General features: G+C 62.3%; 51 protein-coding genes, 1 tRNA gene and 2 pseudogenes (1 of these 54 running past the window's edge). 26 read left to right on the top strand and 28 right to left on the bottom strand.

The window, feature by feature from the left end; translation table 11 throughout:
• From GV368_RS05635 to GV368_RS05620, 4 genes are all read left to right on the top strand, one after another.
• Positions 1 to 697, top strand: the 3' end of a protein-coding gene (locus GV368_RS05635) for a glutamine--tRNA ligase/YqeY domain fusion protein (RefSeq protein WP_178086744.1). The gene continues 1,007 nt to the left of window position 1, outside the view; 697 of the gene's 1,704 nt are visible here — the last part of the coding sequence; its start codon lies beyond the left edge, outside the window; it ends in the stop codon at positions 695 to 697.
• A 131-nt stretch (positions 698 to 828) separates the two neighbouring features.
• Positions 829 to 2,127: a nitronate monooxygenase gene (locus tag GV368_RS05630; protein ID WP_169115868.1), complete on the top strand. Its 1,299-nt coding sequence runs from the start codon at positions 829 to 831 to the stop codon at positions 2,125 to 2,127.
• Between the two features lie 23 nt (positions 2,128 to 2,150).
• Positions 2,151 to 3,227 carry a Holliday junction branch migration DNA helicase RuvB gene (ruvB, locus tag GV368_RS05625; protein WP_169115824.1) on the top strand — a complete coding sequence of 359 codons (1,077 nt, stop codon included), beginning with the start codon at positions 2,151 to 2,153 and terminating at the stop codon, positions 3,225 to 3,227.
• A 16-nt stretch (positions 3,228 to 3,243) separates the two neighbouring features.
• Positions 3,244 to 3,603: a hypothetical protein gene (locus GV368_RS05620; RefSeq protein ID WP_169115823.1), complete on the top strand. Its 360-nt coding sequence runs from the start codon at positions 3,244 to 3,246 to the stop codon at positions 3,601 to 3,603.
• A 13-nt stretch (positions 3,604 to 3,616) separates the two neighbouring features.
• On the opposite strand, the gene GV368_RS05615 is transcribed toward GV368_RS05620, so the two are convergent.
• The 18 genes and pseudogenes from GV368_RS05615 to GV368_RS05535 form a co-directional block, all read right to left on the bottom strand.
• On the bottom strand, positions 3,617 to 4,333 hold the full coding sequence (locus GV368_RS05615; RefSeq protein WP_169115822.1) for a DsbC family protein: 717 nt from the start codon (positions 4,331 to 4,333) through the stop codon (positions 3,617 to 3,619).
• Entirely contained in the window at positions 4,333 to 5,529 is a 1,197-nt protein-coding gene (locus tag GV368_RS05610; protein WP_206673300.1) for a UbiH/UbiF family hydroxylase, read from the bottom strand. Before GV368_RS05610 ends, GV368_RS05615 begins: the two co-directional genes overlap by 1 nt.
• Positions 5,526 to 7,160 carry a methyl-accepting chemotaxis protein gene (locus GV368_RS05605; protein WP_169115821.1) on the bottom strand — a complete coding sequence of 545 codons (1,635 nt, stop codon included), beginning with the start codon at positions 7,158 to 7,160 and terminating at the stop codon, positions 5,526 to 5,528. The genes GV368_RS05610 and GV368_RS05605 overlap by 4 nt, the downstream gene beginning before the upstream one ends.
• Positions 7,161 to 7,328: 168 nt before the next feature.
• Positions 7,329 to 10,028 (bottom strand): glycosyltransferase, encoded by a 2,700-nt coding sequence (locus GV368_RS11300; protein WP_328514234.1) that lies wholly within the window; start codon positions 10,026 to 10,028, stop codon positions 7,329 to 7,331.
• A 795-nt stretch (positions 10,029 to 10,823) separates the two neighbouring features.
• A pseudogene (locus GV368_RS11765) lies at positions 10,824 to 11,189 on the bottom strand (glycosyltransferase); the annotation flags it as partial.
• 87 nt (positions 11,190 to 11,276) lie between these two features.
• Positions 11,277 to 11,924, bottom strand: a complete 648-nt coding sequence (locus GV368_RS05595) for a hypothetical protein (protein ID WP_169115819.1) — start codon at positions 11,922 to 11,924, stop codon at positions 11,277 to 11,279.
• On the bottom strand, positions 11,924 to 12,919 hold the full coding sequence (locus GV368_RS05590) for a hypothetical protein (protein WP_169115818.1): 996 nt from the start codon (positions 12,917 to 12,919) through the stop codon (positions 11,924 to 11,926). Before GV368_RS05590 ends, GV368_RS05595 begins: the two co-directional genes overlap by 1 nt.
• A gap of 28 nt (positions 12,920 to 12,947) precedes the next feature.
• Entirely contained in the window at positions 12,948 to 13,727 is a 780-nt protein-coding gene (locus GV368_RS05585) for a cephalosporin hydroxylase family protein (RefSeq protein ID WP_169115817.1), read from the bottom strand.
• 3 nt (positions 13,728 to 13,730) lie between these two features.
• Positions 13,731 to 14,393, bottom strand: coding sequence for an acetyltransferase (locus tag GV368_RS05580; RefSeq protein ID WP_169115816.1), 663 nt, complete (start codon positions 14,391 to 14,393; stop codon positions 13,731 to 13,733).
• Positions 14,386 to 15,495 carry a DegT/DnrJ/EryC1/StrS family aminotransferase gene (locus GV368_RS05575; RefSeq protein ID WP_169115815.1) on the bottom strand — a complete coding sequence of 370 codons (1,110 nt, stop codon included), beginning with the start codon at positions 15,493 to 15,495 and terminating at the stop codon, positions 14,386 to 14,388. The genes GV368_RS05580 and GV368_RS05575 overlap by 8 nt, the downstream gene beginning before the upstream one ends.
• Positions 15,492 to 16,718, bottom strand: coding sequence for a class I SAM-dependent methyltransferase (locus GV368_RS05570; protein ID WP_169115814.1), 1,227 nt, complete (start codon positions 16,716 to 16,718; stop codon positions 15,492 to 15,494). The genes GV368_RS05575 and GV368_RS05570 overlap by 4 nt, the downstream gene beginning before the upstream one ends.
• Positions 16,715 to 17,299 carry a dTDP-4-dehydrorhamnose 3,5-epimerase family protein gene (locus GV368_RS05565; protein WP_169115813.1) on the bottom strand — a complete coding sequence of 195 codons (585 nt, stop codon included), beginning with the start codon at positions 17,297 to 17,299 and terminating at the stop codon, positions 16,715 to 16,717. Before GV368_RS05565 ends, GV368_RS05570 begins: the two co-directional genes overlap by 4 nt.
• On the bottom strand, positions 17,296 to 18,405 hold the full coding sequence (gene rfbG / locus GV368_RS05560) for a CDP-glucose 4,6-dehydratase (RefSeq protein WP_169115812.1): 1,110 nt from the start codon (positions 18,403 to 18,405) through the stop codon (positions 17,296 to 17,298). Before rfbG ends, GV368_RS05565 begins: the two co-directional genes overlap by 4 nt.
• On the bottom strand, positions 18,405 to 19,175 hold the full coding sequence (gene rfbF / locus GV368_RS05555; protein WP_169115811.1) for a glucose-1-phosphate cytidylyltransferase: 771 nt from the start codon (positions 19,173 to 19,175) through the stop codon (positions 18,405 to 18,407). Before rfbF ends, rfbG begins: the two co-directional genes overlap by 1 nt.
• A 40-nt stretch (positions 19,176 to 19,215) precedes the next feature.
• On the bottom strand, positions 19,216 to 19,902 hold the full coding sequence (locus tag GV368_RS05550) for a methyltransferase domain-containing protein (protein ID WP_169115810.1): 687 nt from the start codon (positions 19,900 to 19,902) through the stop codon (positions 19,216 to 19,218).
• Positions 19,903 to 20,068: 166 nt separating this feature from the next.
• Positions 20,069 to 20,698, bottom strand: a complete 630-nt coding sequence (locus GV368_RS05545; protein WP_169115809.1) for a hypothetical protein — start codon at positions 20,696 to 20,698, stop codon at positions 20,069 to 20,071.
• 198 nt (positions 20,699 to 20,896) lie between these two features.
• Positions 20,897 to 21,226 (bottom strand): nucleotidyltransferase domain-containing protein, encoded by a 330-nt coding sequence (locus tag GV368_RS05540; RefSeq protein WP_169115808.1) that lies wholly within the window; start codon positions 21,224 to 21,226, stop codon positions 20,897 to 20,899.
• The gene (locus GV368_RS05535; protein WP_169115807.1) at positions 21,223 to 21,630 is read right to left on the bottom strand and encodes a nucleotidyltransferase substrate binding protein; all 408 of its coding nucleotides are present in this window, start codon (positions 21,628 to 21,630) and stop codon (positions 21,223 to 21,225) included. The genes GV368_RS05540 and GV368_RS05535 overlap by 4 nt, the downstream gene beginning before the upstream one ends.
• A 65-nt stretch (positions 21,631 to 21,695) precedes the next feature.
• Here GV368_RS05535 and xth point away from each other — a divergent pair, with 65 nt between their 5' ends.
• The 4 genes and pseudogenes from xth (at position 21,696) to GV368_RS05515 (ending at position 23,910) form a co-directional block, all read left to right on the top strand.
• Positions 21,696 to 22,502, top strand: a complete 807-nt coding sequence (gene xth, locus GV368_RS05530; RefSeq protein WP_169115806.1) for an exodeoxyribonuclease III — start codon at positions 21,696 to 21,698, stop codon at positions 22,500 to 22,502.
• A 17-nt stretch (positions 22,503 to 22,519) separates the two neighbouring features.
• Positions 22,520 to 22,672, top strand: a pseudogene (locus GV368_RS05525) (transposase); the annotation flags it as partial.
• 247 nt (positions 22,673 to 22,919) lie between these two features.
• Positions 22,920 to 23,231: a hypothetical protein gene (locus GV368_RS05520; protein ID WP_206673299.1), complete on the top strand. Its 312-nt coding sequence runs from the start codon at positions 22,920 to 22,922 to the stop codon at positions 23,229 to 23,231.
• A 442-nt stretch (positions 23,232 to 23,673) separates the two neighbouring features.
• A complete protein-coding gene (locus GV368_RS05515; RefSeq protein ID WP_169115805.1) occupies positions 23,674 to 23,910 on the top strand; it encodes a hypothetical protein in 237 nt (78 codons plus the stop codon).
• Between the two features lie 153 nt (positions 23,911 to 24,063).
• Here the strand turns inward: GV368_RS05515 and GV368_RS05510 are convergent.
• Positions 24,064 to 24,139 (bottom strand) — tRNA-Thr (locus GV368_RS05510).
• A gap of 277 nt (positions 24,140 to 24,416) precedes the next feature.
• Here GV368_RS05510 and GV368_RS05505 point away from each other — a divergent pair.
• From GV368_RS05505 to GV368_RS05485, 5 genes are all read left to right on the top strand, one after another.
• Complete coding sequence (locus tag GV368_RS05505) at positions 24,417 to 24,935, top strand: helix-turn-helix domain-containing protein (RefSeq protein ID WP_169115804.1); 519 nt, start codon at positions 24,417 to 24,419, stop codon at positions 24,933 to 24,935.
• Positions 24,935 to 25,618, top strand: coding sequence for a helix-turn-helix domain-containing protein (locus GV368_RS05500; RefSeq protein WP_169115803.1), 684 nt, complete (start codon positions 24,935 to 24,937; stop codon positions 25,616 to 25,618). The genes GV368_RS05505 and GV368_RS05500 overlap by 1 nt, the downstream gene beginning before the upstream one ends.
• Entirely contained in the window at positions 25,615 to 26,538 is a 924-nt protein-coding gene (locus GV368_RS05495; RefSeq protein WP_169115802.1) for an ISNCY family transposase, read from the top strand. Before GV368_RS05500 ends, GV368_RS05495 begins: the two co-directional genes overlap by 4 nt.
• A 445-nt stretch (positions 26,539 to 26,983) precedes the next feature.
• Positions 26,984 to 28,735 (top strand): autotransporter assembly complex protein TamA, encoded by a 1,752-nt coding sequence (locus GV368_RS05490; RefSeq protein ID WP_169115801.1) that lies wholly within the window; start codon positions 26,984 to 26,986, stop codon positions 28,733 to 28,735.
• Positions 28,735 to 31,917 carry a translocation/assembly module TamB domain-containing protein gene (locus tag GV368_RS05485; RefSeq protein ID WP_169115800.1) on the top strand — a complete coding sequence of 1,061 codons (3,183 nt, stop codon included), beginning with the start codon at positions 28,735 to 28,737 and terminating at the stop codon, positions 31,915 to 31,917. Before GV368_RS05490 ends, GV368_RS05485 begins: the two co-directional genes overlap by 1 nt.
• Positions 31,918 to 31,928: 11 nt before the next feature.
• Here GV368_RS05485 and ppsA read toward each other — a convergent pair whose 3' ends face one another.
• Entirely contained in the window at positions 31,929 to 34,313 is a 2,385-nt protein-coding gene (gene ppsA / locus GV368_RS05480; protein WP_142804709.1) for a phosphoenolpyruvate synthase, read from the bottom strand.
• Between the two features lie 107 nt (positions 34,314 to 34,420).
• Here ppsA and ppsR point away from each other — a divergent pair, with 107 nt between their 5' ends.
• From ppsR to GV368_RS05455, 5 genes are read left to right on the top strand one after another with little or no spacing between them, the layout of a single operon-like run.
• Entirely contained in the window at positions 34,421 to 35,260 is an 840-nt protein-coding gene (gene ppsR, locus GV368_RS05475; RefSeq protein WP_142804710.1) for a posphoenolpyruvate synthetase regulatory kinase/phosphorylase PpsR, read from the top strand.
• A 22-nt stretch (positions 35,261 to 35,282) separates the two neighbouring features.
• The gene (locus GV368_RS05470; protein WP_169115799.1) at positions 35,283 to 36,482 is read left to right on the top strand and encodes a DUF2863 family protein; all 1,200 of its coding nucleotides are present in this window, start codon (positions 35,283 to 35,285) and stop codon (positions 36,480 to 36,482) included.
• A gap of 21 nt (positions 36,483 to 36,503) precedes the next feature.
• Positions 36,504 to 38,942, top strand: coding sequence for a DNA internalization-related competence protein ComEC/Rec2 (locus GV368_RS05465; RefSeq protein WP_169115798.1), 2,439 nt, complete (start codon positions 36,504 to 36,506; stop codon positions 38,940 to 38,942).
• Entirely contained in the window at positions 38,939 to 39,907 is a 969-nt protein-coding gene (locus tag GV368_RS05460) for an alpha/beta fold hydrolase (RefSeq protein ID WP_142809015.1), read from the top strand. The genes GV368_RS05465 and GV368_RS05460 overlap by 4 nt, the downstream gene beginning before the upstream one ends.
• A gap of 7 nt (positions 39,908 to 39,914) precedes the next feature.
• Entirely contained in the window at positions 39,915 to 40,493 is a 579-nt protein-coding gene (locus GV368_RS05455; protein ID WP_169115797.1) for a DUF2062 domain-containing protein, read from the top strand.
• A 15-nt stretch (positions 40,494 to 40,508) separates the two neighbouring features.
• Here the strand turns inward: GV368_RS05455 and GV368_RS05450 are convergent, their stop codons facing one another.
• Together GV368_RS05450 and GV368_RS05445 are read right to left on the bottom strand one after the other, a co-directional pair.
• On the bottom strand, positions 40,509 to 41,207 hold the full coding sequence (locus GV368_RS05450) for an ABC transporter ATP-binding protein (protein WP_169115796.1): 699 nt from the start codon (positions 41,205 to 41,207) through the stop codon (positions 40,509 to 40,511).
• A complete protein-coding gene (locus tag GV368_RS05445) occupies positions 41,200 to 42,450 on the bottom strand; it encodes a lipoprotein-releasing ABC transporter permease subunit (protein ID WP_169115795.1) in 1,251 nt (416 codons plus the stop codon). Before GV368_RS05445 ends, GV368_RS05450 begins: the two co-directional genes overlap by 8 nt.
• A 51-nt stretch (positions 42,451 to 42,501) precedes the next feature.
• Here GV368_RS05445 and GV368_RS05440 point away from each other — a divergent pair, with 51 nt between their 5' ends.
• The 5 genes from GV368_RS05440 to GV368_RS05420 all read left to right on the top strand — a co-directional run bounded on the left by GV368_RS05440 (position 42,502) and on the right by GV368_RS05420 (position 49,812).
• The gene (locus GV368_RS05440; protein WP_169115794.1) at positions 42,502 to 43,536 is read left to right on the top strand and encodes a hypothetical protein; all 1,035 of its coding nucleotides are present in this window, start codon (positions 42,502 to 42,504) and stop codon (positions 43,534 to 43,536) included.
• A complete protein-coding gene (gene recJ / locus GV368_RS05435; protein ID WP_169115793.1) occupies positions 43,533 to 45,251 on the top strand; it encodes a single-stranded-DNA-specific exonuclease RecJ in 1,719 nt (572 codons plus the stop codon). Before GV368_RS05440 ends, recJ begins: the two co-directional genes overlap by 4 nt.
• Positions 45,252 to 45,290: 39 nt before the next feature.
• Positions 45,291 to 46,395 (top strand): peptide chain release factor 2 gene (prfB, locus tag GV368_RS05430; RefSeq protein ID WP_142804719.1). Its coding sequence is split into 2 segments (ribosomal slippage): positions 45,291 to 45,371 and positions 45,373 to 46,395, totalling 1,104 coding nucleotides; the frame shifts between segments, so codons are not numbered across the junction.
• 17 nt (positions 46,396 to 46,412) lie between these two features.
• Entirely contained in the window at positions 46,413 to 47,240 is an 828-nt protein-coding gene (gene map, locus GV368_RS05425; RefSeq protein ID WP_169115791.1) for a type I methionyl aminopeptidase, read from the top strand.
• Positions 47,224 to 49,812, top strand: coding sequence for a [protein-PII] uridylyltransferase (locus GV368_RS05420; RefSeq protein WP_169115790.1), 2,589 nt, complete (start codon positions 47,224 to 47,226; stop codon positions 49,810 to 49,812). Before map ends, GV368_RS05420 begins: the two co-directional genes overlap by 17 nt.
• On the opposite strand, the gene GV368_RS05415 is transcribed toward GV368_RS05420, so the two are convergent.
• The 6 genes from GV368_RS05415 to GV368_RS05390 are packed head-to-tail and all read right to left on the bottom strand — an operon-like array spanning position 49,797 to position 55,339.
• Positions 49,797 to 50,597 carry an undecaprenyl-diphosphate phosphatase gene (locus tag GV368_RS05415; RefSeq protein WP_169115789.1) on the bottom strand — a complete coding sequence of 267 codons (801 nt, stop codon included), beginning with the start codon at positions 50,595 to 50,597 and terminating at the stop codon, positions 49,797 to 49,799. The two genes, GV368_RS05420 and GV368_RS05415, sit on opposite strands and share 16 nt — an antisense overlap.
• A 15-nt stretch (positions 50,598 to 50,612) precedes the next feature.
• Positions 50,613 to 50,990: a diacylglycerol kinase gene (locus GV368_RS05410; RefSeq protein WP_385916458.1), complete on the bottom strand. Its 378-nt coding sequence runs from the start codon at positions 50,988 to 50,990 to the stop codon at positions 50,613 to 50,615.
• A 6-nt stretch (positions 50,991 to 50,996) separates the two neighbouring features.
• Positions 50,997 to 52,304 (bottom strand): 23S rRNA (uracil(1939)-C(5))-methyltransferase RlmD, encoded by a 1,308-nt coding sequence (gene rlmD, locus GV368_RS05405; RefSeq protein ID WP_169115788.1) that lies wholly within the window; start codon positions 52,302 to 52,304, stop codon positions 50,997 to 50,999.
• Positions 52,305 to 52,309: 5 nt separating this feature from the next.
• The gene (gene bamC, locus GV368_RS05400; protein WP_142808994.1) at positions 52,310 to 53,452 is read right to left on the bottom strand and encodes an outer membrane protein assembly factor BamC; all 1,143 of its coding nucleotides are present in this window, start codon (positions 53,450 to 53,452) and stop codon (positions 52,310 to 52,312) included.
• Between the two features lie 17 nt (positions 53,453 to 53,469).
• Positions 53,470 to 54,360, bottom strand: a complete 891-nt coding sequence (gene dapA, locus GV368_RS05395) for a 4-hydroxy-tetrahydrodipicolinate synthase (protein ID WP_169115787.1) — start codon at positions 54,358 to 54,360, stop codon at positions 53,470 to 53,472.
• Between the two features lie 52 nt (positions 54,361 to 54,412).
• Positions 54,413 to 55,339 carry a histone deacetylase family protein gene (locus GV368_RS05390; protein ID WP_169115786.1) on the bottom strand — a complete coding sequence of 309 codons (927 nt, stop codon included), beginning with the start codon at positions 55,337 to 55,339 and terminating at the stop codon, positions 54,413 to 54,415.
• 110 nt (positions 55,340 to 55,449) lie between these two features.
• Here GV368_RS05390 and GV368_RS05385 point away from each other — a divergent pair, with 110 nt between their 5' ends.
• From GV368_RS05385 to GV368_RS05375, 3 genes are all read left to right on the top strand, one after another.
• Positions 55,450 to 56,385, top strand: coding sequence for an AAA family ATPase (locus tag GV368_RS05385; RefSeq protein ID WP_169115785.1), 936 nt, complete (start codon positions 55,450 to 55,452; stop codon positions 56,383 to 56,385).
• Positions 56,382 to 57,365, top strand: coding sequence for a DUF58 domain-containing protein (locus GV368_RS05380; protein WP_169115784.1), 984 nt, complete (start codon positions 56,382 to 56,384; stop codon positions 57,363 to 57,365). The genes GV368_RS05385 and GV368_RS05380 overlap by 4 nt, the downstream gene beginning before the upstream one ends.
• A partial coding sequence (locus tag GV368_RS05375) for a hypothetical protein (RefSeq protein ID WP_169115783.1) occupies positions 57,362 to 57,671 on the top strand: 310 nt, incomplete at its 3' end. The genes GV368_RS05380 and GV368_RS05375, both read left to right, overlap by 4 nt.

Genomic DNA, 57,671 nt, shown 5'->3' with positions numbered 1-57,671 from the left:
GCGCGACCATCTCAACGAAGCGGCCGAGCGGCGCATCGCCGTGCTCGACCCCCTGGAGCTGGTGATCGACGATTTCCCCGAAGGGCACGTCGAATGGTGCGAGGCGCCCAATCACCCGCTCGACCCGGAACGGGGCAAGCGGCGCATCCCCTTCACCCGCCGGCTGTGGATCGAGCGCGGCGACTTCATGGAAACGCCGGTCAAGGGATTCCACCGCCTCACGCCCGGGGCCACGGTGCGGCTGCGTTACGGCTACGTCATCGAATGCACCGGCTGCGACAAGGACGAATCCGGGCGCGTGGTGCGCGTACACGCCCGCCATTTCCCCGACTCCAAGAGCGGTACGCCCGGCGCCGATCGTTACAAGACCAAGGGCAACTGCCACTGGCTGTCGTGCGATCATGCGATCGAAGCCGAGATCCGGCACTACGACCGGCTCTTCCGCCACCCCCGCCCCGGCACCGAACCCGGCCCGGACGGCGCGCCGCGCTCCTTCCTCGAAGACCTCAACCCCGAATCGCTGCGTTGCTACCGCGCCTTCGTCGAACCCGATGCCGCGCAGGTTCCACCGGAGACGCGTTTCCAGTTCGAGCGCCACGGCTACTTCGTCGCCGACCGCTACGACCACCGCCCCGAAACGCCGGTGTTCAACCTCACCGTCGGGCTGAAAGACACCTGGGGAAAAATCCAGCGCTGAACTTCCTGCCTCGACGAGAGGTCTCATTCAACGCCATTGCATCGCGTTTTGACGGCAAAGCACCGCGCCTGCCGTCAAAACGCGTACAATAGCGCCGTTTGTCCGAAGTCAAGAGGGTCGTTCGTTCGATGATGTCTGCTGCCGATCGCTGTGTCGATGAATTCCGTTTCCGTTTCGGCCGCCGCGGCCCCGAGCTGATCCCCATCATGCTCGGCGGGATGGGCGTCGACATCTCAAACGCCGACCTCGCCCTCGAGATCGCCCGCCTCGGCGGCATCGGGCACATCTCGGACGCGATGGTGCCCACCGTCACCGACCGCCGCTACGACACCACGTACACCAAAGAAAAACTCAAGCGCTACAAGTACAACGTCAAGAGCCTCGACAAGTCGGGCGTGAAATTCGACCTCGGGCTCTTGGCCGAAGCGCAGAAGATGCACGTACTGCGCACCATGGAGCGCAAGCGCGGCCCCGGGCTCGTCTTCATCAACTGCATGGAGAAGCTCACGATGGCCGCGCCCAAGGAAACGCTCAAGGTGCGGCTGGAAGCGGCGCTCGATGCCGGCATCGACGGCATCACCCTCTCGGCCGGCCTACACCTGGGCTCCTTCGCGCTCATCGAAGAGCATCCGCGTTTTCGCGACGCCAAGCTCGGCATCATCGTCTCCTCGGTGCGCGCCTTGCAGCTCTTCCTCAAAAAGAGCGCCCGTACCCGGCGGCTGCCCGACTTCGTGGTGGTCGAGGGGCCGCTCGCCGGCGGACACCTCGGATTCGGCCTCGACTGGGCGCGCTACGACCTGCGCACCATCGTGGCCGAAGTACTCGACTACCTGCGCCGCGAGGAGCTCGACGTTCCCGTCATCCCCGCCGGCGGCATCTTCACCGGCACCGACGCCGTCGAATTCCTGGAAATGGGCGCGGCCGCCGTCCAGGTCGCCACGCGTTTCACCGTCACCAAGGAATGCGGCCTGCCCGACCGCGTCAAGCAGGAATACTTCAAGGCCAACGAAGAAGACATCGAGGTCAACACCATCTCGCCCACCGGCTACCCGATGCGCATGCTCAAATCCAGCCCCTGCATCGGCGCGGGCATCCGCCCCAACTGCGAGGCGTTCGGTTACCTGCTCGACGCGAACGGCCACTGCGCCTACATCGACGCCTACAACCGCGAAGTCGAGAAAAACCCGCACGCCAAGACGATCCACGTGTGGGACAAGACCTGCCTGTGCACCCACATGCGCAACTTCGACTGCTGGACCTGCGGGCACTACACCTACCGGCTGAAAGACACGACGCATCGGCTCCCTGACGGCAGCTACCAGCTGCTCACCGCCGAGCACGTGTTCAACGACTACCGCTACAGCAAGAACCACGAAATCGCCCTGCCGCCGCGGGAAGTCGAACCCGCCCCCGCCGCCGCGGCCAGCTGAGGAAGCCCTGGGGCAACGCCGCCATGGCCATCGAAACCGACGCCCTTGCCGCTTCTCCCGCCGCAGAGCGGCTGATCGGCCCCGTCGCGCGCCCCGAAGATGCCCTCGAGCGGGCGCTGCGCCCCAAGCGGCTGGCCGAGTACATCGGCCAGCCCAAAGTGCGCGAACAGCTCGACCTCTTCATCCAGGCGGCGCGCCGCCGCGGCGAAGCGCTCGACCACGTGCTCCTCTTCGGCCCCCCCGGTTTGGGCAAGACGACGCTCGCCCACATCATCGCCAGCGAGATGGGCGTGGGACTGAAGCAGACCTCCGGACCGGTGCTCGAACGCCCCGGGGATCTCGCTGCCCTGCTCACCAACCTCGAGCCCAACGACGTGCTCTTCATCGACGAGATCCACCGGCTCTCGCCGGTGGTCGAGGAAATCCTCTATCCGGCGATGGAGGACTATCAAATCGACATCATGATCGGCGAAGGGCCAGCGGCGCGTTCGATCAAACTCGACCTCGCTCCCTTCACCCTCGTGGGCGCCACCACCCGCGCCGGCATGCTCACCAACCCGCTGCGCGACCGCTTCGGCATCGTCGCGCGGCTGGAATTCTACGCCCCCGAGGATCTCGCCCACATCGTGCGCCGCTCGGCGCAGCTGCTGGACGTGCGCATCGACGAAGCCGGCGCTTGCGAAATCGCCCGCCGCGCGCGCGGCACCCCGCGCATCGCCAACCGGCTGCTGCGCCGCGTGCGCGACTTCGCCGAAGTGCGCGCCGCCGGCGCCATCACGGCCGAGATCGCCGACCAGGCGCTGGCCCTGCTCGATGTCGACCCTCTGGGGCTCGACCTGATGGACCGCAAGCTCCTCTCGGCCGTGATCGAGAAGTTCTCCGGCGGCCCCGTAGGGCTGGACAACCTCGCCGCCGCCATCGGCGAGTCGGCCGACACCATCGAGGACGTGCTCGAACCCTACCTCATCCAACAGGGTTACCTACAGCGCACCCCCCGCGGACGCATCGCCACGCCCGCCGTCTATGCCCATCTCGGCCTCGAGGCACCGCCCCGCCGACCCGACGCGGCCCAAGGCACGCTCCTCGACGACACCGACTAACCAGGAGAGCGGGCGCATGCGCGCCTTTCTCGCCTTCACCATCGTTTTCTGCGCCATTACCGGCATCTGGCTGCTGTGGGCCGCCCCTGCCTTTTACCTGCCCGATCGCGGAGACACCGGCTGCGGCTGGTGGATCGACCCCACCGGGGCTCGCCTCGTCGGCCTCGCGCTCCTAGGCATCGCCGCGGCCGGCTGGCGCCTCGTGCACATCGCTGCCCGCGGAACCATACCGGATGCGCGCTGGCAGCGCCGGCACGCGCTCCTCACGCTCGGCGCCTTCGCCCTCCTCGTCTGGGTGAGCGCCCGCGCGCCTTACGTCACCGATCCGGACCAGGGCTCCCCTGTCGCCTGCTCCAGGGGAAAACAAGGACGATGAAAAACGACCCGGCTCAACGCACCTGCTTCAAGCGCTCCTCGAGCTTCGCTGCTGGCATATAGCCGCCGAGCCGGTCGCCCGACGCGAGAAAAATCGTTGGCGTACCCGAGATACGCAGTTGCTCGCCGAGCGCCATGTTCTGCTCGATCGCCTTCGTATCGCAAGAACCAGCCCCTGGAATCGGTTTGTCTTCGGTCATCCACGCCAGCCAGGCCGCGGCCCGATCGGGTGCACACCAAATCCGTTTCACTTTGTCCACCGAATCCGGACCCAGGATGGGATAGAGGAAGACGTAGATCGTCACGTCATCGATCGTCTGTAATTCCTTGGCGAGCTTCTTGCAAAACGTACAATTCGGATCCTCGAAAGTGGCCATCACCCGAGTCCCCTTGCCACGCACGATCTTGATTGCCCGATCAAGCGGCAAGGCCGAAAAATCGATCCGCGAGAGCTCTTCCATGCGCTTGGCCGTGACGTCTTCGCGCTTGGCCGTGTCGATGATCGAACCGGTGACCACGTAGGACACTTTCTCGTCGGTATAGACTACTTCCCCCGTCGTCAGCACCACCTCGTAGAGGCCCCCATAAGGCACGGCGCGCACCGAGCTCACCGCCGGTGCCCCGAGGAACGCTTCCATCTTCGCCTTGACCTCTTTCTCACCCGCGAACGCTGCCGTCGCCAGACCGAACACCGCCATCAACGCCACCACCGCCTTACGCCACCCTTCCATCACCGACTCTCCTGCACAAAGAAATCTCCAAAAGCGGCATAGCGCACCATCGCCTCCTTGACGAACGGCAAACGATCGACGAGCCGCATCCCGACGTTGCGCAACTGCCGCACTTCCGGCCGGCGCAGACTGAAGAGCCGCGCCAGCGCGTCGGTGGCCGTCTGCATCAGCCAAGGCTCCTCCGCTCGCCGCCGCGCGTAGCGCGACAGCACCGGCAAAGCGCCGGGATCGGCCTCGGGCGGCAGGGCACAGAGCACCTCGCCGAGCACCGCCACGTCGTTGAACCCCAGGTTGATGCCATGCCCCGACAAAGGATGAATGCCATGTGCCGCATCGCCGATGAGCGCCACGCGCGGGCGCACCACCTGCGGGCAGCGCAGCAAGGAGAGCGGAAACGCCTGACGCGGCGTGATCGTCGTCATCGCCCCGAGCACGCCGCCGCTCGCCGCTTCCACGCGGCGCGCGAAGGCCGCCTCGTCGAGTGCGAGCAATGCTTCCGCCTGCGGCTGCGGTGCCGACCACACGATCGATACCCGATTTCCCGGCAAAGGAAGGAAGGCGAGCACCCCGTCGTCGCGGAACCACTGCCGCGCCACGTGCCGATGCGGCTGGCTCACGGCGAAATTGGCCACGATCCCTTGTTGATGGTAAGGCACCACCCGCGCCGGCAGACCGGCCTGCTCCCGCACCCAAGACTGGCGCCCGTCGGCGCCGATGAGCAGCCGCGTGCGCACCCGCGAACCATCGCGGCACACCACCGTGAGCGTTTCCGTCTCACTCACCAGAGCCTGCCCGGCCTTGCCCTCGCCGGTGAGCAGCGTGACATTGCGCTGTCGCCTCACCGTCTCCCACAAGGCATCGCGCACCAACGACTGCTCGGCGATCACGGCGAGCCGACTCAGCCCCGCCTCATAAGCCGAAAAGGACAGCGTTCCGCCGGCATCCCCATGAACCTCGATGCGATCGACCGCGCACCAACGCGCAGGATCAAGGCGCTGCCACACGTCGAGCCGCTCGAGGAGCGCGACGGCGGCGGGCGTATAGGCATAGACGCGAGCATCCCACTCCCCTTCGTGCCCCCGCTGCGGCCGCGGCTCGATCAACCCCACTTTCCAAGGCGCATCGCGCAGCGCCGCCGCACAGGCCAAACCAGCCAAGCCCCCGCCATGAATCAGGATATCGACGTTCACCTTCACCACCGGAAAAACTGCACCAATTTTTTCAGATTCTCCGCCAGACCGGCGAGCGTGCGGCTCGCTCCCGCCAGCTCGTCGGAGCTCACCGCCGTTTGCTTGGTCGACGATTGGATCGCCCCGATGTTACGCTCCAGCTCCTCGGCCGCCTGGCGCAGCGCCTCGATCGCTTCGGTGATACGGCCATTGAGGGTGCGCACCGACCCTGCCTCGCCACGGATGTTCGCCAATGCCTCCTGCGCTTCGCGACTATACTCCAAAGTCGTTCGCGCCACCTCGCGGCTCGTCTCCATCACCTGCACCGCCCGACTCGCGCCGTGCTGCAATTTGGCGATCATGTCCTGGATTTCGCGCGTCGAATCCTGGGTGCGCACGGCCAAGGAACGCACCTCGTCGGCCACCACGGCGAATCCCCGGCCGTATTCCCCGGCGCGGGCCGCCTCGATGGCGGCATTGAGCGCCAGGAGATTCGTCTGTTGGGCAATCTCTTCGATCACGGTGGTCACTTTCTCGATGCTCGCGCTATCTTGCGACACCTCGCTCACCGTCGCCGCCACTTCTTCGAGCGTCTCACCGAGATGGTTCATCGCCTCGGCCGTTTTCTGCACCACTTCGTTGCCGTTTTCCACCTGGCGGTCGGCCTCCACCGCCGCTTCGGCCGCCTGTCGAGCAAAAGTTGCCACCTGATCGACGTTCCCCCCCATGCGCTCGACTGCCGTCGCCATTTTCTCGGTCTCGGCCGACTGGATCTGCACCTGACGTCGATTGCTTTCGCTGATTTCCTCCAATCTCCCAGATTGCACCGCGATGTCGACCGCTGCCGTATTCACCTGCTTGATCGTCTCCAGAAGCCGTTGCAAAGTCTGCTGCAACACCCCCATCACGCTCTCGGGATAGCGCGTATTCAGGCGCTGCCCCAGCTCACCCGCGGCCAGCCGTCGAATGGCCTCGCCCACCTCGTCGGGTTCCGCCCCCAAGGTAGCGAGGATGGAGCGAATCGTCATCGAAGCCAGCGTCACCGAGATCACCAGCGCCACCACGGTCACCAGCAACATCAGGTTACGGAAACCGCTCGCCAAGGATCGCACCTGGTCGAGACTCTCGCGAATGACCCGCTCCTGGTGATCGATGAAGGCGTTGATCGCCGCCAACCACTCGACGTAGGCCGGAGAAACCTCGCGCAACAGCATGGCTTGCGCGGCCTCCACATCCCCGCTCAGCCTCAGCTCGATCACCCGCTGCGTTCCCGGCACCGCCCGTCGCTCGATTTCCTTGATGCGCGACAAGAGGCGCCGATCCTCCTCGGTCGCCTCTTGCGCCATCAGCCGATCGAGTTTTTCCGCCGAATCGGCATAGAAAGCCGCCAAACGTTCGATTTCGGCCACATGTGCCCGGACCGCGGTCAAATCGTGCTCCAGAACCGTATCACGAACAGATATGGCGCGATCATGCACACTCCCCCGAAAGTTGATGGCGTATCGCTGCTTCAGCGTCGCCCCCTCGTTCACGTCAGTGAGCGTGTCATCGATCGATGCAACCCGCTGGATGCCAATGGCCGTGATCAACACCATCAAAGCAAGCAGACAGCCGAACCCCAACCCCAGTCGCTTCGCGACGGTCATCTTTGTCGACATGCTGGTTCTCCCCCCTTGTCTTTCTTGGAAAAGGAACGGCTCGAGCCATCTACTGCGCAGCCACGGCACCGCGGGCGTCAAGTAATGCCACCGCTTGCCAAAGCGTTTCGCGCGGCACACTATACAACAGCTTCGGCCGTCATTCCATTAGCCTGCTGCTATCACGGATCACGAGCCCAAGCGATACGCCTCGAGCCACTCCCCGAGGTGATCCTCCAGCATCCACCCCTCGCGCACCCACTGCTGCAGCGCGTCGCCCTCCTTCTGCGCCGCGTCCAGATCGTGGATGCGGGCGCGGATCGCCTCGAGCCAGGCGTCCGGCCGGTTGGGCACGCGCGTCACCGGCGCGCCGCGATACGGCAGCACGTCCGAGCACACCACCGGCCAGCCGAGGATGCCATACTCCAGAATCCGCAAGTTCGACTTGCACTCGTTGAAGCGATTCACCTCCAGCGGCGCCACCGCCAAGTCCAGGTTCAGGCTCGCCAGTTTGGCCGGATACTGCTCGAAGGGCACGAAGGGATGAAACTCCTTCACGAAGGGGCGAAGCTCCTCCGGACACATGCCGAAGAAGACCCAATCGCACTCCTCGCTCGTCGTCTCCAGCACCTCACGGATCAGCGCCAAGTCACCCGCGTGCTGCATCGCCCCGGCCCAACCCACGCGCGGCTTCGGCCCCACGCGCCGCTGCGACTGCAAACCATTCCACACCCAACCCGGCAGATAATTCGGGATCAGACGCACATCGCGGGCATACTTCTCGATCGCCGCGCGGATCGGCTCGGTGGTCACCACCACCCGGTCGGCCGTGCGCACCACCCGCTTCATCTCCCCCGGCGTGTTGCGATGCTCATAGACCTCGCTCTGGCGTGGAATCTCGCTGATGAGATCATCGAGATGCAGCAGAAACGGAATGCCGGCAAGCTCCCGCACCTGCTGCACCGTCTCCAAATGATCGCTCAGCTCCAGGAACGCGCTCGCGGTGAAGACGTCCGGCTTCGCCCGCTCCACCTCGACGAGCAGAGGAATGCGCGTCTGCCGCACCCCCGGCGCGTGGATGAAACTGCGCTCCACCGCCCTCGCCTGCCATAGCCCCTCCAGCGGCTGCTTGATGCGGTACTCGATCACCCCGCTCAACTGCTCCCACCCCAGCACCCGCACCTTTTCCGTAGGCAAACGCGGATCCCAATTCACCACGATCTCCGACTCCACCCGGTAGTCGCGGTGCGTCAGGCTCAAGTGGCGGTTGTAGGCCGGATCGCGCGCGAGCTGCGGCAACCACTTGCGCAGCATCGCCTCCTGCTCCTTGCCGAAGCGCTGCTGCGCCTTGCGCGCCTTGGCCGGCTCCGCCGCCTCCTGCTGCTGGCTCACGCTGCCGTGATGCACCAGCACCACGAAAGGCGTCCACACAATCTTGTAGCCGCGCTCGCGCACTTTCAGGCACAAGTCGACGTCGTTGTAGGACACGCGAAACGCCTGCTCGTCCAGCCCCTTCACCTCGTCCCACACCGATTTGCGAATCAACAGGCAGGCCGCCGTCACCGCGGAAAGATCCTGATCCACCAACGCCCGGTTCATGTACCCGCCGTCGGTCAGCCCCAGCAAGCCCATATAGGGAAAATCCGCGATGCCCCCCAATCCGAGCAGAATTCCCGCATGCTGCACCGTCGGCGGCTGCGGGAACATCAGCTTCACCCCCACGATGCCCACGTCCGGCCGCTGCCCGTAGGCCACCATGCGCTCCAGCCAATGCTCCTGCAGCACCACCGTGTCGTTATTGAGCAGCAAGAGGTACTCGCCGCTTGCCTCGCGCGCGGCCAAATTGCACATCGCCGAGAAATTGAACGGCTTGGGATAAGGCAATACCCGCACGCCCTCCGCCTTCAGGCGTTCCAGATATGCGCACGCCTGCGGCTGCGTGCTGCCATTGTCCACCACCAGGATCTCGTAGTCGGGATAATTCGTCTTCGCACGAATGCTCTCGACGCAGGACTGGAGATAATCCGCCTGGTCTTTCGTCGGAATGACGATCGACACGCGCGGCTGCCGCGGCCAGCGATACACCACCCGCCAGGTGCCCGGCACGTACCCCTCCGCCACCTCCGCGTCCAACGCTCGGCGCGCCAGATGCGCCGCCAGCGCCTGCCGATGCGCCGGTTCATCCACCACCTCCTCGCGCCCCGCCGGCACGGAATAGAGCACCTCATCCACATGCCCGATCGCCTCCTCGCCGAAGGCATCGAGCACCCGCAGCGCCAGATCGTAACGCCACGCCTCCCCACACTCGCCCCATCCGCCAACCGCCGCGAATGCCTCGCGCTCCACCCACAGGCACGGACCCAGATACGGCATCGAGCGCAGCAAGTCGAGATTGACGTCCGGCCGGAAGAGCGGATCGCGCCGCGTGCCGTCCGCCTCCACCGTGTCCGAATCGCCATACATCAGGCGCCACTGCGGAAACGCCAACGCATGGCGCACCAGCTGCTCCACCGCATCGCCCGCCAGCCGCACCCCCGGCGCGAGCACCGACACCCAGCCCGACTCCACCGCCGCCAGCTCCTCCGCGAGCGCATCCTCCATCCCCTCCGTCGACTCCACCTCACGCCAGCGCAGCATCGGCAACTCCGCCCACATCGCATCCGGCGCCGGCGCATCGGCCACCACCACCAGCCGCCACAAGGGCGCCGACTGCACGCCCAGGCTGTCGAGCGTATCGGCCAGGAGCGGCAGATCGGAAGCCGGACAGGGAACGACGAAGGTAATGGTGGGACTGTCGGCGGGAAGGGGATCGTCGGGGTGGAAGGGGGTGTGGTGGCGGGTGAGGTAGGTGGTGTAGAGGTCTGGAGATAGTTCAGGAATCTCAGCCACATTGAATCGTTCATCAGCCTTTTCAAGGGCGACGGTAAATTCATCAGGCAGTGAACGATCCATCAAAGAAAAGCAATTCAAAGATTCTGCGAAACGAACAAATCTCTCCGATAATGGAATCTCATCAGGATGCGGCTCAGGCTCTGTTACACGCAGGATGGAGACAAACCAGTCGAAGATCTCACGAGAAAATCGCGGATTGTCGCTGAATGGCGGATAACAAAATTTTCTGAAACCACGGGAAATTGCCGGATGCTCTTTTAGAAAATCTCTGAGTCCACCATGTTCCAGAGCCCACACGACATGGGGGAGAAAAGCACCCTTATAATAATTGGCAAAAGCATATTGACTGCACGCAACCCTCTGGATTACATCATCGAGCGGAGAATAATCTCCAACCAAAAACATCGCATTTTGAATCGCTGTACTGAGATACATGAAATGTACAGCAGAGAATTTCAGTCGATGTTCTTTGCACAGAAGATTGTAATAACGAGACAACATGTCACCCGCCCAAGCGGCGTGCGCGGGATAGTGAATAAAACACCCCGGCCCAGGGGCGCTTACAAAATTTCCATAAGACAAACGACTCAGATCCCATAAACACTCAGCAAGCGTGTGGCCAAGAATTGGTGACGATCTCAGGTAATCTATTGCATTTTGTAAAGAATTACGACTAGAAACGTTATACATCGTAACTCTTGCATTCCAACCATGCCAAGCCTGCAATCTTTCAAACAAAGTCTCTCCCTGCATGGATGGCTGATTGACTTTGATAAAATTATTGTCTCCAAAATCGACGAACGTCGACCCGGATTCTACGGCTGAAACATCAGGATTTTCTGAAATGCATTTATATGCATCAATATAGTACTCCGGGGAAAACCAATCGTCATCCGCCATAATAGCAACATAATCAACGCCACTACAACAATCCATCAAAAAAAAGAAATTTGCCGTTGCACCAATATTTTTTTCATGGAAAAAAGTAATAAAATTTTTATTACATGAACTCAAATTAGATAAAAATTCATGTTTTTCCGGATTCTCGCTATTATCAGCAATAAAAACACCAATATCATTTTCAGCAATCGCCCATAACGACGCAATTATTGCTTTCGCTTTCTGTGTCCAACGCACAGTTGGCAAAGCAATTACCATCTTCACCGAATCAGGAAAATTTTGATATTGCTGCATAATATATTCATCCAGTTTTTTTATTGTGCACCGGAGCAAGTCAAGACGAGGTTAATGCTTTAATTCTTCTATAAGATTTTTCCCAAGTTTTACAAAAAAATCTTTTTTACTTCTCAACAAGTTCATTGCCATAAGCAGCGTATAACAACTTCCTTTATTTTTAAAGTACTTTACAATAAAAAGTATTTTATATTCATAAATGCTAAAATCGCTCATTATATCAGAAAATAAATTTTTTATGAAAAATCGATAAAATTTATCAGCTCTACGCTCATTTATTATTCTCAAAAAAATAAATATATTATAATTATGGAACCTTAGTATTGAAATTAATATTTCATCTTTTGTTCTTTGATTTGCTATCAATCCTGTCAAACAACAAAAGTCGTTGAGGTCAAAGGAATTATAATATTTTTCTATTTTATTAATATTGCGAATTAATTTCACTTTGAGAAAAGTATTGTTATTACAAAAATGCTTAAATAATAAAAATAATATCTGATCTGGTAGTTGATAATTTGTAATATAACTACAAAAATAAAACACAAAAAATTCATTTTTTGTGTTTTTGATTTTTTTAAACGATTGAAGTACTAGTTTATTAAAATTTCTATCAAAAAAATCTTTACTTTTTATTTTTTTAAGCAATGAAATAAATTCCCTTTCTCTCGTTAAAATATGATAATCAGCTAATTTCATTATTCATCGCCGGTTTGAATCAAAATGATCGATACGCCTGAATGATTTTCATCCATAACCTCTTCGTCGGTTAAAATGAAATCGCCACCATTGTATCCTGACGATACAAGAAAGTTTTGGGCTACAGCTAAATAGTTACGGCTTTCCATAAGCTCTTTTTCATCATGCTTGCTGAAAAAAGAAAGAAAAAATGTACTTTTTCTTCTTTGACCATTTAAACCAACATTTCTTCGATTAAAAACAGACACTGCACCCATGTATAGCAAATCGCGAATAAGTTGACTCCACCCCAAAGAGTTATTTGAATCATCCCATGATCTTCCTGAAACCCCCATCATTAGAAGCAGGATCTCTTCAGCCAGTGAACGTGATGGCCATAAAGGGTTATTCGACAAGCTAACTGCCATGCATCCTATATCCATATCAGCTGATTGGCAGTACATGAGATTATCAATATTTCCTATCAATAAATATTGAGCTCCAAGATGATATCCTTTTGGACAAATGTTTCGCTTTTTTCCTTTCAAATGCTTAATAGACCTTTTATAGGTGAAAATCGGCCAATGATGATATAGATAATATTGTGGATTATTTAATTTATCAATATAGAATGGTATATTCTCTACCATTTTAGCCTGAAGCAATAATGCCATTTTCTTCTGATATTTTCCATCATTGTGTATATGAGCAATCAAAACATCTCCAATTTCGCAGGCACACGTCTCATTATTACTTTTATCAAAACTTACTATAGGTTTTTGGTGACAAAAAACAGAAGATACTTTTAATGAAATACCATGAGGTTTTATAACTTTATGCAACGCATTGGCAATTAATCTAGTTCCATGCTTAACCAGCATTGCTACAAAATCAGGTTCTTCAGTCTTTTTTAGACTTAATCTTGTTGCTTCAAACATTGAAATAAAAATAGAATCTACAAAATCGAGTAATATTCTATTCCGATTTTCATAAATGATAGATTCGAATTTATTCATAATAATCAATTTATATAATAAAAATAAATCAGGTACGTTTTAAAAACCCATGAGGCGCCGCCGTAATCAACAATTTGTGCTCGATGCTCTTGTCGATTTCAAACTCCGGATGGTCTTTCAGATATTCCCAAACAGCGGTCTTGGGGTTGTTACCTGGACCCCATGGACGATCAGGAAACATGTCCGCAGGCATGTCTTCAATGATCGTGTCAAATACGACGCAATAACTGCCCTTGCTAACCAACGGGGCATAGGCTTGCAGCTCGGCCAGGACGTGTGCGTGGGTATGGTTACTATCCAGACAAACGAGCACGCGAGAATGATCGGCCGCAATACGGTGGACTCGATCAATGATTTCGGGATCGATGCTCGACCCCTGGATCATCTGGATACGCGAAAACATCGGGTGACTTTCAATGGCTTCGCGGTTGTGGGGGCGAATGTCGATATCGATTCCCAACACCTTGCGACGCGACTGACGAGGATCAAAGGTTGTGCCCTGCTCGATGGCGTCGGCCATGTCGAGCAGGGCGAGCATGGAAGCGCTGAACACCAAAGAACCGCCATGGGCGATGCCAGTCTCGATGATCAAATCTGGCTTGACCTGCCAGATGATCTCCTGCATCGCGACGATGTCTTGAGGATATTGGATGATGGGGCGGCCGAGCCATTCGAAATGGTAGGAGTACTTGAGGCGATTTGCTTTTTCCATCCAAGAGACAGTCAACTCCCGAAGAGTTACATCAGCACCTTGTCTCTCGATTTCAGCGTCGCATTCTTTTTTGAATCTCAGGTAGTGATCAGGCATGATCTAAGCCCTTACATTTTTACGCATCGGTCGAGCGGGATTGCCTGACACTACGACGCCAGCAGGAACATCGCGAGTAACAACAGCGCCAGCTCCAACAATGGCATCTTCACCAATTGAGAGACGCGGCAAAATAATAGCACCAGCCCCAACAAAAACATTGTCTCCCAACCTGACACAACCGCACAGAGTCGAGCCGGGGGCAAGATGAACGCCGTTCCCGATAACGCATTCATGATCTACTGATGCACGATGATTCAGTATACATGCCTCGCCAATTGTAGTATCTGCGGCAACATTGGCCAGTGCCAAAATTTGGGTACCGCATCCCACCTTGGCTGAATCACTGATCACAGCTGATGGATGAGCCAGTACGGGTATTTCTATCCCATAATTACGAAAGAGAGCGTGGATGCCAAGGCGATCTCGACCTCGCGCCCCACCAATTGCGGCCAATCCCATTACACCATGCAGTACTTCTTGTGAATAAATCCATTGGCGAAATCCTGCTTCACCCTTATAAACTGGAATATCATGTAAAACGGATTCAACTTCTGCGTTGTCGAATAGGGCCACAACTTTTCCGCCTCGGAGAGAAATAATTTCTGCCAAAACCTTTGCATGACCAGCACAGCCCCATAAAATTACACGATCCAGTTCAGCCATTCATAGTTTCCTTGAGAACATTAATTACCTGGTCCATATCAGATTTTTGCATGTCATGATAGCTAGGCAAGTTGAATGAACGGCTTGGTAAATCCCAAGCATGGCAATTTTCCCTATTTGGAGTAAACATAGGTAGACTTGAAATCGGATAAAAAAACACTCTTGCATCGATATTCTTTGCAGCAAAGGCTGTCTGCAATAGTTCTCGTGTCACGCCCAATTCCTGATCGAACACCACCGTCGGCATCCAAGCACCATTTATCGTTCCAGGTGGCTCAGGATTCATGCGAATACCCGGGATTATCTCCAGATGTTGTTTGTAGTAGGCTAAAATCTCGCGTTTTCGGGTAACCAGTTCATCGATCCGTTCTATCTGGGCACAGCCGATAGCCGCTTGAATGTTGGACATCTTGTATTTGAATCCGACGGCTTCCGGCCAGAATTGTTTGGTTTGCCCCCGGCGCCGACCGTGGTTGCTGAGTGTCAGAACTCGCTCGTAAAGGTCATCGTCGTTGGTGACGAACATCCCACCTTCACCAGTTGTGATCGTCTTGGTGCCATGAAAAGAAAATACACCGAATTTTCCCATCGAGCCAGCGCGTTTTCCGTGGTACACCGATCCGATTGCTTCGGCAGCATCCTCAATGACCGGGATGCCATATTTTTCGCCGATTGCAAGCAGCCGATCCATGTCACAAAGATTGCCATAAAGATGCACGGCGACGATGGCCTTGGTGCGCGGCGAGATGGCCGCTTCGGCCTTCTCCGGGTCGATGCACCAGGTATCGGGTAGGATGTCGACAAAAACCGGCTTGGCACCAAGATGGACGATGGGAGCAGCAGTGGCGATCCAGTTGGTGTCGGCCAGAATCACTTCATCGCCGGGGCCGATTCCCAAGGCGGCCATCCCCATGTGCAACGCCCCAGTGCAGCTGGACGTGGCGATGGCATGCTTGACGCCAAGGTGCCGTTTGAAACTCGCCTCGAAGCGCTCGATGTAGTCGTAACAATGTTCCCCCCAACCATTGCGCGCGGCGTCTGTAGCGTATGCCACTTCCCGCTCGGTGATCGAGGGTTTGGTGTAGGGAATCCTCGGGTTCATATAATCTCCAAAAAAGGCACCGCCATCACAAACTTCCCGCCCCACTGCCGCACGTAAGTAAGTTGCGTGACGATCTCCTCGCGCAGGTTCCACGGCAGGATCAGGATCAGGTCGGGCCGGTGGGCCTTGAGGCGGGCTTCATCCACGATGGGGATCCGGCTGCCCGGCATATATTTTCCCTGCTTGGCCGGGTTCTTGTCGACCACGTAGGGCAACAGGTCGGGACGCACGCCGGCGAAGTTGAGCAGGGTGTTTCCCTTGGCTGCCGCACCGTAGGCGGCGACTTTCAATCCCTTGCGCTTGGCGTCGATCAGGAACAGGAGCAGATCATCCTTGATCTTTTCGGCTCTGCCTTGAAAATCCCGGTAAAACGCCGGGGTGGTCATGCCTGCGGTGGCTTCCGTCTGTAGCATGGCTGCTACCGCGGAGGTCTGTGCGTGGGCGCCGGTATCACTGCGCTGGGCAAACACGCGCAGACTGCCACCATGGGTCGGTAGTTGTTCCACATCGAATACCGTAAGCCCATTGGCGGCAAAAATGCGCTGCACAGCAGTCAGCGACAGATACGAGTAGTGCTCGTGGTAGGCCGTGTCGAACTGGTTTTCCTGCACCATGCGCAGCAGGTGGGGAAACTCGAAAGTGGCGATGCCTTGGGGTTTGAGCAGGCGCTCGAAGCCGACGACGAAGTCGTTGATGTCGGGTACGTGCGCGAGTACGTTGTTGGCCACGATCAGGTCGGCCTGGCGTCCGACGCGGGCCAGTTCTTCGGCGAGCGCCACGTCGAAGAATCGCTCGAGGATTTCGATCCCCTTGGCGCGCGCGGCACGCGCGGTGCTGGCGGTGGGCTCGATGCCGTAGCAGGGAATGCCCGCGGCCTGGACGTATTGCAGCAGGTAGCCATCGTTGGCGGCGACTTCGACGACGCAAGACTGCGGCCCTAGCCGCAGACGCTCACGCATTGTTTCAACGTAGCGCGCGGCGTGCGCGAGCCATGTGCTCGAGTACGAGCTGAAGTAGGCGTAGTTTTCGGTGAAGAGCGCCTCGCGCCCGGCGTAGTCTTCGGTCTGCACGAGCCAGCAGGTTTCGCACACGAGCAGCCTCAGGGGGAACCAGAGCTCGGGCGCGTGCAGTTGTTCGGGGTGCAGGTAGGCATTCGAGGGGGGCGCGGCACCCAGGTCGAGAAACCCCAAGCGCAGCTCACTCGCGCAGTGGCGGCAGTTCATGGGGTGACTCCGGCAAAACCCGTCTCGGCAAGCCAGGGATGCGCGGCATCGCGCGCCGAGAGCGTGCCTACCGGCAAGGGCCAGGGCAGGGAAAGGCGCGGGTCGAGCGGATGTAGGCCGCCTTCGGCTTGGGGTACGTAGGGGTGCGAGTGGCAGTAGAGCAGTTCGACGTCGTCGGTGAGCGCCTGAAAGCCGTGCGCGAAGCCCTCGGGGATCAGGAGGGCGAGGCCGTTGTCACGCGAGAGGCGTTCGGCGTGCCAGTGCAGGAAGGTGGGTGAGCCCGCGCGCAAGTCGACGGCCACATCCCATATCTCACCGCGCAGGCAGGTGACGAGTTTTTGCTCGGCGTGCGGCGGGTGCTGAAAGTGCAGTCCGCGCACGGTGCCGCGCCGCGCGGTATAAGTGTGGTTGATCTGGGCGATCGGCTTCGTCCAGCCGGCGAGGGCGAGTTCTTCGGCACAGAAGAGGCGCGTGAAGCAGCCACGCGCATCGCCAAGGTACTGGCGTTGGATGCGCTTTAGACCGACGAGCGGCGTGTCGGCAACGGTGAGGCGGCTGGGTGAGGGAACGGCGACGTTCATCGACGGTAACCTTGGTCTTGTTGGCAGTATGCGTCGATCTGCCGCCCACACACCTCCCGCAGATCTTCCCCTGCGGCATAGGCACGCTGCCAGGCGACGACGGCTTCGAGCGCTTGTGTGAGATTCCAGCGCGGGCGCCAGCCGAGGCGGGCGCGGGCCTTGGCGCTGTCGAGTTTGAGGGAGTGCGCTTCGTGCGGCTGAGGCGCCGTGTCCGGCTGCCAGCTTGCGGCTTCGCCAAAGGCTTGGGTGAGGCGCTCGACGATCCAGCGCACCGGCCTGGCGTCGTCTTCGGCCGGGCCAAAATTCCACGCTTCGGCCCAAGCGGGGCCGGATTCCGCAAGGCGCTCGGCCAGTATGAGGTAGCCGGCGAGGGGTTCGAGCACGTGCTGCCAGGGGCGGATGGCGTCCGGGTGGCGGATACGCACGGGTTCGCCCGCGGAGATGGCACGCAGGATGTCGGGGACGAGGCGGTCTGCTGCCCAGTCGCCGCCGCCGATGACGTTGCCGGCGCGGGCGGATGCGATGGCCACGCCGTGCTCGGCGTAACGCTCAAGAGGGAAATAGGCGTTACGGTAGGCGCCGGTGACGAGTTCGGCGCAGGCTTTGCTGCTGCTGTAGGGGTCGGCGCCGCCCAAGGGTTCGATTTCACGGTAGCCCCAGAGCCATTCGCGGTTGTCGTAGCATTTGTCGCTGGTGACGATCACCACGGCGCGCACGGAAGGCGTCTGGTGCACCGCCTCGAGGAGATGCACCGTGCCCATGACGTTGGTGGCATAGGTCTCGACCGGTGCCTGGTAGCCGGTGCGCACCAGAGCCTGGGCGGCGAGGTGAAAGACGATCTCGGGCCGGGCGGTGCGCATCGCATCGGCCAGCGCATTGGCGTCACGCACGTCGCCGATGCGGGAATCCATGCTGCTGCCGATGCGGGCGAGCGTAAAAAGGTTCGGGGTCGTTGCCGGCGGCAGGGCAAAACCGGTGACTTCCGCCCCCATCCGTTGCAGCCAGAGCGTGAGCCAGCCACCCTTGAATCCGGTGTGGCCGGTGATGAACACACGTCGGCCGCGCCAGAAGGCGGGTGCAGGCAGGGCGGCATTCACGGCAGACATTACCAGATCTTCCACGGTGCCCGCCCGGAAGTCCACAAGTCTTCGAGCAGATATTTGTCGCGCAGCGTGTCCATCGGCTGCCAAAAACCCGCGTGCTCGAAGGCCATCAGCTCGCCCTGCCGGGCAAGGTTTTCGAGCGATTCACCCTCCCACGGTGAAGTGTCGCCCGCAATGAACTCGAGCACGCCGGGCGAGAGCACGAAAAAGCCGCCATTGATCCAGCCGCCGTCGCCGCGCGGTTTTTCGGTAAAGCCGGTCACCGTGCTGCCTGCCAGCTGCAGCGCGCCGTATCGTCCCGGTGGTTGCACGGCGCAGACCGTAGCGAGCTTGCCATGTGCGCGGTGAAAGGCGATTTCGGCACCCAAGTCTACGTTCGAGAGTCCGTCACCGTAGGTAAAGCAGAAAGCGTCTTCGTTTTCGATGTAAGGCGCCACGCGCTTCAGACGCCCGCCGGTCATGGTACCTTCGCCAGTGTCTACCAGCGTTACCCGCCAAGGTTCGGCGTGCCGTTGGTGTACTTCCATGCGGTTATGGGTCATGTCGAAGGTGACGTCCGACATGTGCAGGAAGTAGTTGGCGAAGTATTCCTTGATGACATAGCCTTTGTAGCCGAGGCAGATGACGAAGTCGTTGATCCCATGGGCGGAATAGAACTTCATCACGTGCCAGAGAATCGGCCGCCCGCCGATCTCGATCATCGGCTTGGGCCGCAGATGAGACTCCTCACTGATCCGGGTGCCGTAGCCCCCGGCGAGGATCACGCACTTCATTGTTTCTCCTTGGCACAACGGTCCAGAGGATGATTTGGACTTATATTTTTCTTATGACGCAGTTTACCCATCTTTGTTCGGTCAGAAAAATCTCGACAATTTCGGCATCCCGGTTTATAAGACTGGATACACTGAAAGCTTTTTCTTTATTCGATATTATCAAATCATTGTTTTCGATGAAGAAATTCCATTGATGAAGACCACTCCAATTTTCTCGTGTTGCCTCATTTTCCGCATGGCTGGTTATAATAAAGCCGCTTCTTTTTGTTACTTTTATCATCTCCAAGATTGCAGCAATTGGATTGTAATGATGATCCAAAGTGTTTTGTGCATGCGTTATGTCAAAATAATTTTCTGGAAATTTTTCTGAAAGGCATTCTGTTTCGCACTTTTCGGTTCGTACGATCGGAGAACCAGCAGGAAAAGGGAGTTGATCATAAAATTCAGCCAAAGCATCAACAGCAGTCAGGTTAATACTCTGCCCATTTATTTTTTTCCCAAGAATTGTCAGAGGGCCGGCACCAACATCGAGAACACGAGGCGGATATGCAGAAACCATTTCCAGGTATTTTCTAAAAAGCCCTACTGCTTCTGAATTAGGATCCGTTCGATACACAAAATCATCCGGCCAAGAAAGACCGCCAGTTTCCATCCATCTAGACCAAAAATCGATTTCTGACTTAATGTTGGCCAGCCATTCGCTTCTGTCCATAATACCCTCGCTCAAAATGGTATTATATTTTTTACTACTTTTTAACAAAAAAATCACAAGAAAAATTATTCAGCAATCAATTCGTTCTGTCAATCAAGCTAATGATCAAGCTAATGATCAAGAAAAATAATTTAAAAATATACGTTATCAGTTAAAAAGTTATAAAATCACCCAGTCCAAATCATTTATCCGATATGATGATCACCCCACTTCTCCATGACAAAGCATCACTGCTATAGATCCGCGAAAGATCTAGGCAGCTTTTTTTCAAGAATAAACCTTGAAATTCGTCAAACTTTTCACAGAATCTTTCTGATATCTTTTCTAGCCGATCATTTCCACCTTGATCAGCAAAAACAGACATATAAAAAACTACGGCTCCAAAAATTATTGACGACACATGTGAGTTTTTACTCACCAAAGTTTCTATCCTAAAAATATCTTCCTCCAGTTTTTTCATAGGAGATTCATTAATATCCAGATGCATCTTTTTTATCTCTATCGGCACTAATGGGCTATCTTCGCTATCATAAAGCACAATGTCTATTCGCCCATCTTTTCTCATAAAATCAGAGTATCTCCCCCTCCCTGATGCCCCAGCCTCATAAATCATGTATCTCGGTTTATATTCAAGAAAGATCGAGGATGATGGATAAAATTCTTTTAGCGTTTTTGCAACAGAGGTGGTAAAAACATATTCTGGAATAACATCTGGATCTCTATTGATAAGCTGCGTATAATCATTTACGCCATTCAAAATACCCTTATGAGAAACCGAAATAAAATTCTTTTGAGTAATTTGCTTTCTCATGTCTCCTCCTTCATTTCAATGGAAATTTTCGAAGCCGCTCGAATTGACGCAGACGCGTCGATCATACATCATCGCTCACTTACCGGCGAGGATCACGCACTTCATCCCCCCTCCCCCAACGCCGCAGCGGGCGGCGTGCGTCAGGGGCATTGTAACCAAATTTCACGGCGAGAAAACAAGGCGTTTCTGCTGCCCACGTCATGACCCCGAACTTTCCCGCTGGTAGAACACCTTCCCCACCCGTTCGATGTGCTCGCGCAGTCCCGGATGGTCGATTGTGTCGAAGAGGCAGAGGTCCACCTGATAAGGGATGGGCGATTCATCCAGTTGCCCTGCGATTCGACCGAGCGTATCGAGGTCGAGCTTGGGGCCGAACAGGGCCAGATCGATGTCCGATCCCGGCCGGTACGTTCCCTTGGCGCGCGAGCCGAAGATCACCGCTTTCTCCACTTCGGGAACTTCGGCCAGGATGCGCCGGATGGTGTCGATCGTGCGCTGGGACAAGCCGAATTCATGCGCTTCGCTCATAGTTCCCTCGCCAGGCGATCTCGCAGCTCCAGAAAAGCCGCATGGTATCGTTCGACGACGGCCGAGACGATCGCTTCGGCCACGGATTGGTTGTACGTATGACTGGAGAGATTGCGCTTCTCGATCATGTCCATCCATATTTCGCCATCGCGCACGAGGCCACGCTTGAACGCTTCTCGCACCGTGCTTCGCGAACCCACGAGCCCCTGGATGCCTTCCATTTCGAGGTAATCTTTCAGGACGTTCCAGGCCAGTTCATGGGTAAACTCGAACCCTTGGATCAGCCCTTGCTTTTCCAGGTCGGTGAGCGGCCGCGTTTCGGACAAGCGAACGGCCGCGCTCAGCTGATTCAACGCCCGCTGAAAATTCTCGAACCGCTGTTTCCAGCGAACGTCATCGACCATGATCCAGTCTCCTCTCATGCCGGCAAGCGCGTTCATCATAGCAGTGCGGCGGTACAATCCTGCCCATGAAACTCGCCACTTGGAACCTCAACTCGATCACCGCCCGGCTGCCGCACTTGCAGCGCTGGATTGCCGACGCCCGCCCCGACGTGCTCGCCTTGCAGGAGCTCAAATGTCCGGCAGAGAAATTTCCCGCGCAAGCGATCGCCGAACTCGGCTACGCAGCAGCCGTGCATGGCCAGAAAACGTACAACGGTGTGGCGCTGCTGGTGCGCGAGGGATTGCCGTGGCGCGAAGTGGTGCGCGGCGTCCCCGAGTTCAACGACGAGCAGGCGCGCCTCATCGTGGCCGAGATCGATGAGCCCGGCAGCCAGACACCGCTTTGGGTCGCGAGCGCGTATTTCCCCAACGGTCAGGCGGTGGGCAGCGACAAGTTCGCCTACAAGCTCGCCTGGATCGAGGCGCTCACTTCTTGGATCGAACGGGAGCGGCTCACGGAGCGCCCCTTCGTGCTGATGGGCGACTTCAACATCGCCCCCGCCGCCGAAGATACCCATCCCGACTGGCCACAGGACGGCATCCTCGCCTCGCCCCCCGAGCGCGCGGCTTTTGCCCGGCTCGTCTCGCTCGGGCTCGTCGACGCCTTCCGCCGCTTTCCCCAGTCCCCGCAGTCCTATTCGTGGTGGGACTACCGCCAGGGAGCGTTCCGGCGCAACCTGGGCCTGCGCATCGACCACATCCTCGTCTCGCCGCCGCTGCTGCCGCGCCTGCGCGCCTGCACGATCGACGTCGAACCCCGCCGCTGGGAACGCCCCTCGGATCACGCCCCGGTAGTGCTGGAGCTCGCCCCGGCGTCAGAATCGGGCTGTTGAGCAGCTAGCCGGCGGGGATCTACACGACCAACACCACCAGGCGCGTTAATACGCGGCTGCGCAAGATCCTCGAGACCCGTAGGCACTTCCCCTGCGATGAGGCCGCCAGCAAACCGATCTGGCCAGCGCTACTCGACATCACCGCCGATTGGAGCCGGGCGGACAGGGATTGAAAGGAGGCGATGAACCCGTTCGCCATTCTCTGCGCCGAACGCTTTTAATCAGCATGAGGATAGAATGGACACCAACTTTCCCTCCGCGCCGCCTGCCTAGGTATAAATCGACCTTCGGCAACCGTCACCGTGGCAAAGTCTCTTCCAGTTTCACACAGAAATTCTGACATACCCGCGGGATTGCCGCCGCGTCCCTTCCTCCGTTCTCCCGTTCCGGCCTTCCTCAGTTTCTGACCTTTACTGTTTGGTTTTCGCGGTTTTCACTATTCCACTAACGCTCGTTTTCGGTAAGTTTTCAGCTATAGTCAAGGAAAGCGAGCTCGCCCTCGAAGAAGGCCGCGCCGAAGGGGCCGGGGAGATCGTGGCCTTAATGAAAGGTAAGATGAAGAACGAGGGCGACATCAGGGCCGCAGAATGGCTCGCGGATCGCATCTACCAAATCAACAGGGGCGACGGCAACGATGAGGACGCCCCGCGGGTTCAGATTTTCATCAGCGCCGCCATGTCGCCGGAGGAGTACAGCCGTGTCATCGAAATCAACGACCGCGACGCCTAGCCGCTTCGCCCGGCGGTTCGCCATCTTCGCCTTGGTCGCTCTGCTGCCTCTCGCCACGCAGGCAGCATCGGAGGAGTCCGCCCCATACTCGGCCCTGGATACGGTCCGCCGTGCGCAAATCGGCACATTCTCGCCACGCCTCGCGCCGCCCGTCCGGGTCGAGAAGGAGGCGTCCAAAGCACCACCACGGTTCGAGCGCATGGAATGTCGCCCCGATCCCAGCCGCCCGCTGGATCGAGCCATCATCTGTACCCCCCGATCTAACAAAAAATTAAATTAGATCAATTTTCTATAAAAAATAATCCTTGCCTAACCCATTCATCCAGTATGGTTTCTCGAAAGCGCGAGCATCTGGCGCTCGCGCTTAGGTTGGGAGATGCCCCGCTAGTGACGTGTCACGAGGCCCTTCCAAGTCGTGATGACTTTGCAGAGGAGCCCGAACATGGCCACCATCGACTTCAAGAACGTCCCCACCGATGTTCCGCTGGCCGTGGAAAACATCGACCGGCTGGCCGCCCGCGCCACCGAGCTTGCGACCGCCTTTCATGGATGTATCAGCAAGATTCAGCAGCAGGTAGCGGAGGCCCGCGGCCGATTCAGCCGCGAAGTTGAGGAGGTTGTCCGCGAAACCGAGACAGCTCCGCGAACGATCACGCCTTGGACGCGACCAGCTACCTGATCGCCGAGGCCACTCATGGGCATGTCGTGGCGAGTGTCTGCGGCGGGATTTCTCCGCGCTTGCCCGATACCGGCCACTGCATCATCTATGTATAAGGCCACGCTGCCCCAAAGCAAAACGGCCACCCCGAGGGATGGCCGCTTGCCGTACAAATGGTGCCGCTTGTCCGACTCGAACGGACGACCTAACGCTTACGAAGCGTTTGCTCTACCAGCTGAGCTAAAGCGGCGCGATTCTGAACCCGTTACCAAACCCTTATTGGCCCTACCTTACAACCCACTAAGCCCCTGTCACTACTAGATTTTCGATCTCCTGACATGCCACTCACGAACCAGTTGCTCTACCAGCCGAGCTACAACGGCATGGAGCGCGACCTAATGCGCTCGGGAGATTTAATATTTTATCTCCATCCCGCGCGAAAATCAAGATCGTGTGTAAGAGCAAAATAGTAATGTCCGCTCTGGGCAAGATGAAAATGTCCGCATCGGGTCGATGCGGAGGTTCTGATGGAGCGGATCGAGATGAGTGGCAAAGAGCTCGAGCGCCTGGAGGTGTTGCGCCAGGTACTCGATGGGGTAGTGAGCCAGAAGGCGGCCGCCGAACGCTTGGGGCTGACGGATCGGCAGGTGCGACGGCTGCTGCGGCGCTACAAGGCCGAAGGTGCGGCCGGTTTGGTGGATCGGCGCCGAGGCAAGCCCTCGGGGCGAAGGTTGGCACCCTCGTTCAAGGAGAGGGTGATAGCGCGCCTGTCGCAGTGCTACGCCGATTTCGGTCCGACCCTGGCGGCCGAGCATCTGGCCGCCGAAGGCTTGAACGTCTCCAAGGAGACGCTACGCGGCTGGATGATCGAAGCGGGGCTGTGGCAGGCCGCCCGTGGGCGGCGCGTGACCCTACACCCGCCTCGTCCCCGACGGGCTCGGGTGGGAGAACTGGTGCAGATCGACGGCAGCCCCCACGACTGGTTCGAAGGCCGGGGCAAGCGCTGCACGCTCGTCGCCTTCACGACGATGCCACGAGCCGGGTGATGCATGCGCATTTTGCGCCGGTGGAAAGCACTCAAGCCTACTTGAACGCGCTGCAGGACTATGTGACGCGTCATGGCCGCCCGGCGGCGATCTACAGCGACCGGCACGGCATCTTCACCAAGCACGACCCGGAGGACGAGGCCCCGACGCAGTTCCATCGCGCCCTGGCCACGCTGGGCATTGCCGGGATTCAGGCACTCACGCCCCAGGCCAAGGGACGCGTCGAGCGCCTCTTTCAGACCTTGCAAGATCGCTTGGTCAAAGCANATGCGGAGGTTCTGATGGAGCGGATCGAGATGAGTGGCAAAGCGCTCAAGCGCCTGGAGGTGTTGCGCCAGGTGCTCGATGGGGTGGTGGGTCAGAAGGCGGCCACCGAACGCTTGGGGCTGACGGATCGGCAAGTGCGACGGCTGCTGCGGCGCTACGAGGTGGAAGATACGGCCGGTTTAGTGGATCCGCCATGGCCGCCCGGCGGCGCTCTACGGCGACCGGCACGGCATCTTCACCAAGCACGACCTGGAGGACGAGGCACCGACACAGTTCCAGCGCACCCTGGCCACGCTGGGCATTGCCGGGATTCAGGCGGCCAAGGGACGCGCCGAGCGCCTCTTTCAGACCTTGCAGGATCGCCTGGTGAAAGCGNGAAGCGGGGCTGTGGCAGGCCGCCCGTGGGCGGCGCGTGACCCTACACCCGCCTCGTCCCCGACGGGCTCGGGTGGGAGAACTGGTGCAGATCGACGGCAGCCCCCACGACTGGTTCGAAGGCCGGGGCAAGCGCTGCACGCTCGTCGCCTTCATCGACGATGCCACGAGCCGGGTGATGCATGCGCATTTTGCGCCGGTGGAAAGCACTCAAGCCTACTTGAACGCGCTGCAGGACTATGTGACGCGTCATGGCCGCCCGGCGGCGATCTACAGCGACCGGCACGGCATCTTCACCAAGCACGACCCGGAGGACGAGGCCCCGACGCAGTTCCATCGCGCCCTGGCCACGCTGGGCATTGCCGGGATTCAGGCACTCACGCCCCAGGCCAAGGGACGCGTCGAGCGCCTCTTTCAGACCTTGCAAGATCGCTTGGTCAAAGCAATGCGCCTGGCCGGGATCAGCGACATGGCCAGCGCCAACGTGTTCCTCGAGACGTACCTCGCCCAGCACAATGCCCGCTTTGCGGTGACTGCGGCAGAGTCCGAGGAGGCGCATCTTCCCTACGAGGGCAAGGCCGAGGAGCTGGCGCGCTGCTGTGCCATGCACTACCGCCGCAAGCTCTCCAAGGACCTGGTGCTCTCCTTCCGGCGGCAGCGCTATATCGTGTGCACGCAGGGTGCGCCACGCTATGCGCTGCGCGGCGCCCACGTCACCGTCGTCGTTCATGGCGACGGGCGCATCGAACTACTGCATGGCCAGGAGCTTCTTCCGTTCAAGGTCTTCGACGTCGCCCAGGACGTGCCCGAGCCCCTTGATGACAAGACGTTGAATACCCGGGTCGATGAGCTCCTCGAGAAACGCACCCCGAAGAAGCCATGGCGACCCGGCCCAGATCATCCCTGGCGACAGTACCCCGAGCCGGCGCCGTCAGGGGGTGGCCAATTGGCCACCCCCTGACGCAAAACCTCCACCCCAACCGGACATCTTTATCTTGCCCAACTACCGGACATTTCTATTTTGCCTTGACACCCCGTGTTTCGTGTGACCAGGCTGTGAGGCGTNCATCTTCCCTACGAGGGCAAGGCCGAGGAGCTGGCGCGCTGCCGTGCCATGCACTACCGCCGAAAGCTCTCCAAGGACCTGGTGCTCTCCTTCCGGCGGCAACGCTATATCGTGTGCACGCAGGGCGCACCGCGCTATGCGCTGCGCGGCACCCACGTCACCGTCGTCGTTCATGGCGACGGGCGCATCGAATGCTGCATGGCCAGGAGCTTCTTCCGTTCAAGGTCTTCGACTCCAGCAACGCTTCGTTTCGCGAACGAATACTCCCTCGTGAGTTGCCACCGGGTTATCATCGCCCTCATCGTCCGTTTGGAGCCGCATCATCGACGCGCCGTATCGTTTGCCGATTCTGGCCGCCTTGGTCGTGTTCTTCGCCGTGCTCTTTCCGCGCCATGCCGTGCCAGCCCAACCAGATGCCGCGCCTTCTCGCTTGCGCGTCGTCGGCCTAGAAGCACACCCGGAATTGGCTGCCAACGTGATGAAGCTGGCGCCTCCCTCGAACCTTGCGTGCGATGCCCCCGAAGTGCGCTGGCGCGCCTATCTGCGCGAAGCGCGCGCCGCGGCTACGTCGGCGCTGCGCGCCTTGGGACATTTCAACGCGACGATCGAGGCCGATTTGGAGCACACCGAGGACTGCAAACGGCCCGTGCTGCGAATCGAGCCGGGCCCGCCCACGCTCATCGATGTGCTGGAGGTGGAGATCGAAGGCGAATTCACACGAGACCCGATGATACGGCGTTATCTCGACGAGCTTCCGCTGGCAAAGGGCTCGCGATTGCATCAGGGTCTCTATGAAGAGATCCGCGACACGCTGCTCAATCGCGCCCGTTCGGCAGGCTATCTCGACGCGCACTACCGGCGGCGCGAACTCTGGGTGGATCCCGCGACGAACACGGCCCGCATCGGCTTACACTTGGACTCGGGACCACGCTATTACTTTGGGACGATCCGCGTCGAGCAGGACATCTTGGACGAAGACTTCGTCGCGCGCTTGTTGCCGGTGACCCAAGGCGACCCATACTACGGCGAGGCGCTGGCCGAGATCTACCGCAATCTGAGCGCCAGTGGTTATTTCGCCGAGGTGCGCATCGACCCGCTCACCGAGCAACGCCAGGCGCAGACCGTGCCCGTCGACGTCGTGCTCACGCCCAACAAGCGCACCGCCTACGGCCTGCGTGTCGGGTTCGCCACCGATACCGGACCGCGACTGGGGGCAGACTCGACGCGACGCTGGGTCAATCGCCGCGGGCATCGGTGGAAGGGCAACGTGGAGTTCTCTCCGCGGCTGCAGCGCATCGAGAGCAACTACACCATTCCGGGGCGCTCGCCACTGACCGATTCGCTCGACTTATACACCCGCCTCGACCGGGAAGACGCCAACGACATCGTCTCCGACTCGGCCCGGCTGGGGGCTCAGTACGCGCGTTTGCGTAATGGGTGGACGCAGGCGCTCTTTGGTGAGTATCGTTACGAGCGTACCGAGTATGGCCGGCAGCCACGACGAGGAGACGGTTTCGTGCTCGCCGGCGTCAAGCTCGGGCATCGCCGATTCGACGATCCACTCTTTCCCACTCGAGGGCATTCTCTGGACTTCACCCTGCAAGGCGCGAGCGAGGCACTCTTGAGCGCCACCGACTTCGTGCAGATCGTGACGCGTGGGGTAGGAGCGCATCCCGTGGGACGTTTCATCTTCAAAGGGCGGATGGATCTAGGGCTCACGTGGATGGATGAATTCGCACGGCTGCCGAAATCCTTGCGCTTCTTCGCTGGAGGAGACAATTCGGTGCGCGGCTACGGGTTCGAGAAAATCGGCCCCCGAGACGAGCGTGGTCAGGTGGTGGGAGGGCGCTACCTCTTTACGGTGAGCGCCGAAGTGATGCACCCGATTCACGCCAACAACTGGTACGGTGCCCTTTTCGTCGACAGCGGCGACGCCTTCGACGGGCGTAGCGACCTGAATCTGAAGACGGGCGTGGGAGTAGGCGTGCGCTGGCGCTCACCGCTGGGACTGGTGCGCCTGGACGTGGCCTACCCCCTCGACATGGATTCGCCTTCTCCTCGTTTGCACGTCGGTATCGGAGCCTCGTTCTGATGGCGGCACGGAAACACTGGATACGGCTGGCGCGCTCCTTTTCCTGGGCGCTGGGTTTGCTCGTACCGGGGATTTTCTTCGCCCTCGCCTGGGTGTTCTTCACCACCAGCGGCACCCAGATCGTAGTACGGATGGGGGTACGCCTGATTCCGGAGCTCAGGATCGAGGCGGTCGAAGGCTCCCTATGGCAAGGAATGCGCCTGAAGGGGGTGGCGTACGATGACGACGCCGGTCTGAGGGTGACGGCGCAGGAAATCGTCTTGGCCGTGGATTGGCCTGCACTGCGCGCGCCGCTCGCCCGCTTGCGTACGCTCGCCTTGACGGGAGTACGGGTCGATCTGCCCCAGGGCGAAGCGCAGACGAACGAAGACGAGCCCTTCGTCCTGCCTGTCTTCACCTTACCCGCCCCACCGCTGCCCGTGTCGCTACCGGCCATCGACGTGGCATCGCTGCTCGTGCGCTTGCCTTCCGGAGAAACGCTCGAGTTCGCGTCGATCGGAGCCCGGTTACGCTGGGAGGCCGACGGGGCAATTTTCTATCATGCCCGCCTCGACGGCCTGGCAGGAGAAGTGAGCGGCGTGCATTTCGCCGAACTGGGGGCCACCGTCTCGGGCGACGGGCAGCGTTTCCGGATGGATGATCTCGCTGGCACCATCCTGGGTGCACGCATTTCGGCTCGCCTCGATGCCGAACCACGAGACGAGGGTATCGCCTGGGATGCCGCCATGGAACTCTCGGCTGTGGACCTGGCGGCCCTGCGACCCTGGTTGGCATCCCCACTGAACGGATCGATCGGCGCGAAATTGACGACTCGGGGTTACTGGGGCACAGCGCCGCTGGCGGTGCAGCTATCGGTTTCCGAGCTGAATGGTGCAATCGAAGGACGTCCCCTCGCCGGACGGATGGAACTCGACCTCGAAGGCGACCGCTTGCGTCTGCGGCCGGCCGAACTCACCTTGGGTGAGAACTCGGTTTGGCTGGAAGGCACCGCCAGCCCGCCTTTCGACCTTGCCTATCGGCTACGGCTGCCGCAACTGGCAGCCCTGCCGCTACCCGGCGGACTCATTCCCCCGATTCAGGGATCGCTTGCGGGCGAAGGGCGGATCGCAGGCACCTTGGATCGACCCGAGGTGCAGGGGCAGCTCGAAGGGCGGGCGCTGTCCTTGGCGGAGTGGACCCTGGCCGCTTTCTCGCTCCGAGCCGAGGTCCGGCAAGATCGCCTGGAGCTTGCTACCACACTCCGTGATTTGAAGGGAGCTGGCAGACATGTGCGCTCGGCGAACCTCTCTGCTCGAGGACGGATGGCGGGGCACGCCCTCACCCTCACACTCGATAGCGACGTGGGCCGAGTCGCCTTGGGCCTGCAGGGCGCCTTGCAGGAAAATCGCTGGAACGGCACGCTCGAGCGGCTGATCCTGAACGGCACCCCAGGCGGGGACTGGCACCTGAAAGCGCCCGCTTCGCTGCGCATGCACGCCTTGCGGATCTCTCTGAGACCGGCTTGCTTCGCCCCGACCAAGTTGCCTTTCGCGGCCTCGGCAGAGACGCTGCGCAAGAGCGAACTCTGTCTCAGGGCGGAAACGAAGGATGACGGCCAGCAGCGTGCCCTGCTCGAGGCCACGCTGCCCCTGGCGCTCCTCGACGCGCTCCTACCGCCCACCTTGAGCTTACCGTCGTCGTCGGCCTCGCTCCGGGCCGAGGCGGAACTGGGGCCGACCCCGGAGCTGAATGTGCAAGTACACGTTCCCGACGATGAAGTGCACCTACACGCTCCCGCCTCCCAACCGCTCGCTCTGCCCTATCGTGACGTCGCTGCCCACCTGACGGTACGAGACAAACGCCTGAAGCTCGAGTTTACTGGCACGCTCACCCAACGCCTCTTCCTGGAAGGGAACATTCAGGCGCAGCTGGAAGGGCGTCGGTCGCTGGAAGGGCTCTTGTCGGTGCGTGCGCCGCAGCTTTCCTGGCTGGGCGAATTCGCCCCCGAGCAAATCGCGCTCGACGGTTCGCTCGATGGCTCGGTGCGCGTGAGCGGAACCGTGGACACGCCCCTTCCACAAGCGGAATTCGTGCTCGATCTATCCCGGCTGGAATTGCCCCCCACGGGCGTGCGCTACGTCGATGGCCGCTTGCACCTGAGGGTGGATCCCTCCCGCCGGGTTGCCCTCGAAGGCAGCCTCGCCGGGGCGAGCGGCGGGTCGTTGCATCTGAACGGCGTCGCGCTGCTCGCCGATCTGCCCCAGTGGCAGGCACGGCTCGATCTCCAAGGAGAAGCGCTGCCCGTGCTCCGTACGCCCGAACTCACGGTGGATGCCAGCCCGAACTTGCATTTGACGGCCGACGAACGCATGGCGCTCCTTCGCGGCCATTTGTTGCTGCCCCGGGCCGAAGCCAAGATCCGTACCCTTCCCGAAGGCGCCGTGAAGGAGAGCGCGGATCTGCGAGTCGTCGGCCAAAGTCCGCCCCCTGCTCCCTACCCCCTCGGTGTCGATGTAGACGTGGTGCTGGGAGAGCGGGTCTCGTTGGAAGGGTTCGGTTTTTCTACCAAACTTTCCGGCAACCTTCGCCTTCGTGGGGATGGCCATTTGCCGCTTGCCGCCTTCGGGGAAGTCTCGCTGCGAGAGGGGCGCTACGAGGCCTATGGCCAAGCGCTGCAGATCGCCCGCGGACGGCTCCTCTTTACCGGCGCTCTCGACAACCCCATCCTCGAAGTACGCGCCGAACGCACGGTCGGTGCGTATCTTGCGGGATTGGAACTACTGGGCAGCCTGCAACAACCCCGCAGCCGAGTCTATGCCCAACCCGCGTTGCCCGAAGCCGAGGCCTTGAGCTTACTGCTCACGGGACATCGTCTGTCTCAGGTGCGTGGAGGTGAAGCACAGCTCCTGCTCGGCGCCCTCTCCAGCCTGGGCGTGAACCGTGGGGAACAGATCGCGCGCGAGATCGGACTGGCCTTGGGCTTGGATGAAGTAGGACTGTCGAATGAGTCGGGAAACGGCAGCAGCCAGCTCACCTTGGGCAAGCGCCTCGGACCCGACTTGTTGGTGCGCTACGCCATCGGCGTGACCGACGGCGTAGGCAAAGTGATCACGGAGTATCGCTTGAGTCGCCACTTGCGCATCGAGCTCTTCTCGAGCCCGACGTCACAGGGAGGCGATTTGATCTATCGCATCGAGCGCTGATCGAGCGAGGCTCAGCGAGCCTCGGCGCCCTCTCGGCGTCGCGCACCGAGCTTGAACCAGGTGTCGATGACGGTGTCGGGATTGAGCGAGATCGTTTGGATACCGCGCTCCATCAGCCATTCGGCCAGATCCGGATGATCCGACGGCCCCTGACCGCAGATGCCGACGTATTTGCCGAGCCGGTTGCAGGCATCGATCGCCATGCCGAGCAGGACTTGCACCGCCGGATCGCGTTCGTCGAAGGATTCGGCCACTAGCCCCGAGTCGCGATCCAGGCCCAGCGTGAGCTGGGTGAGGTCGTTCGAACCGATGGAGAACCCGTCGAAGTGCTCGAGAAACGCCTCTGCGAGCAGCGCGTTCGAGGGAATCTCGCACATCATGATGAGCTCGAGCCCGTTCTTGCCGCGCTCGAGCTCGTTGGCCGCAAGGAGTTTGACCACGCGCTCGGCTTCGCCCACGGTGCGCACGAAGGGGATCATCACCTTGACGTTGGTGAGCCCCATCTCGTCGCGCACCTTCTTCACGGCCTCGCATTCCATCTCGAAGCACTCGCGGAAGCTCGGCGCGATGTAGCGCGCCGCGCCGCGAAAGCCCAACATGGGGTTTTCTTCCTCGGGCTCGTAGATCTCTCCGCCCAGGAGCTTGCGGTACTCGTTCGATTTGAAATCCGACAGGCGCACGATCACCGGCTGCGGATAGAACGCGGCGGCGATGGTGGCGATGCCTTCGGCGAGCTTCTCGACGTAGAAGGCGCGCGGGCTGGCGTAACCGCGGGCACGGCGAGCGATCTCCTCACGCAGCTTGGCCGAGATCTGGTCGAATTCGAGGATGGCCCGCGGATGCACGCCGATGACGTTGTTGATGACGAACTCCACCCGGGCGAGACCCACACCGGCGTTGGGGATCTGGGCGAACTCGAAGGCGAGTTCCGGATTACCCACGTTCATCATGATCTTCACCGGCAGCTCGGGCAGCGTTCCGAGGTCGGTGCGTTGTACTTCGAAGTCGAGCTTGCCGCGATAGACGTAGCCGGTATCCCCTTCGGCGCAGGAGACCGTGACCACTTCCCCTTCTTGCAGCACTTCGGTGGCGTTGCCGCAGCCGACGATGGCGGGGATCCCCAATTCGCGGGCGATGATGGCGGCGTGGCAGGTACGCCCGCCGCGGTTGGTGACGATGGCGGCGGCACGCTTCATCACCGGCTCCCAGTTGGGGTCGGTCATGTCGGTGACGAGCACGTCGCCTGGCTGCACGCGGTCCATCTGGCTGGGGTCGGTGACGATGCGCACCGGTCCCACGCCGACTTTCTGCCCGATGGCGCGCCCATGCACCAGCGCCTTGCCGTGCTGCTTGAGGCGGTATTTCTCCATGACGCGGCCGCTTTCCTGCGACTTCACCGTCTCGGGACGCGCCTGCAAGATGTAGATCTTGCCGTCGATGCCGTCCTTGCCCCATTCGATGTCCATGGGACGGCCATAGTGGCGTTCGATGACGACGGCGTAGCGGGCGAGCTCGAGGATGTCGGCGTCTTCGAGGCAGAAGCGGTTGCGATCGGATTCGGGCACGTCGACCACTTTCACGCGCACGCCCTCTCCCGGTTCGCCGAAGACCATCTTGATGAGCTTGGAGCCGAGATTGCGGCGAATGATGGAGGGCTTGCCCTGCATCAGGGTGGGTTTATGGACGTAGAATTCGTCGGGGTTGACGGCCCCTTGCACTACCATCTCGCCCAAGCCATAAGAGGCGGTGATGAAGACGACGTCGCGAAAACCGGATTCGGTGTCGATGGTAAACATCACGCCGGAGGCACCCACGTCGGAGCGCACCATGCGCTGCACGCCGGCCGAAAGCGCGACTTCGGCGTGGCGGAATCCTTTGTGCACACGGTAGGCGATCGCCCGATCGTTGTAGAGCGAGGCGAAGACTTCCTTGATGGCATGCAGGATGTTCTCGATACCGGAGACGTTCAAGAGCGTTTCTTGCTGGCCGGCGAAGGAGGCATCGGGCAGATCCTCGGCGGTGGCCGACGAGCGCACGGCGAAACTCGCCCCTTCGCCCTCGCGCGCGACGAGTTCGGCGTACGCGGCGCGAATCTGGGCTTCGAACTCGGCAGGAAAAGGCGTCTCCATGATCCAGCGGCGGATCTCGGCGCCGGTCTTGGCCAGCGCCGTGACGTCGTCCACGTCGAGCGCATCGAGCGCATCGTGGATGCGCTGCGCGAGGCCATTTTGCGCGAGGAACAGGCGGTAGGCCTCGGCGGTGGTGGCGAAACCGCCCGGCACGCGCACGTCCGCAGGCAGCTGGCTGATCATCTCGCCGAGCGAAGCGTTCTTGCCGCCGACGATGCCGACGTCGGTCATGCGCAGCTCGTTGAAGGGGATCACGTATCGAGTCATCGTAGCCTTTCCTGAGTTCGTGAGGCACGGAAAGATGGTATTCTAAGCGTTTTCTTCCGTTTTGGTAAGCACGAGACGTCCGCCCGGCGCCTGCATCCCTTCTGCCCATGCTCGAATCCACCAAGCGTACCGTGTTTTACGTGTCCGATGGCACCGGCATCACCGCCGAGACGCTCGGTCACAGTCTGCTCGCGCAATTCCCCGATCTGGACTACGACGAGGTACGCGCCCCCTTCATCGATGCACCGGAGAAGGCGAGCGACCTCGTCGAGCGAATCCAGCGCGTGAAGCGGCGCACGGGAATACGTCCCATCGTCTTCAGCACCCTGGTGCAACCTGCCGTCGTGGCCGTACTGCACCGGGCCGAAGCGCACATCGTAGATCTGTTCGGCACCTTTCTCGGACCGCTCGAGCGCGAGCTGGGCATGCCGAGCACGCACGCGGTGGGGCGTTTCCACGGCATCCTCGACAACCGCAGCTACCAGCGCCGGATCGAGGCGATCAACTTCGCTCTCTCGCACGACGACGGAATCGTGCAGGACGGCACGCTCGACGACGCCGACATCATCCTCATCGGGGTATCCCGTTCGGGAAAGACGCCGACGAGCCTGTACCTGGCCATGCAGTATGCGGTGAAGGCGGCCAATTACCCGCTCATCCCCGAGGATTTCGAGCGCAAAGCCCTGCCGGCGCCGCTCAAGACCCATCGCCGCAAACTCTTCGGCCTGACGATCGCCCCGGAGCGTCTGGCGCAGATCCGCGAGGAGCGACGTCCCAACAGCGTCTATGCTTCATTGGAGAACTGCCGCAAGGAAGTGGAAGAAGCCTTGGCGCTGATGCGCCGCGAAGGGATTCCATGGATCGATTCGACGACCAAATCGATCGAGGAAATTGCCGCCGTAATCATGCAGCACCTGCAAAAAATGCAAAAATACGCCGATCTGTGAGACGGGTTTTTGGAGCGACACCATGAAGAAGAAAACCCGCATTCCCCGCCCGAGTGGCCTGCCGCGCGAAGCCGAGCGCCTGAGTTGGCTCGCCAAAGGGTTGGCCCATTCTGGCAGCCGCATCGAAGATCGCTACTGGGAACGGCTGCTCGGCGAAGCGGTACGCGCCCTGCTCGAAGCCGGGAACGAAATCGCGATCGAACGCGCCCTCGACCACCTCTACCAAAGTGAGCTACAGGCTTACGAAGAGTTGAGCGACGTGCTCGACTCGGAGGCCGAAACGCTCACCGCCTTCGACAAGAACCACGACCTGGTGCTGGTAGCCGCTCCCGTGCTCGCCTGGTCACGTTTCCAGATCCCTGCCCGCCCCATTCCCCAGGCCGTTCGCGAGAACCTTCGGGTACACCTGGGGGCGCACGTCTTCGCCGCCGGGGTGAAATTCGCGATCTTCGACTATCTCTTCAGCCCGGACCAACTGCCCGAGGGATTCGTCGCCACACGACGTTGGCTGCTGGCTGCTGGCAAGGATGCGCTCGCCGAGCGCGATCATGCCGTCGATCGCGATGCACTGCCCGAGTCGGCCGTCTTTCTTTCCGACATCCGCTACGTCTTGGTGGCCGCTGCGGTGCCCAAGGAAAACCCCATCTTCACCTGGCAGGAAGCAGAGGGAGACCGGGATTTCGCGTTTGCCCAATGGCGCAAACAGGCCGGGCCGGTACTCGCCCAGCTCATGCCCGGCTGCGGCACCGAACCGGAATTGCCCGACGCGTACTTCACCGCATCGCGCAAGGCGAACCGCGATGCCCGCCCCTTCGCGATCCACGCCGCGATCGCTTTTCTTGCCGCCGAAGCCAATATCGCCGCGAGCCATCTGCGCGCCGTGGTCGCACCCTGCGAAAGCCAGGGTGAATTCGAATACCGCATCGGACTCGCGCTCAAGCATGGCGGCCAGGTAGTGCACGGCATTCCTTGGCCTCTGCTCGGCGCCGACGAAACCGAAGCCGAAGCGGAGCGGCAGATCCAGGAGACCCTCAAGGCGGTCGGCATCCACGACATCGCGACCTTGCGCCGTACCCTGCCGCTCGAATTCTGCGACGACTGCGGCGCGCCGCTCTTTCCCAATACCGAGGGCGAATTGGTACACGCCGAGCTGCCCGCCCAGGAGGCAAACGAGAGCGACGATCTGAACCACACGCCGTCGGGTCCACGCTACCTGCATTGACCGCCGGCGGGATGGTCAGCCGTGATCGCCACGCTCGCCCCCGGCTGGCTGCTCGGTTGCGTCGCGCTGCACCTGTTGCCGGCGCTGCCGGGCCGGGGGACGTTCTCGGCCCTGTTCCTTGCCGGCGCGCTCGCCTTCGTCCTGGGGTGGCGGCGCTGGCGCGAAGCACCCGACGCGCCGGATCTGCGCGCGCACGGGCTGATTCTGCTTGCCGCCTTCCTGCTCGCCTTCTCCTCGAGCGGCTGGCGCAGCGCGGTGCGCCTGGCCGACCGCCTGCCGGAAGCGCTCGCCGAGCGTGAGCTCGCAGTCGAGGGCTACGTGCGCGCTCTGGGGGCGGCCGATGAAACCGGTCGCCGTTTCGCCTTCGCCGTCGACGAGGCTCCGGCGGGCGTTCCGTCCACCCTGTGGTTACTCGCTCCTGCGGCGCGAAACGCCCCGCCTTTTCCCGATGCTTTCTGGCAGCCCGGTTCGCGCTGGCGGCTGCGGGTGACCCTGCGTCCGCCGCACGGACTCGCCGATGCCGGCGTTTTCGATCGCGAGTTTTTCTGGTTTTCCCGGGGTATCGGCGCCACCGGCCGGGTGACGGCACCGCCCACGGCCCTTCCCGGCACCGTCTGGACCCCGCGGGTGCTGCTCGAGCGCTGGCGCGAGGCGGCACGGCAACGGTTGGAACGCACGGGGGCGCGCCACGGCGATTGGCTGGGTGCGCTGGCGATCGGCGAGCGGGGCGGTTTCGACGATGATACCTGGCAGACGATCGCCGCCACCGGCACGGCGCACCTGGTCAGCATCTCGGGGCTCCACGTAACGCTGGTGGCGCTGCTCGCCGGCGGCATCGCGGCGGCGCTGTGGCGACGCGATCCCGCCCGTCTGCTGCGCTTGCCGGCACGGCAAGTAGGATTGATCGCCGGCGTGCTCGCGGCGCTCGCCTATGCGGCGCTCTCCGGCCTGGGAATACCCACGCAGCGCACGGTGACGATGCTGATGGCGGCGGCGCTGGCCTTCGCCAGCGGACGTTTCGTCTCTTCCTGGTCGGTGTTGATGCTGAGCCTGTGGGCGGTGCTCGTCTTCGATCCCTGGGCGGTGGGCGCGCCCGGTTTTTGGCTCTCTTTCCTCGCCATGGGCGCGATCATCGTCCAAGGCTCGCCCTCGACGCAGGACTCGCTCGCGCCCGAGTCGGCAAGCCTGGAAGACTCCCCACCGTGGTACCGCTCCCTGCTCGCCTCGGGCCGCGACCTCGTCCTGCTGCAATGGCGCATGACCTTACTTTTGGCGCCCGTAGTGCTCGGCTGGTTCGGCAACGTCGCCGCACTCGGCACACTGGCCAATCTGGTCGCCATTCCCTGGGTGAGCTGGGTGGTCACCCCGCTCGCGCTGCTGGTGCTCGTCTTTCCCACCGGATTTTTCGTCGGCGCCTTCGATGCGAGCGTCGCCGCGCTCGAAGCGGTGTTGCGTTTTTGTGCCTCGATACCCGGTGCGATGCTGAGCCTGCCACCTCCGCCGTGGCCCGTGGTGCTCGCCGCTACCGCCGCAATCGCTTGGGCGCTCCTGCCACGCGGCACGCCGGCGCGCGCGCTCGCCGTGCTCGCCGGATTTTCCCTGATTTTCCTCTGGCAGCCGCCGCGCCCGGGACCGGGAGAGGCGCGCCTCACGGTGCTCGACGTCGGACAGGGGCTGGCGGTACACGTGCAGACCGCCGCGCACGATCTCGTCTTCGACACCGGCCCCCGGCAAGGCGGGTTCGACGCCGGCAGCCGCGTGCTCGTCCCCTATCTTCGCACCCAAGGCGTGCGCCGGCTCGATCGGGTCATCCTCTCGCACCCGGACAACGACCACGTCGGCGGCTGGCCTGCGCTCGCGCGGGCAGTCCCCGTTGCCTCCGTGCGCGCCGGCGGCATGGACGAATCGGGCCTCGCGGCGCTCCATCCGCTGGCACTGCCCTGCAGCCGCGACGATCGCTGGGAATGGGACGGCGTGCGCTTTGCCATCCTCCATCCCGACCTTGCCGATCCCTGGAAAGGGCGCGGAGACAACGACGCCTCCTGTGTGCTGCGCATAGAGACGCAAACCGGTGCGGCGATCGTGTCGGGCGACCTTAGCCTGCGCGGCGAACGTCATCTGATCGCCACCTTGCCGGCGCAAGCGCTGCGTGCCGAGATCATCGTCGCCGGGCATCATGGCAGCAAGACGAGCTCCGCCCCCGAATGGATCGAGGCCACGGGTGCGCGCCATGTCGTCTATGCCGTCGGCTACCGCAATCGCTTCCACCATCCAGCCTGTGAGGTCGCCACGGCCTGGCGTCAGGCCGGCGCACGAGCGTGGCGCAGCGACCGCGACGGTGCGATCACAACCTTCTTCGGCAGGAACGAGCCGACGGTGCGTGCCTGGCGTGCGCAAACCCAGCGCTACTGGTATTCTCTCTGGCAAGAACCTTCCTGCGAAGAGGAGCATTCTCCATGAGTCTGGCCGACTGGCTCGAACGCGCCAAGCGCTGGCTCGCCGGCGCGCGCCCCGCCTCACGCACCCCCGACGGCGGATTTGCGCCGCGCCGCACCGACCACCCCACCGAAATGCGCACCGATCACATCATGTGCGTCGGCCCGCATGGCATCCACCGTATGGTCTACTACGAATGGGGCGACCCTACCAACCCCAGGGTGCTGCTGTGCGTGCATGGTCTCACGCGCACCGGACGCGATTTCGACGAACTCGCCCGCGCGCTCGCACCCTATTACCGAGTCATTTGCCCCGACGTAGTCGGCCGCGGGCTCTCCGACTGGCTCACCGTCAAGACCGACTACACGATCCCGCTCTATGTCTCGGACATGCTCACTCTGCTCGGCAAGATCCGCCCCAAGACCCTGCACTGGGTCGGTACCTCCATGGGGGGATTGATCGGCATGACGCTCGCCGCGCAGCCCATGAGCCCGATCGACAAGCTGGTGCTCAACGACGTGGGCCCCGTGCTCTCGGCCGCCTCGCTCGAACGCATCGGGCGCTACGTGGGCGAAACACCGCACTTCGCCAGCCTGGAAGAGGCCGAAGCCTACCTGCGGCGCATCCACGCGCCGTTTGGACCGCTCACGGACGCGCAGTGGCGGCATCTCACTTTACATTCGGTGCGCCAGGACGTGGACGGCCGCTGGGTGCTGCGCTACGACCCCGGCATCGCCGTCCCTTTCCAGACGCAGCCGGCACTCGACGTCGATCTCTGGGCCCTGTGGGATGCCATCCGCTGCCCCACCCTGGTGCTGCGCGGCGCCGAATCGGACCTCCTCACGCACGAGACCGCCGAAGCGATGACCCGCCGCGGCCCGCGCGCCAAGCTGGTCGAGATCCCCGGCGTCGGCCACGCCCCGGCGCTGATGGATCGGAAACAGATCGCCATCGTCGAGGAATTTTTGCTCGATCGCTCCTCGCCCTGAGGTTCCCATGCGCCGCTGGTTCAAACGCATTCTGCCGAATCACGAAGTCGTGCGCGACAATCGCTGGCTGCGTCCTTTCCGCAACACCCTGCTCCATCCGCGCCTGTGGCACATCAACCGCCGCTCCGTATCGGCGGGTGTGGCCATCGGCCTGTGGTGCGGTCTCATCCCCGGGCCGTTCCAGATGCTCACGGCCGCGCTCCTGTGCGTCCTCTTTCGCGCCAATCTGCCGGTGGCCGTGTTCACCACCCTCTATACGAACCCCTTCACCATCCCCGTGATCTATTTCGCCGCCTTCCAGATCGGAAGCTTCCTGCTCGGACGAGAAAACGGCGGCTTTCAGCCCGCGCCCGAATGGGATGAGCAAAGCCTGGGTGAATGGATGGATCAGGCGTTCGCCTGGGTGGCCTCCTTGGGGACACCGCTCTTTCTCGGCCTCTTCGTGCTGGCGAGCACGCTTGCCATTGCAGGCTATTTCCTCGTGCGCGCCTGGTGGCGATGGCATCTGATTCACCAGTGGCAACGACGCCAGAGCCGCCATCGCATGGCGACGACTTCCCTTGCACCTAAAAAGAAGCAGGGATGAGCTGACATCACTACATCATACTGCTACCAGCCGCCCCGACTCCAGCACGAGCCGGCGGTCGAGCCGGGCGGCCAGGCGCTCGTCGTGGGTGACGACCACCAGCGCCATGCCGCGCGTGCGGGTGAGCGAGAGCAGCAATTCGAAGACACGCTCGGCGTTCGTCCGGTCGAGGTTGCCGGTGGGTTCGTCGGCGAGCAGGCAGAGTGGCTCGGTGACCAGCGCCCGGGCGATCGCCACGCGCTGGCGCTCACCGCCCGAGAGCTGGGACGGGAAATGCGCGAGGCGCGCCTCCAGCCCGACTTCACACAGCAGCGCCCGGGCCCGCTCTAGGGCCTCGGCTTTGGGCCGGCGCCGGATCATCCATGGCAGCGCCACGTTTTCGAGCGCGGTGAATTCCGGCAGCAGATGATGGAATTGATAGACGAAGCCGAGCATGGCATTGCGCAGCCGCCCGCGTGCCGCCTCGTCGAGCGCGAACACCGTCTGTCCCGACCAGCGCACTTCTCCGCTGCTCGGCCGATCGAGCCCGCCGAGCAGGTGCAACAAGGTGCTCTTGCCCGAACCCGAGGCGCCGACGATGGCCACTCGCTCGCCGGCCTGCACCGACAAATCCACGCCCTCGAGGATGGTGAGCGGTGCGCCCGCGTCGAGGTACACCTTGCTCAGCCCCTGCGCCTGGAGCACCGGAGCGTCGGGCATCGTCGTCTCACTCATGGCGTAGCGCCTCGGCCGGTTGCAGGCGCGAAGCGCGCCAGCTGGGATAGAGGGTGGCAAGCAGCGTGAGCACGAAAGAACCGGTGAGCACGCGCAGCACGTCGGCAGCGAGCACCTTCGAGGGCAACTCACTCAGGAAGTAGATCTCCTTGTTCCACAAGGTTGCCCCGGTGAGATGTTCGAGCGCCGGCACCACTACGTCGAGGTGGTGCGCGATCGCGAGCCCCAGCGCAAGCCCCGCCGTCAGCCCCAGCACACCGATGGTCGTGCCCTGCACGATGAAAATCGCCATGACGGAAGCCGGGCTCGCGCCCAGGGTGCGCAGAATGGCGATGTCGGCGGTCTTGTCCTGCACCGCCATCACCAGGGTCGAGACGATGTTGAACGCGGCGACCGCCACGATGAGAAAGAGGATGAGGGTCATCATCGTTTTCTCCAGCTGCACGGCGCGGAAGAAATTGGCGTGCGTCTGCGTCCAGTCGCGCAGCCACAGGCCGGCGGGCAGCGTCGGGGCGAGTTGGCGCACCACGGCCGGCGCAGCGAAGAGGTCGCGCACTTTCAGGCGCACCCCGGTAACCGCCTCGCCGTAGCGATAGAGCGCCTGGGCATCGCGCAGATGCACCAGCACCAGCCCCGAGTCGTATTCATACATACCCGATTCGAAAAGTCCAACCACGCGAAAAGCGCGCACCCGCGGCATGACACCCGCCAGCGTGGCCGTGGCCGTGGGCGCGATCAGCGTCACCTCGTCCCCCAGCCCCACGGCCAGGCGTCGGGCCAGATCCGTGCCCAGAATGATCCCGTAGGAATGAGGCTGCAAGGCATCGAGGCTGCCCGCCCGCAGATAATCGGCGAATTGGGCAACACCGCGCTCGAGCGAGGGCTCGATGCCCCGCACGCCCACCCCTTGCACGCGGCCATTGCCGCTCACCATCGCCTGTTCCTGGATGAAGGGCGCCGCCCCGAGCACCTCCGGATGACGCCGCACCCGATCGAGCACCGCCGGCCAGGCTTCAAGCATCCCCCTCTGGGACGACACCTCGATGTGCGAGGCGACCCCCAGGATGCGATGACGCAGTTCGTCCTGAAACCCGTTCATCACCGACAGCACCACGATGAGGGCGGCCACGCCCAGCATCAGGCCCAGCATGGAGACCAGCGAGATGAACGACACGAACGCGTTGCGCCCGCGCGTGCCGCGTTGCCGACGCGTATAGCGCCAGCCGATGAACCCTTCGTACATCGTTCCTTTTCCGTTTTCCGTGGGGCACGTCGTCGACGGTACAATCGCCCCATGATTCCGACCGTCGTCCTCCCCGGCTTGCTCTGGCCCAATGCCGGCGCGCACGGCCTGCTCGACGGCGTTGCGCACCCCACGCTCGAACGCTGGCTCGCCGTGGGCGCCTGCCGTCGCGAATCGCCGAGATCATACCGCGAAACGCTCGCCACCGTGCTGGGACCGGCGCCGGCCCCGCTCGCCGAGCTGCGCCGGAGAGGTGAAACAGGGGCGCCGCCTTCCCCCGGCGGTTTCCTGCTGTGCGCCGACCCGGTGACGCTGACGCTCGCGCGCGATCGCATCGTCGTCACCGAGCCGGGCGAAGCGGGACTCGACTCTGAAGAAGCCGCTGCCCTGGCCTCCGATCTCTCCGCCTGGCTCACGCAGCTCGCTCCAGAGTGGATCCTGGGATTCGAGCTCGCCACGCCGCAGCGCGGCTACTTGCGGCTCGCCGCTCCTGCCGAGGGGGTGCGTTTCGTCCCGCTCGACGAAGCCTCCGGCCGCTCGCTCGACCTCCTTTTACCCCAAGGGGAAGACGCCCGGCGCTGGCGACGCTTGATGAACGAAATCCAGGTCTGGTTGCACGCACATCCCGTCAATGCCGAACGCCGCCGCCGGGGATGGCCCACCCTCGATTCTCTGTGGTTGTGGGGCAACGAACAGCCCGCGGCGAACGCCGTCCCTTTCCGCCGCGTGCTCGGCATGGATACGCTCGATCCCCTCGCACGCGGCTGGGCGAGTGCCGCCGGACACGACCTCGTGCTCGCCGGGCACGACACGGGTCAGACGTTCGACGTGGCGCTCCTCGATGCCGCCGAAGCCCCTTGCCGACGGCTCGACCTCACCGCCTGGCGTACGGCCCTCGCCGCCCTCGATCGCGACTGGCTCGCCGGGTTCGAAGCCCGCTTGCCGCGCCTCTCGCTCCTGCTGCCCGGCGACAAGGCGAGCGTGCGCCTGGAGATCACCCCATCGTGCCGCCGCCTCGCTCCTTTGCGCCGCCTTTTTCGCCGCCCGCACACACTCGCGCGGCTGCTGGAGGAAACCGCCCAATGACCCCCCGTCCCACCGTCCGCCCCACGCCGCGCCGTGCCCTGGAGCGACTGCTCGAAGCCGGCATCGACCCCCTGCTCGCCCGCCTCTACGCCGCCCGCGGCATCGAGCACCCCGCCGAGACCGACACGGCGCTCACACGCCTTCTGCCGCCCGAAGCGATGAAAGGCACGCGTGAGGCGGCCGAGCTGTTGGCCGATGCGATCGAAGCGCAGGCACGCATCGTGGTCGTCGGCGACTACGACTGCGACGGCGCCACCGCCACCGCCGTGGCCGTACGCGCGTTGCGCGCCCTGGGGGCCCGGGCCGATTTCCTCGTCCCCAACCGCTTCACCTACGGCTACGGGCTCTCGCCCGAGATCGTGGCACTCGCGGCCGAACGTTTCGCACCGGACGTGCTCATCACGGTCGACAACGGCATCGCCAGCGTCGAAGGGGCTGCGGCCGCCCGGGCGCTCGGCATGAGCCTCGTGATCACCGACCACCACCTTCCCGGCGACGTCCTGCCCGAAGCCGACGCCATCGTCGATCCCAATCAGCCTGGCTGCGACTTCCCCAGCAAGGCAATCGCCGGCGTAGGGGTGATCTTCTACGTGATGCTGGCCCTGCGCGCCGAGCTGCGCCAGCGCGGCGCGTTCGCAGCCCGCCCCGAACCCAATCTCGCGCAGCTCCTCGATCTCGTCGCCTTGGGGACGGTGGCCGACGTCGTACGGCTCGATCACAACAACCGCATCCTCGTCACCCAGGGACTGAGCCGCATCCGCGCCGGCCGGATGCAACCGGGCATGCGCGCCCTCTTCCAGGTGGCTCGGAGAGACCCCGCCCGCGCCACCGCCCAGGATCTGGGATTCTTTCTCGGCCCCCGCCTCAACGCCGCCGGACGGCTGGAAGACATGAGCCTGGGCATCGCCTGCCTGCTCGAGGACGACCCGAGCCGCGCGCTGGAACTCGCCCAGCGGCTCGAAGACATCAACCGGGAACGGCGCGGGATCGAGGCGCAGATGCGCGAGCAGGCCGAGCTCGCGCTCGATGCCCTCGCGCTCGAGGGTCGCGCCACGCTCACGCTCTTTCATCCCGAGTGGCATCAGGGCGTGATCGGCATCGTCGCCGGGCGCATCAAGGAGCGCTACCATCGCCCCGTCTTCGCCTTTGCCCCGGGCGATGAAGATCTGCTCAAGGGCTCCGGCCGCTCCGTCCCCGGACTGCACTTGCGCGATGCGCTAGACTGGATCAGCAAGAAACACCCCGGGCTGTTGCTGCGCTTCGGCGGACACGCCATGGCCGCCGGCGTGACCCTGCGCGCCGCCGACCTCGCCCGCTTCGAGCAGGCGTTCGAAGAGGCGGCGCACACGATCGGCACCGAAGCGCTGGGCGTGGCGGAGCTGCCCACCGACGGGTCGCTTCCGCTCGAAGCGCTCACGCTCGCCACCGTCGGCCGGCTCGAGGGCGAAGTCTGGGGACAGGGTTTCCCCCCGCCGGTTTTTCTCGACGCCTTCACGGTCACCGAACAGCGCCTCCTCAAGGACGCGCACCTGCAGCTCAAGCTGCGCCGTGCCCGCCAATCGTGCGAGGCGATCTTCTTCGGCCATGCCGAACCGCTGCCCTCCGAGGTCGAGCTCGCCTACCGTCCCATACGCGATGCGTGGAACGGCGTCGAGCGGCTGCGGCTGCAGATCGAACTCGCCCGTCCCGCCGGGGTCGAAGCCGGCAGCGTATAATCCCCGAGCAAAATTTTTACTCATTTTCCAGGAGAAACGATGGACGCCCAAGCGATCAACGAACTCGAAGCCCGAATCCATGGCCTCGCCGAGCGCGGCGCCGACTTACGGAGGTATCTTTGACTACGCCGAGAAGAAAAGCCGGCTCGAAGAAGTCAACCGCGCCCTCGAAGACCCCGCCGTATGGAACGACCCCGAGCAGGCCCAAAAACTCGGCAAGGAAAAGCGCGAACTCGAAGACGTCGTCCTGACGCTCGACGAAGTGGCCGACTCGGCCCAGGCGCTCGCCGAGCTCTTCGAACTCGCCAATGAAGAAAACGACGAGGCCTCGCTCGAGCAGCTCATCCCCGAGGTCGACGCGCTGGATGCGAAGCTGCACGAGCTCGAACTGCGCCGGATGTTCTCCGACCCGATGGATCCGGGCAACTGCTTCATCGAGATCCAGGCCGGCGCCGGCGGCACCGAAGCCCAGGACTGGGCGGCGATGCTCGAGCGCATGTACCTGCGCTACTGCGAGCGCAAAGGCTTCCAGACCGAACTGCTCGAAGAATCCGAAGGAGAAGTGGCCGGCATCAAGAGCGCGACCATCAAGGTCAACGGCCCCTACGCCTACGGGCATCTGCGCACCGAAACGGGCATCCACCGCCTGGTGCGCAAGAGCCCCTTCGACTCCAACGCCCGACGGCACACCAGTTTCGCCTCGGTCTTCGTCTACCCCGAAGTCGACGACTCCATCGAGATCGAGATCAACCCGGCGGATCTGCGCATCGATACCTACCGCGCCTCGGGCGCGGGCGGGCAGCACGTCAACCGGACCGACTCGGCCGTACGCATCACCCACCTGCCCACCGGCATCGTCGTCCAATGCCAGAACGACCGCTCCCAGCACAAGAACCGGGCCGCGGCCATGTCCATGCTGCGCGCCCGCCTCTATGAGCACGAACTGCGCAAGCGCCGCGAGGAACAGCAAAAGCTCGAAGAGAGCAAGAGCGACATCGGCTGGGGGCACCAGATCCGCTCCTACGTGCTCGACCAGTCGCGCATCAAGGACCTGCGCACCGGCTATGAGGTGGGCAACACCCAGGCCGTGCTCGACGGCGATCTCGACGGCTTCATCGAAGCCTCGCTCAAACAGGGCGTCTGACCGGAAGCGAACCAACGATGGCGATCTATACCAATCCCGAAGACCACGAAAAGATGCGAGTCGCTTCGCGGCTGGCCGCCCAAGTGCTCGACTACATCGCCCCCTACGTGCAGCCGGGCGTCACCACCGAGGAGCTCGACCGGCTCTGTCACGACTACATGGTCAACGTCCAGGGCACCATCCCCGCGCCGCTCAACTACACCGGCGGCGGCAGCCGGCCCTACCCCAAGTCGATCTGCACCTCGGTCAACCACGTCGTCTGCCACGGCATCCCCGCGCCGAAGAAACTGAAGAAAGGCGACATCCTCAACATCGACATCACCGTCATCAAGGACGGCTGGCATGGTGATACCAGCCGCATGTTCATCGTCGGCGGCGAGACGAGCATCCTCGCCAAACGGCTGGTGGAGGTGACGTTCGAGTGTATGTGGCTGGGTATCGCCCAAGTGCGGCCCGGGGCGCGCCTGGGCGACATCGGCGCCGCCATCCAGCACCATGCCGAACGCCACGGCTTCTCCGTGGTGCGCGAATACTGCGGCCACGGCGTGGGGCGCAAGTTCCACGAAGACCCGCAGGTGCTGCACTACGGCAAAGCCGGCACCGGCATCGAGCTCAAGCCCGGCATGATCTTCACCATCGAACCGATGATCAACGCCGGCCGCGCGGCCACCTCGGTGCTGCCCGACGGCTGGACCGTCATCACCAAGGATCGCAGCCTCTCGGCGCAATGGGAACACGCGGTGCTGGTCACCCACACCGGCGTGGAAGTACTCACCGTCTCGCCCGGCTGCCCGCCGCCGCCCGAGATCGTGCGCGAGCGCTTCGGCCATGGCTTCATCGGCTGAACACCTCGCCCCGCTCAAGGACGAACTCGCCACGGGGCGCGAAGCGTTCGCGCGCGCCTTCCTCGAAGGCTCCCTCTCGCCGGCGCGCTATCTCGCGCGCCACGCGCACCTGGTCGACGAAACCCTGCGCCGCCTGCTCGAAACCCATCCCTTGCCGCGCGGCGCGGCGCTCCTGGCCGTGGGCGGCTACGGCCGCGGCGAACTCTACCCCCACTCCGACATCGACGTCCTCATCCTGCTGGCCCAAACGGCGGATGCCGAAGACGAGGCACGGGTGCACGCACTCGTGGCGGCGCTGTGGGACGTGGGCTTGCAGGTCGGGGCGAGCGTGCGCACGATCGAACAGTCGCTCGCGCTCGCCGACGAGGACATCACGGTCGCCACCACGCTCCTAGAAACGCGGCTGCTTGCCGGCTCGCGCACGCTCTACCACGCGTTCCGCGAACGCTACCGTACCTGGCTCGACCCACGATCCTTTTATGAAGCCAAGCGCCAGGAACAGGAACAGCGCCACGCCCGCATGCTCGGCTCACCCTTCGCGCTCGAGCCCAATTGCAAGGAACACCCCGGCGGATTGCGCGACCTGCAGCTCCTCATCTGGATCGCCCGGGCGCTCGGTTATCGGGGCGGCTGGGCGGCGCTTGCCACCAAAGGTCTGCTCACCCCCGCCGAAGCGCAGGCGCTGTCGCGCTGCCAGAGTTTCATCGCCCGTGTGCGCATCCATTTGCACTTACTCGCACGCCGCGCCGAAGACCGCTTATTGTTCGATCATCAAGAGAAACTCGCACAGTGCCTGGACATTGCCGGACAGGATGGTCGTCGCCCGGCCGAAGTCTTCATGCAGCGTTACTACCTCACCGTCAAGCAGGTGTTACAGCTCAACGCCATCCTCATGGCTACTTTCGCCGAAGCCCTCTTCCCCGAGCGCCAGCGCCTGCCCTTCCCCATCAACGAGCGGTTCCAGCAGCGGGGCGACCGGCTCGACGTGGTGAGCGAGGACACTTTCGTACGTCACCCCGAGGCGCTCCTCGAAGTCTTCCTGCTGCTCGCACAAAGAAGCGAGCTCACCGACCTCACCGCTCGCACCCTGCGTCTGCTGTGGGCACACCGCGAGCTCATCGACGACGCCTATCACCTCGAACCCCGCCACCAGGCACTCTTCCTCGACCTCCTGAAACAGCGCCGCGGCATCGTGCATGGCCTGCGGCGGATGAATCAGTTCGGCATCCTCTCGCGCTACCTCCCTCCCTGGCGGCGCATCATCTGCCAGATGCAGTACGACCTCTACCACGCCTACACCGTCGATACCCATACGCTGATGGTCGTACGCAACCTGCGCTGCTTCACCATGGGCGAACACGCGCACGAATATCCGGCGATGAATGCGCTGATGTTCGAGTTCGGGCAACCCTGGCTGCTCTACCTCGCCGCGCTCTTCCACGACATCGGCAAGGGACGGGGTGGGGATCACAGCCTCATTGGCGCGGAAGAGGCCGAACGATTCTGCCGCGAACACCGGCTCGATTCGTCAGACGCCGAACTCGTCGTCTGGCTCGTGCGCCATCATCTGGAAATGTCACGTACGGCGCAGAAAGAAGACATCAGCGATCCTGAGGCCGTGGCGCGCTTCGCCACGCTGGTGGGGGACGAACGTCGCCTCATCGCCCTCTATCTCCTCACCCACGCCGACATCCGCGGCACCAGCCCCAAAGTGTGGACTCCGTGGAAAGAACGGCTACTGCACGATTTGTTCGAAGCGACGCGCCGCCACCTGCGTCAGAGCCGTCAAGGAATCGCGCACGATCCGCTCACCACCCGGCTCGAAGACGCCCGCCGTTTGCTGCGATTCCACGGCCTGCGCCCCGAGGCCGAGACCCCATTCTGGCACACGCTAGATACCGCCTACTTCCTGCGCCACTCCCCCGAAGAGATCGCCTGGCACACCCGCATCCTCTACGGACGCTTCCAACAGGAAGAGCCGATAGTACGCGCACGGCTGTCGCCGGAGGACGGCGGCATCCAACTCATGGTCTATACGCGCGACGCCCCCGAGCTGCTCTTGCGGCTCATCGCCTACCTCACTCAGCTCGGGCTCGAAGTCTGGGAAGCGAAAATCCACACCACCCATGCCGGCCACGCGCTCGACAGCTTCGTGCTACGGCCTCCGAACGATCTGCCGGCGCGTGAACTCCTGCCCTTACTCGAATACGAACTCCCGCGTCGGCTGAGCCAGCCAGGCTCTCCCCCCGAGCCCGATCTCGGCAGCAGGCGCCTTCCACGGCTGGTACGCCACTTCCCCTTTACCCCGCAAATCCAGCTCAATCCAGACGAACGGGGCCTACACTACGTCCTCAACGTCACCGCCATCGATCAGCCCGGGCTGCTCTATAAAATCGTGCGCACCCTGGCACGTCACGGGATCGCCATCGACATGGCGCGCATCGACACGCTGGGCGAGCGTGCCGAAGACACATTCCTCATTCGCGGCGACGCGCTCGAATCCCCGCAACGACGCCACGCGCTGGTCAGCGAACTCACCCGTGCGATCGACTTGTCTCAAGCGGCAAAATAGACCCAAACCACGAAAGCCAACGCCAAGCGATACCACGCGAAACCGATGAACGAGTGACGCGCGATGAAGCCGAGCAGGAAGCGCACCGCCGCCAAGGCCGAAACGAAGGCCACGGCAAAACCCACGGCGATCGCAGCGAGATCGTCTCCGTTGAGCATCGACCAGTTCTTCGCCACGTCATAGATCACCGCCGCGAACATCGTCGGGATCGCCAGGAAGAACGAGAATTCCGTCGCTGCCTGACGCGACAGACCGAACGCCATCCCGCCGATGATCGTCGCCCCCGAGCGCGAGGTGCCCGGGATCAAGGCCAAGCTCTGCGCAAACCCCACTTTCAAGGCATCGCGTATCCGCATGTCGTCGACGCTATGGATGCGCGGTGCGGGTCGCCATCGCTCCACCACGAAGATGAGCACCGCCCCCAACGCCAGCGCGAGAGCCACCATCGGAGGGTTGAAGAGATGCGCCTTGATCGCCTTGTGCGCCAAGAGCCCGATCACTGCCGCAGGCAAAAAAGCAACGCAAAGGTTGACGAGGAAACGCCGTGCAGCGGGATCATGCCCCACGCCCCGGGCCACTCTGAAGAGCCGATCGCGGTAATACCAGCACACGGCCAGAATCGCCCCGAGCTGGATCGCCACGTTGAAGACTTTGCTCGCCTCGTCCGTGTGTCCCAGCAGATCCTGCACGATGATGAGGTGTCCCGTCGACGAGATCGGCAAGAATTCCGTCGCCCCTTCCACCAGTCCCAAGAGCGCCGCTTCCCACCAAGTCATCCCCGCCATCGATATCCCCTTCCGTCACCCACCCACGAACCTCAGCCACAGCACCCCACCCCATACGAGCGCGGCGCACGCAATCGACAGCAGCACGGCGGCACTTCCCAGATCCTTCGCCCGCGCCACCAGCGGATGGGCTTCGGGATGCACCAGATCACACACCGCTTCGATCGCCGAATTGAGCAACTCCACGACCAACACCACCAAAGTCGCCGCGACCAACAAAGCTCGCTCGACCGACGTTCGTCCCAACAGCAAGGCGAGTGGCACGGTCATCACGAAGACGAGCACCTCCTGGCGAAACGCCATTTCATGACGCCAGGCCGCACGCAATCCCTGCCAGGAATAGACGAAGGCGACGAGCGCATGCCGCCACCCTCCCTCGTTCTTGCGCACGATCCGTCCTCAGCCCGCCCGCTCGAAGCGCGCGATCGACTCGACGTGCGCCGTATGCGGGAACATGTTGGCCACCCCGGCCGATTCCAGCCGATAGCCCTTCTCATGCACCAGCACCGCCGCGTCGCGCGCGAGCGTGGCCGGATTGCACGAGACATAGACGATGCGCCGCGGCCCCCGGGCCGGATCGATCGCCTTGACGAGCTCGATCGCCCCGTCGCGCGGCGGATCGACCAGCCACTTGTCGAAGGCACCGAGCGCGGCGAGGCTGTCGGGCGTGACGGTGAAGAGGTTGGCGGCATCGAACCGGCAGCGTTCGGCCAGGCCGTTCGTATGCGCATTCTCCAGGGCGCGCGCCACCAGCGCCTCCGAACCCTCGATGCCCAGCACCTGCGCGCCCCGGCGGGCGATCGGCAGGCTGAAGTTGCCCAGCCCGCAGAAGAAATCGGCGATGCGCTCGCCCGGGCAGGGCTCCAGCAAGTCGATCGCGCGGCGTACCAGCAAGCGATTGACGGCCACGTTCACCTGGGTGAAATCGGTGGGCGTGAACCGCAGCGTCAGGCCGAACTCGGGCAGCCGGTAGGCCAGAGGCCGCCCCTCGCCGAGGAAGAGCGGGACGATCGAATCCGGCCCCTTCGGCTGCAACCACACCTGCACCCCGTGCCGCGCCCCGAAGGCGCGGAGCGCCTCCAAATCGACCGGCAGCAACGGCACCAGATGGCGAAAGACGAGGACGGTGGTCCCGTCGTCCCCCACCGCCACTTCCAGCTGGGGGATGCGGTCGGGGCAAGAGAGCTCGCCGATGAGGGTGCGCAGCGTCGGCAGCAGCGCCGAGACGTGCGGCGGCAGGATCTCGCAGCGCGTCATGTCAGCAATGTAGCTACTCTTGCGCTCGCGAAACCCCACGAGCACGCCGCCTTTCTTCGGCACCAGGCGCACCCCGATGCGCGCGCGGCTACGGTAGCCCCAGTAAGGCCCGTGGATTGGCGCGAGCAGCCGGGCGGGACGCACGCGAGCGATGTGCCACAGCGCGTCTTCCAGCACCCGCTGCTTGGCTGCCACCTGCGCCGCCGGTTCGAAATGCTGCAGGGCGCAGCCGCCGCACACGCCGAAGTGCGGGCAACGCGGCGCCACGCGCTGGCTGGAAGGGCGAACCACCCGCGTGAGCCGCCCCAGCTCGTAGCTCGGACGGCGCCGCACTACGGTGAACTCGACCAGCTCGCCGGGCAGCGCCCCTTCGATGAAGACGGCCTTGCCCTCGACGTGCGCCACGCCGCGACCCTCGAGATCGAGCGATTCGATGCGGACCCGATCCATCGACCCTACTGCAGTTCTTCGTAGAGCAGTTCGAGGATCTGCTTGGCCGTCTTCGAGGTATCGGGCTGGCTGTCCAGAGTCAGTACCTGAACCACGGACTTGTCCCCCTGCCCGGAAACGCTCACCCGATACTGGGTATTCTGCTGCGGCTTGTCGCTGCCTCGCCAAAAGGCCAGACGCGATAGCCAGCCACCGCTCTGGCCGCTATCGAAGTCCGGATCGAGATAGCGCACGGTGTAGATACCCTCCGCCGGATCGCGATCCTCGACGGTAAAGCCGATCCGATCCAGCGCCAGCCCCGTGCGTCGCCATGCCCGGTCGAAGTTATCGTCGACGACGAGGCGGGCGACATTGCCATCGGTTTCGAGCCGCGCGCGCAGGTTGGGCCGAGCTTGCGCCAGCATCTGCTGCGCTTGCTCTTCCTTGACTCCGAGGTAGACCATGAGGCGGCGCAACATCTCGGCCTCCAGATCGGGATCGGGCGGACGCGGTTGCCAGATGGTACGGTCTTTGGCCTCGGTCGGGTAAATCTCCTGCATGCCGCGATGCGAGATGTAGATCTCGATCTCACCCGGCTTCTTGCCCGGTTCGATGCGCATGCGGAATTTGTCGCGCTCGGGCGTGGAGTAGAGGCTGTCGATGAGCTTGCCGAGCGTATTGCGGATGAAGTCTTGGGGGATTTTCGCGCGATTCTCCGCCCAATCGGTCTCGAGCACGCCGATGTCGGGTCGATCGACCGCCAGCGAAAAGCCCATCGTGAGCCAGAAATCCCGCAGTTTCGGCCAAAGTGCATCGGGCGTGCCCTCGACCACGAGCCAGCGCTGCGTGCCGGCGCGCTCGATGCGCATCCCCTCCTTCGGCTCGACCAGCACCTCGCGCTGCGAGGCGTCTTTGGGCGCGTTGCGCTCGGCGACGTAGGTCGAGAACGTGGCCCCCCCCTTTCCCGCCGTGGTCGGCACGACGAAACGGTCTTCCTTGGCCGGAGAGACGAGATCGGGCGGCACCTCGAGCGGTGCCACCTTCTGCTCACTGCGGTAATCGATTTTTTTGCCTTGGAGCAGCTCATTGCTGCTGCAACCGGAGAGCACGCCGACGGCCGCCAGCGCCGCGAGCGAGCCGGCCAGTTCGCGTGAGAAGAAAGGCTTCATGCAGTCGTTTCCAGAATTCAAAGCGAGAGAGTAATACCAGCGCGCGCCAGGGCGGCGCGGACGCGGTCGTGGTAATCCGGCGAGAGCGTGGTGAGAGGCAAACGGATGCCATCGGCGATCCGACCCATGCGCGCCAGCGCCCATTTCACCGGAATGGGATTGGCCTCGCAGAAGAGGTCGCGGTGCAGGCCGACCAGGCGGCGGTTGCACTCGCGTGCCCGCGCGGCATCGCCCGCCACCGCCGCCGTGCACATCTCGTGCATCAAGCGGGGGGCGACGTTGGCAGTGACCGAAATCGTGCCGTGGCCGCCGAGCAGCATGAACGCCATCGCCGTCATGTCGTCGCCCGAGTAGAGGAGGAACCCCTCGGGCGCCCGGTCGATGAGATCGCACGCACGATCGAGGTTGGCGGTGGCATCCTTGATGCCGACGATGTTGGGAATCTGCGCCAAGCGCAAGGTCGTGTCGTTGGCCAGATCGGCCACGGTGCGCCCCGGCACGTTGTAGAGGATCATCGGCAGATCCACCGCTTCCGCGATGGCACGAAAATGGCGGTAGAGCCCCTCCTGCGTCGGACGGTTGTAATACGGCACGACCGAGAGATGCGCCGTGGCTCCGGCCTCCTGCGCCGCTTGGGCGAGGTAGATCGCCTCGCTCGTGGAATTGGCCCCCGTGCCGGCGATGATGGGAATACGCCCGGCGGCGTGCGCCACGGCCACACGAATGAGCTCGACGTGTTCCTCGAACGACACGGTGGGCGATTCGCCCGTGGTGCCGACCACGACGATGGCGTCGGTCCCTTCGGTGATGTGCCAATCGATCAGGGATTTGAATCGCTCCCAGTCGAGGCTGCCGTCTTCGTGCATGGGGGTGACGATCGCGACCAGTGAGCCGGTGATGCGGTTCATGCGAGCGGTTCCTGCAAAGAATTGCGCAAAGGTTGTATTGTACGTTGGAGACTCAGCTTTCCGCGAGCGCCTTGATATGGGCGACGGCCGCGCGTGCGAGCGAAGATAGATTGTACCCACCTTCGAGCGTCGAGACGATGCGCCGATGCCCACACTCCTTCGCGACATCGACGAGTTGCTGCGTCACCCATGCGTAATCGTTCTCGACGAACCCCAGACTGCCCATATCGTCTTCGTAATGAGAATCGAACCCGGCCGAGATGAAGATCATCTGCGGCTGGTGTTCGCGTAAAGCGGGTATCCAAAGGTCCCAAACGATTTGACGAAAGGCGTCGCCCCGGGTTCCCGCCGGTACCGGTACGTTGACCATGTGTTTGGGCGTATCCTCGGTACCGCTATAGGGATAGAACGGATGCTGGAAGATGCTCACCATCACCACCCGAGGATCGTCGCGGAAGATGTCCTCGGTGCCATTGCCGTGGTGTACGTCGAAATCGACGATGGCCACGCGTTCGAGCCCGTGGGCTTCCAGCGCGTGCAGGGCTGCCACCGCCACGTTGTTGAAGAAACAAAACCCCATGGCCTTGGCGCGTTCGGCGTGATGACCAGGCGGACGCACGAGGCAAAAAGCGTTCTCCACTTCCCCCTTCATCACCAGATCGACGGCGAGCACACCGGCGCCGGCCGCGCGCAACGCCGCGCGCAGGGTGTGTGGATTCATGGCCGTGTCCGGGTCGAGGTGAACCAAACCCTTTTCTGGTGCGCTCGCAGCGAGCGCATCGAGATATTCGGCGGTGTGCGCCCGCAGGAGGTGCTCACGCTCGGCCAAAGGCGCATCGTAATAGACGAGATACTGGTCGAGACCGGTGGCGATCAGCCGATCCTGGATCGCCGCCAGCCGCTCGGGACATTCGGGGTGATAGGAACCCATCTCGTGCAAGGCGCAATCGCGATGGGTGATCAGGGCGGTCATCGTCATCGTGGGGATCCCCTCCATGAGCGGACGAGCTCCCGAGACCGTCTCCTCCCTCTGGCCCGTCCGTATCGGCTATTATCGGGTCTTTCCCCCCGGCTGGCAATCTCCCTCCGATGAGCCCCTCGACCACTCCGCTCCACGAACGTCTTCGTACGATCCGTCGCGCCCTCGAATCCGTGCTCCTGGGAAAAGAGAAAACGATTCGCCTGGCGCTCGCCGGGCTGCTCGCCGGCGGGCATCTCCTCCTCGAAGACCTGCCCGGCGTCGGCAAGACGACTCTGGCACAGGCGCTCGCCCGTGTCTTCGGACTCGACTTCGGACGCGTCCAGGGCACGAACGACCTCCTGCCTTCCGACTTGCTCGGTCTTTCGGTCTTCGACGAAGTCGGGCGCGAGCTGCGTTTCGTGCCGGGACCGATCTTTCATCAAGTACTGCTCGCCGACGAGCTCAACCGCGCCTCGCCCAAGACGCAGAGCGCCCTGCTCGAAGCGATGGCCGAGCGCCAGGTGACCATCGACGGAGTCACACACGCCCTGCCCGAACCTTTCTGCGTCATCGCCACGCAGAACCCCCTCGAACAGGTGGGCACTTACCCCTTGCCGGAGAGCGAGCTGGATCGCTTCCTGCTGCGCCTGGAAATCGGCTATCCGCCGCCGGAAGTAGAAAAACGCCTGCTGGCCGGAGAAGGCGGCGCCGCGGCCTTGGCCGCCCTGCGCCCGTTGGCGGACGCCACCGAGTTGCGTGCCTGGCAAGCCGACGTGCGTTCCCTGACGGTGCGCGAGGCGCTCCTCGACTACGTGCTCTCACTCGTACAGGAGACGCGCACGCATCCGGGCGTAAGGCTAGGCTTGAGCCCCCGCGGGGGACTTGCCCTGCTCGCCGCGGCCCGTGCCCATGCCTTCCTCGCGGGCCGAGACTTCGTCTTGCCCGAAGACGTGCAAGCCGTGTTCGTCGCCGCCACAGCCCATCGCCTGGTGCTGCGCAGTGGCGAACGCGAAGCCTGCACGAACACGGCCCTGCGAATTCTCTCCACGGTGCCGGTGCCATGAGCCTGCGTGCCGTTTCGATCTGGCGCAACTGGCTGGAGCGCTGGCAGCGCCGCCGCGCTTCCGCCTCCGAAGGCACGATCACCGTCACCCACCGCACCCTCTACATCCTCCCTACCGCGGCCGGGGTGGGATTCGCCCTTGCGCTAGTCGTGCTCTGGCTGCTCTCCATCAACTACCTCCTTTCCCTGGGTCACGCCCTCGTCTTCTGGCTTGCGGCCGTTGCGGTCGTGGCGATTCCTTCCACCGCCGCCACGCTGCGTGGCGTGACGATCGAGGTGAGCGAACCCGAAGCCGTTTTCGCCGGCGAACACGTGCGCTGGCCGGTCACGCTACGCGCCCACACGGCGCGTTTGCGTCCTTTGGCGCTCAGTGCACCCGATGCGCACGCCTTCGCCGTGCTCACGCCTACCGCGGGATCCGTACGGGTTTTTCTCGAGCAGGAAGCCGGGCAGCGCGGCCTGCGTCGCCTTGGACGCCTCACCGTCGCCACGCGTCACCCTTTCGGCTGGTTCCGCGCCTGGACGGTGCTCTGGCCTACGGTCACCGCCTGGGTCTATCCCCGGCCCGAGCCCGAGGCTCCACCGTGGAGCGTCGCTGCGGCCACGACCGACGGAGCGAGCGCACACGCTCGACGCCTTCGCTCCGGGGAAGAAGACTTCGACGACCTCCGACCTTGGAGGATGGGCGAGCCGTTGCAGCGGATCGTGTGGAAGATCGTCGCCCGCGGCGGTCCGCGCATGCTGGCCCGCAGAGAATCCCCCGCCAGTGGCTCCGTGTTGCTGCGCTGGAGCGACACGCTCAGCGCAGGCGAGACGGAATCGCGCCTCTCACGTCTGTGCGCCTGGGTGCTCGCCGCCCATCGCCAAGGACTGGCTTTCGGCGTGGAATTACCAGGCATCATCGTACCCCCCAACCGGGGCGAATCCCATCTTCACGCCGTGCTCCGCCGTCTGGCACTTTTTCCATCGGAAACCTCATGAGCGAGTCCGCTCCGATCGCCCGACTGTTGCGCAGACTGAACCGGCTCACAGGCCGCCTTGCCGGTACCGCCGCCGCACCGCTCGCGCTGGCGCTCGTGCTCGCCTTGGGGAGCCAATTCGTCGAATTTCCTCTCGGCATCCAAGCCGGAGTCGCCCTGCTTGCCTTCGTCTGGTTCCTGCGCCGGCGCCGAGAGCTGGGAGCACTCGGCGGTTGGCGTCTGTGGCTGACGGGTTTGGCCTGCGCACTCGTCGTGCGTTGGCAATATCCTGAATCCGTGGGAAACCTGTCCCCGATCAATTGCAACC

It is taken from the genome of Tepidiphilus baoligensis (genome assembly GCF_012911495.1).
Classification (GTDB): domain Bacteria; phylum Pseudomonadota; class Gammaproteobacteria; order Burkholderiales; family Rhodocyclaceae; genus Tepidiphilus; species Tepidiphilus olei.
The sequence above is the reverse complement of the archived record's forward strand: the minus strand, read 5'-3'. Positions and strand labels throughout refer to the sequence as shown.

Excerpts from the sequence above, each read along its gene's own strand:
- GV368_RS05630 (WP_169115868.1), top strand. The coding sequence starts at position 829 with ATGTCTGCTGCCGATCGCTGTGTCGATGAATTCCGTTTCCGTTTCGGC.
- ruvB (WP_169115824.1), top strand. The coding sequence starts at position 2,151 with ATGGCCATCGAAACCGACGCCCTTGCCGCTTCTCCCGCCGCAGAGCGG.
- GV368_RS05620 (WP_169115823.1), top strand. The coding sequence starts at position 3,244 with ATGCGCGCCTTTCTCGCCTTCACCATCGTTTTCTGCGCCATTACCGGC.
- GV368_RS05615 (WP_169115822.1), bottom strand. The coding sequence starts at position 4,333 with ATGGAAGGGTGGCGTAAGGCGGTGGTGGCGTTGATGGCGGTGTTCGGT.
- GV368_RS05605 (WP_169115821.1), bottom strand. The coding sequence starts at position 7,160 with ATGTCGACAAAGATGACCGTCGCGAAGCGACTGGGGTTGGGGTTCGGC.
- GV368_RS05595 (WP_169115819.1), bottom strand. The coding sequence starts at position 11,924 with ATGAAATTAGCTGATTATCATATTTTAACGAGAGAAAGGGAATTTATT.
- GV368_RS05590 (WP_169115818.1), bottom strand. The coding sequence starts at position 12,919 with ATGAATAAATTCGAATCTATCATTTATGAAAATCGGAATAGAATATTA.
- GV368_RS05585 (WP_169115817.1), bottom strand. The coding sequence starts at position 13,727 with ATGCCTGATCACTACCTGAGATTCAAAAAAGAATGCGACGCTGAAATC.
- GV368_RS05580 (WP_169115816.1), bottom strand. The coding sequence starts at position 14,393 with ATGGCTGAACTGGATCGTGTAATTTTATGGGGCTGTGCTGGTCATGCA.
- GV368_RS05575 (WP_169115815.1), bottom strand. The coding sequence starts at position 15,495 with ATGAACCCGAGGATTCCCTACACCAAACCCTCGATCACCGAGCGGGAA.
- GV368_RS05570 (WP_169115814.1), bottom strand. The coding sequence starts at position 16,718 with ATGAACTGCCGCCACTGCGCGAGTGAGCTGCGCTTGGGGTTTCTCGAC.
- GV368_RS05565 (WP_169115813.1), bottom strand. The coding sequence starts at position 17,299 with ATGAACGTCGCCGTTCCCTCACCCAGCCGCCTCACCGTTGCCGACACG.
- rfbG (WP_169115812.1), bottom strand. The coding sequence starts at position 18,405 with ATGTCTGCCGTGAATGCCGCCCTGCCTGCACCCGCCTTCTGGCGCGGC.
- rfbF (WP_169115811.1), bottom strand. The coding sequence starts at position 19,175 with ATGAAGTGCGTGATCCTCGCCGGGGGCTACGGCACCCGGATCAGTGAG.
- GV368_RS05545 (WP_169115809.1), bottom strand. The coding sequence starts at position 20,698 with ATGAGAAAGCAAATTACTCAAAAGAATTTTATTTCGGTTTCTCATAAG.
- GV368_RS05540 (WP_169115808.1), bottom strand. The coding sequence starts at position 21,226 with ATGAGCGAAGCGCATGAATTCGGCTTGTCCCAGCGCACGATCGACACC.
- GV368_RS05535 (WP_169115807.1), bottom strand. The coding sequence starts at position 21,630 with ATGGTCGATGACGTTCGCTGGAAACAGCGGTTCGAGAATTTTCAGCGG.
- xth (WP_169115806.1), top strand. The coding sequence starts at position 21,696 with ATGAAACTCGCCACTTGGAACCTCAACTCGATCACCGCCCGGCTGCCG.
- GV368_RS05515 (WP_169115805.1), top strand. The coding sequence starts at position 23,674 with ATGGCCACCATCGACTTCAAGAACGTCCCCACCGATGTTCCGCTGGCC.
- GV368_RS05505 (WP_169115804.1), top strand. The coding sequence starts at position 24,417 with ATGGAGCGGATCGAGATGAGTGGCAAAGAGCTCGAGCGCCTGGAGGTG.
- GV368_RS05485 (WP_169115800.1), top strand. The coding sequence starts at position 28,735 with ATGGCGGCACGGAAACACTGGATACGGCTGGCGCGCTCCTTTTCCTGG.
- ppsA (WP_142804709.1), bottom strand. The coding sequence starts at position 34,313 with ATGACTCGATACGTGATCCCCTTCAACGAGCTGCGCATGACCGACGTC.
- ppsR (WP_142804710.1), top strand. The coding sequence starts at position 34,421 with ATGCTCGAATCCACCAAGCGTACCGTGTTTTACGTGTCCGATGGCACC.
- GV368_RS05470 (WP_169115799.1), top strand. The coding sequence starts at position 35,283 with ATGAAGAAGAAAACCCGCATTCCCCGCCCGAGTGGCCTGCCGCGCGAA.
- GV368_RS05460 (WP_142809015.1), top strand. The coding sequence starts at position 38,939 with ATGAGTCTGGCCGACTGGCTCGAACGCGCCAAGCGCTGGCTCGCCGGC.
- GV368_RS05455 (WP_169115797.1), top strand. The coding sequence starts at position 39,915 with ATGCGCCGCTGGTTCAAACGCATTCTGCCGAATCACGAAGTCGTGCGC.
- GV368_RS05450 (WP_169115796.1), bottom strand. The coding sequence starts at position 41,207 with ATGAGTGAGACGACGATGCCCGACGCTCCGGTGCTCCAGGCGCAGGGG.
- GV368_RS05445 (WP_169115795.1), bottom strand. The coding sequence starts at position 42,450 with ATGTACGAAGGGTTCATCGGCTGGCGCTATACGCGTCGGCAACGCGGC.
- GV368_RS05440 (WP_169115794.1), top strand. The coding sequence starts at position 42,502 with ATGATTCCGACCGTCGTCCTCCCCGGCTTGCTCTGGCCCAATGCCGGC.
- recJ (WP_169115793.1), top strand. The coding sequence starts at position 43,533 with ATGACCCCCCGTCCCACCGTCCGCCCCACGCCGCGCCGTGCCCTGGAG.
- map (WP_169115791.1), top strand. The coding sequence starts at position 46,413 with ATGGCGATCTATACCAATCCCGAAGACCACGAAAAGATGCGAGTCGCT.
- GV368_RS05420 (WP_169115790.1), top strand. The coding sequence starts at position 47,224 with ATGGCTTCATCGGCTGAACACCTCGCCCCGCTCAAGGACGAACTCGCC.
- GV368_RS05415 (WP_169115789.1), bottom strand. The coding sequence starts at position 50,597 with ATGGCGGGGATGACTTGGTGGGAAGCGGCGCTCTTGGGACTGGTGGAA.
- rlmD (WP_169115788.1), bottom strand. The coding sequence starts at position 52,304 with ATGGATCGGGTCCGCATCGAATCGCTCGATCTCGAGGGTCGCGGCGTG.
- bamC (WP_142808994.1), bottom strand. The coding sequence starts at position 53,452 with ATGAAGCCTTTCTTCTCACGCGAACTGGCCGGCTCGCTCGCGGCGCTG.
- dapA (WP_169115787.1), bottom strand. The coding sequence starts at position 54,360 with ATGAACCGCATCACCGGCTCACTGGTCGCGATCGTCACCCCCATGCAC.
- GV368_RS05390 (WP_169115786.1), bottom strand. The coding sequence starts at position 55,339 with ATGACGATGACCGCCCTGATCACCCATCGCGATTGCGCCTTGCACGAG.
- GV368_RS05385 (WP_169115785.1), top strand. The coding sequence starts at position 55,450 with ATGAGCCCCTCGACCACTCCGCTCCACGAACGTCTTCGTACGATCCGT.
- GV368_RS05380 (WP_169115784.1), top strand. The coding sequence starts at position 56,382 with ATGAGCCTGCGTGCCGTTTCGATCTGGCGCAACTGGCTGGAGCGCTGG.